At 72.2% G+C, this 56,975-nt stretch carries 55 protein-coding genes and 1 riboswitch (2 of these 56 cut by a window edge); of the genes, 37 read left to right on the forward strand and 18 right to left on the reverse strand.

Going from position 1 to position 56,975, the window contains the following annotated elements:
* The 28 genes from ACFYZL_RS23560 to ACFYZL_RS23695 form a co-directional block, all read left to right on the forward strand.
* Positions 1-563: the 3' portion of a thiamine pyrophosphate-binding protein gene (locus ACFYZL_RS23560; RefSeq protein WP_384746854.1), read on the forward strand. It extends 1,096 nt beyond the left edge of the window; 563 of the gene's 1,659 nt are visible here — the last part of the coding sequence; its start codon lies beyond the left edge, outside the window; its stop codon occupies positions 561-563.
* A gap of 28 nt (positions 564-591) precedes the next feature.
* On the forward strand, positions 592-1,026 hold the full coding sequence (locus ACFYZL_RS23565) for a nuclear transport factor 2 family protein (protein WP_384586027.1): 435 nt from the start codon (positions 592-594) through the stop codon (positions 1,024-1,026).
* A 25-nt stretch (positions 1,027-1,051) separates the two neighbouring features.
* A complete protein-coding gene (locus tag ACFYZL_RS23570; protein ID WP_384746858.1) occupies positions 1,052-1,507 on the forward strand; it encodes a nuclear transport factor 2 family protein in 456 nt (151 codons plus the stop codon).
* 16 nt (positions 1,508-1,523) lie between these two features.
* Entirely contained in the window at positions 1,524-1,901 is a 378-nt protein-coding gene (locus tag ACFYZL_RS23575; protein WP_384746860.1) for a nuclear transport factor 2 family protein, read from the forward strand.
* 9 nt (positions 1,902-1,910) lie between these two features.
* Positions 1,911-3,515 (forward strand): GMC family oxidoreductase, encoded by a 1,605-nt coding sequence (locus tag ACFYZL_RS23580; RefSeq protein WP_384746861.1) that lies wholly within the window; start codon positions 1,911-1,913, stop codon positions 3,513-3,515.
* Positions 3,508-4,119, forward strand: coding sequence for a DJ-1/PfpI family protein (locus ACFYZL_RS23585; protein ID WP_388681431.1), 612 nt, complete (start codon positions 3,508-3,510; stop codon positions 4,117-4,119). Before ACFYZL_RS23580 ends, ACFYZL_RS23585 begins: the two co-directional genes overlap by 8 nt.
* Positions 4,119-4,571, forward strand: a complete 453-nt coding sequence (locus ACFYZL_RS23590) for a VOC family protein (RefSeq protein WP_384746864.1) — start codon at positions 4,119-4,121, stop codon at positions 4,569-4,571. Before ACFYZL_RS23585 ends, ACFYZL_RS23590 begins: the two co-directional genes overlap by 1 nt.
* A gap of 1 nt (position 4,572) precedes the next feature.
* The gene (locus tag ACFYZL_RS23595; RefSeq protein ID WP_384746865.1) at positions 4,573-6,393 is read left to right on the forward strand and encodes an AGE family epimerase/isomerase; all 1,821 of its coding nucleotides are present in this window, start codon (positions 4,573-4,575) and stop codon (positions 6,391-6,393) included.
* A 61-nt stretch (positions 6,394-6,454) separates the two neighbouring features.
* Positions 6,455-6,811, forward strand: coding sequence for an STAS domain-containing protein (locus ACFYZL_RS23600; RefSeq protein ID WP_384586041.1), 357 nt, complete (start codon positions 6,455-6,457; stop codon positions 6,809-6,811).
* A complete protein-coding gene (glgX, locus tag ACFYZL_RS23605) occupies positions 6,808-8,943 on the forward strand; it encodes a glycogen debranching protein GlgX (RefSeq protein WP_388681436.1) in 2,136 nt (711 codons plus the stop codon). The genes ACFYZL_RS23600 and glgX overlap by 4 nt, the downstream gene beginning before the upstream one ends.
* 13 nt (positions 8,944-8,956) lie before the next feature.
* On the forward strand, positions 8,957-9,268 hold the full coding sequence (locus tag ACFYZL_RS23610; RefSeq protein ID WP_384586045.1) for an STAS domain-containing protein: 312 nt from the start codon (positions 8,957-8,959) through the stop codon (positions 9,266-9,268).
* Entirely contained in the window at positions 9,265-9,738 is a 474-nt protein-coding gene (locus tag ACFYZL_RS23615; protein ID WP_384746870.1) for an ATP-binding protein, read from the forward strand. Before ACFYZL_RS23610 ends, ACFYZL_RS23615 begins: the two co-directional genes overlap by 4 nt.
* Entirely contained in the window at positions 9,720-10,985 is a 1,266-nt protein-coding gene (locus tag ACFYZL_RS23620) for a PP2C family protein-serine/threonine phosphatase (protein ID WP_384746872.1), read from the forward strand. Before ACFYZL_RS23615 ends, ACFYZL_RS23620 begins: the two co-directional genes overlap by 19 nt.
* The gene (locus tag ACFYZL_RS23625) at positions 10,985-11,749 is read left to right on the forward strand and encodes a P-loop NTPase (RefSeq protein WP_384746873.1); all 765 of its coding nucleotides are present in this window, start codon (positions 10,985-10,987) and stop codon (positions 11,747-11,749) included. Before ACFYZL_RS23620 ends, ACFYZL_RS23625 begins: the two co-directional genes overlap by 1 nt.
* A 69-nt stretch (positions 11,750-11,818) precedes the next feature.
* The gene (locus tag ACFYZL_RS23630; protein WP_384746875.1) at positions 11,819-12,559 is read left to right on the forward strand and encodes a type 1 glutamine amidotransferase domain-containing protein; all 741 of its coding nucleotides are present in this window, start codon (positions 11,819-11,821) and stop codon (positions 12,557-12,559) included.
* A gap of 34 nt (positions 12,560-12,593) precedes the next feature.
* On the forward strand, positions 12,594-14,078 hold the full coding sequence (locus ACFYZL_RS23635; protein ID WP_384746877.1) for an aldehyde dehydrogenase family protein: 1,485 nt from the start codon (positions 12,594-12,596) through the stop codon (positions 14,076-14,078).
* Positions 14,079-14,198: 120 nt separating this feature from the next.
* Complete coding sequence (locus ACFYZL_RS23640; RefSeq protein WP_384746878.1) at positions 14,199-14,813, forward strand: NADPH-dependent F420 reductase; 615 nt, start codon at positions 14,199-14,201, stop codon at positions 14,811-14,813.
* The gene (locus ACFYZL_RS23645; protein ID WP_384746897.1) at positions 14,810-15,280 is read left to right on the forward strand and encodes a (2Fe-2S)-binding protein; all 471 of its coding nucleotides are present in this window, start codon (positions 14,810-14,812) and stop codon (positions 15,278-15,280) included. The genes ACFYZL_RS23640 and ACFYZL_RS23645 overlap by 4 nt, the downstream gene beginning before the upstream one ends.
* A 4-nt stretch (positions 15,281-15,284) precedes the next feature.
* A complete protein-coding gene (locus ACFYZL_RS23650) occupies positions 15,285-17,690 on the forward strand; it encodes a xanthine dehydrogenase family protein molybdopterin-binding subunit (RefSeq protein WP_384746880.1) in 2,406 nt (801 codons plus the stop codon).
* Positions 17,687-18,517: an FAD binding domain-containing protein gene (locus tag ACFYZL_RS23655; protein WP_384746882.1), complete on the forward strand. Its 831-nt coding sequence runs from the start codon at positions 17,687-17,689 to the stop codon at positions 18,515-18,517. The genes ACFYZL_RS23650 and ACFYZL_RS23655 overlap by 4 nt, the downstream gene beginning before the upstream one ends.
* A gap of 26 nt (positions 18,518-18,543) precedes the next feature.
* Complete coding sequence (locus tag ACFYZL_RS23660; RefSeq protein ID WP_384746884.1) at positions 18,544-19,800, forward strand: MFS transporter; 1,257 nt, start codon at positions 18,544-18,546, stop codon at positions 19,798-19,800.
* Complete coding sequence (locus ACFYZL_RS23665; protein ID WP_388681443.1) at positions 19,797-21,329, forward strand: ATP-binding protein; 1,533 nt, start codon at positions 19,797-19,799, stop codon at positions 21,327-21,329. The genes ACFYZL_RS23660 and ACFYZL_RS23665 overlap by 4 nt, the downstream gene beginning before the upstream one ends.
* A 15-nt stretch (positions 21,330-21,344) precedes the next feature.
* Positions 21,345-21,686, forward strand: a complete 342-nt coding sequence (locus ACFYZL_RS23670; RefSeq protein WP_030656331.1) for a nuclear transport factor 2 family protein — start codon at positions 21,345-21,347, stop codon at positions 21,684-21,686.
* Positions 21,687-21,790: 104 nt separating this feature from the next.
* Positions 21,791-22,441, forward strand: a complete 651-nt coding sequence (locus ACFYZL_RS23675) for a TMEM175 family protein (RefSeq protein WP_384746886.1) — start codon at positions 21,791-21,793, stop codon at positions 22,439-22,441.
* 72 nt (positions 22,442-22,513) lie between these two features.
* Positions 22,514-23,830 carry an IS701 family transposase gene (locus tag ACFYZL_RS23680; protein ID WP_384746888.1) on the forward strand — a complete coding sequence of 439 codons (1,317 nt, stop codon included), beginning with the start codon at positions 22,514-22,516 and terminating at the stop codon, positions 23,828-23,830.
* Positions 23,830-24,966, forward strand: coding sequence for an XdhC family protein (locus ACFYZL_RS23685; protein WP_384746890.1), 1,137 nt, complete (start codon positions 23,830-23,832; stop codon positions 24,964-24,966). Before ACFYZL_RS23680 ends, ACFYZL_RS23685 begins: the two co-directional genes overlap by 1 nt.
* A gap of 137 nt (positions 24,967-25,103) precedes the next feature.
* Positions 25,104-26,546: a GuaB1 family IMP dehydrogenase-related protein gene (locus ACFYZL_RS23690; protein WP_384746894.1), complete on the forward strand. Its 1,443-nt coding sequence runs from the start codon at positions 25,104-25,106 to the stop codon at positions 26,544-26,546.
* A 367-nt stretch (positions 26,547-26,913) separates the two neighbouring features.
* Positions 26,914-27,459, forward strand: coding sequence for a sigma-70 family RNA polymerase sigma factor (locus tag ACFYZL_RS23695; RefSeq protein WP_384746396.1), 546 nt, complete (start codon positions 26,914-26,916; stop codon positions 27,457-27,459).
* Here the strand turns inward: ACFYZL_RS23695 and ACFYZL_RS23700 are convergent.
* The 9 genes from ACFYZL_RS23700 to ACFYZL_RS23740 form a co-directional block, all read right to left on the reverse strand.
* Complete coding sequence (locus ACFYZL_RS23700) at positions 27,411-30,233, reverse strand: ATP-binding protein (protein WP_384746395.1); 2,823 nt, start codon at positions 30,231-30,233, stop codon at positions 27,411-27,413. The two genes, ACFYZL_RS23695 and ACFYZL_RS23700, sit on opposite strands and share 49 nt — an antisense overlap.
* 71 nt (positions 30,234-30,304) lie before the next feature.
* Positions 30,305-31,540 carry a sensor histidine kinase gene (locus ACFYZL_RS23705; protein ID WP_384746394.1) on the reverse strand — a complete coding sequence of 412 codons (1,236 nt, stop codon included), beginning with the start codon at positions 31,538-31,540 and terminating at the stop codon, positions 30,305-30,307.
* Positions 31,537-33,267: a cation acetate symporter gene (locus ACFYZL_RS23710; RefSeq protein WP_384746393.1), complete on the reverse strand. Its 1,731-nt coding sequence runs from the start codon at positions 33,265-33,267 to the stop codon at positions 31,537-31,539. Before ACFYZL_RS23710 ends, ACFYZL_RS23705 begins: the two co-directional genes overlap by 4 nt.
* Before the next feature lie 242 nt (positions 33,268-33,509).
* A complete protein-coding gene (locus ACFYZL_RS23715; RefSeq protein WP_384746392.1) occupies positions 33,510-33,785 on the reverse strand; it encodes a hypothetical protein in 276 nt (91 codons plus the stop codon).
* A 196-nt stretch (positions 33,786-33,981) separates the two neighbouring features.
* On the reverse strand, positions 33,982-34,827 hold the full coding sequence (locus tag ACFYZL_RS23720; protein WP_384746391.1) for a LytR/AlgR family response regulator transcription factor: 846 nt from the start codon (positions 34,825-34,827) through the stop codon (positions 33,982-33,984).
* Between the two features lie 106 nt (positions 34,828-34,933).
* Complete coding sequence (locus ACFYZL_RS23725) at positions 34,934-35,851, reverse strand: SCO0930 family lipoprotein (RefSeq protein WP_388681539.1); 918 nt, start codon at positions 35,849-35,851, stop codon at positions 34,934-34,936.
* A 127-nt stretch (positions 35,852-35,978) separates the two neighbouring features.
* Positions 35,979-36,944, reverse strand: a complete 966-nt coding sequence (locus tag ACFYZL_RS23730; RefSeq protein ID WP_384746401.1) for a GDSL-type esterase/lipase family protein — start codon at positions 36,942-36,944, stop codon at positions 35,979-35,981.
* Between the two features lie 80 nt (positions 36,945-37,024).
* Complete coding sequence (locus tag ACFYZL_RS23735; RefSeq protein WP_388681452.1) at positions 37,025-37,687, reverse strand: SDR family NAD(P)-dependent oxidoreductase; 663 nt, start codon at positions 37,685-37,687, stop codon at positions 37,025-37,027.
* Positions 37,615-37,920, reverse strand: coding sequence for a hypothetical protein (locus ACFYZL_RS23740; RefSeq protein ID WP_388681455.1), 306 nt, complete (start codon positions 37,918-37,920; stop codon positions 37,615-37,617). Before ACFYZL_RS23740 ends, ACFYZL_RS23735 begins: the two co-directional genes overlap by 73 nt.
* Positions 37,921-38,231: 311 nt before the next feature.
* Between ACFYZL_RS23740 and ACFYZL_RS23745 the strand changes: the two genes are divergently transcribed.
* The 3 genes from ACFYZL_RS23745 to ACFYZL_RS23755 all read left to right on the forward strand — a co-directional run bounded on the left by ACFYZL_RS23745 (position 38,232) and on the right by ACFYZL_RS23755 (position 40,734).
* The gene (locus ACFYZL_RS23745; protein ID WP_384746389.1) at positions 38,232-39,704 is read left to right on the forward strand and encodes an amino acid permease; all 1,473 of its coding nucleotides are present in this window, start codon (positions 38,232-38,234) and stop codon (positions 39,702-39,704) included.
* Positions 39,705-39,714: 10 nt separating this feature from the next.
* Complete coding sequence (locus ACFYZL_RS23750; protein WP_030027017.1) at positions 39,715-40,170, forward strand: Lrp/AsnC family transcriptional regulator; 456 nt, start codon at positions 39,715-39,717, stop codon at positions 40,168-40,170.
* A 132-nt stretch (positions 40,171-40,302) separates the two neighbouring features.
* Positions 40,303-40,734, forward strand: coding sequence for a hypothetical protein (locus ACFYZL_RS23755; RefSeq protein ID WP_384746388.1), 432 nt, complete (start codon positions 40,303-40,305; stop codon positions 40,732-40,734).
* A 109-nt stretch (positions 40,735-40,843) separates the two neighbouring features.
* On the opposite strand, the gene ACFYZL_RS23760 is transcribed toward ACFYZL_RS23755, so the two are convergent.
* Both ACFYZL_RS23760 and ACFYZL_RS23765 read right to left on the reverse strand, forming a co-directional pair.
* The gene (locus ACFYZL_RS23760) at positions 40,844-41,146 is read right to left on the reverse strand and encodes a WhiB family transcriptional regulator (protein ID WP_384746387.1); all 303 of its coding nucleotides are present in this window, start codon (positions 41,144-41,146) and stop codon (positions 40,844-40,846) included.
* Positions 41,147-41,227: 81 nt separating this feature from the next.
* A complete protein-coding gene (locus ACFYZL_RS23765) occupies positions 41,228-41,944 on the reverse strand; it encodes a GNAT family N-acetyltransferase (protein ID WP_388681460.1) in 717 nt (238 codons plus the stop codon).
* Between the two features lie 399 nt (positions 41,945-42,343).
* Here ACFYZL_RS23765 and ACFYZL_RS23770 point away from each other — a divergent pair, with 399 nt between their 5' ends.
* The 3 genes from ACFYZL_RS23770 (at position 42,344) to ACFYZL_RS23780 (ending at position 45,533) form a co-directional block, all read left to right on the forward strand.
* The gene (locus ACFYZL_RS23770) at positions 42,344-42,826 is read left to right on the forward strand and encodes a hypothetical protein (RefSeq protein ID WP_384746384.1); all 483 of its coding nucleotides are present in this window, start codon (positions 42,344-42,346) and stop codon (positions 42,824-42,826) included.
* A 154-nt stretch (positions 42,827-42,980) separates the two neighbouring features.
* On the forward strand, positions 42,981-43,781 hold the full coding sequence (locus ACFYZL_RS23775) for a carbon-nitrogen hydrolase family protein (protein WP_384589267.1): 801 nt from the start codon (positions 42,981-42,983) through the stop codon (positions 43,779-43,781).
* A gap of 54 nt (positions 43,782-43,835) precedes the next feature.
* Positions 43,836-45,533: a flavin monoamine oxidase family protein gene (locus tag ACFYZL_RS23780; protein WP_384746383.1), complete on the forward strand. Its 1,698-nt coding sequence runs from the start codon at positions 43,836-43,838 to the stop codon at positions 45,531-45,533.
* A gap of 106 nt (positions 45,534-45,639) precedes the next feature.
* On the opposite strand, the gene ACFYZL_RS23785 is transcribed toward ACFYZL_RS23780, so the two are convergent.
* The 4 genes from ACFYZL_RS23785 to ACFYZL_RS23800 all read right to left on the reverse strand — a co-directional run bounded on the left by ACFYZL_RS23785 (position 45,640) and on the right by ACFYZL_RS23800 (position 49,762).
* Positions 45,640-46,224 carry a hypothetical protein gene (locus tag ACFYZL_RS23785; protein WP_388681465.1) on the reverse strand — a complete coding sequence of 195 codons (585 nt, stop codon included), beginning with the start codon at positions 46,222-46,224 and terminating at the stop codon, positions 45,640-45,642.
* Positions 46,225-46,233: 9 nt separating this feature from the next.
* Positions 46,234-46,908 (reverse strand): DUF5995 family protein, encoded by a 675-nt coding sequence (locus ACFYZL_RS23790; protein ID WP_388681468.1) that lies wholly within the window; start codon positions 46,906-46,908, stop codon positions 46,234-46,236.
* Positions 46,909-46,984: 76 nt separating this feature from the next.
* Positions 46,985-48,421, reverse strand: a complete 1,437-nt coding sequence (locus ACFYZL_RS23795; RefSeq protein ID WP_384746380.1) for a uracil-xanthine permease family protein — start codon at positions 48,419-48,421, stop codon at positions 46,985-46,987.
* Between the two features lie 102 nt (positions 48,422-48,523).
* Positions 48,524-49,762, reverse strand: coding sequence for an MFS transporter (locus ACFYZL_RS23800; protein WP_388681471.1), 1,239 nt, complete (start codon positions 49,760-49,762; stop codon positions 48,524-48,526).
* Positions 49,763-49,859: 97 nt separating this feature from the next.
* Between ACFYZL_RS23800 and ACFYZL_RS23805 the strand changes: the two genes are divergently transcribed.
* Positions 49,860-50,975 (forward strand): ROK family transcriptional regulator, encoded by a 1,116-nt coding sequence (locus ACFYZL_RS23805; RefSeq protein WP_384746399.1) that lies wholly within the window; start codon positions 49,860-49,862, stop codon positions 50,973-50,975.
* A gap of 49 nt (positions 50,976-51,024) precedes the next feature.
* Here the strand turns inward: ACFYZL_RS23805 and ACFYZL_RS23810 are convergent, their stop codons facing one another.
* From ACFYZL_RS23810 to ACFYZL_RS23820, 3 genes are all read right to left on the reverse strand, one after another.
* The gene (locus ACFYZL_RS23810; RefSeq protein WP_384746378.1) at positions 51,025-51,780 is read right to left on the reverse strand and encodes an SDR family oxidoreductase; all 756 of its coding nucleotides are present in this window, start codon (positions 51,778-51,780) and stop codon (positions 51,025-51,027) included.
* A 53-nt stretch (positions 51,781-51,833) separates the two neighbouring features.
* A complete protein-coding gene (locus ACFYZL_RS23815) occupies positions 51,834-52,718 on the reverse strand; it encodes an RNA polymerase sigma-70 factor (RefSeq protein ID WP_384746377.1) in 885 nt (294 codons plus the stop codon).
* A gap of 90 nt (positions 52,719-52,808) precedes the next feature.
* Positions 52,809-55,184: a chitinase C-terminal domain-containing protein gene (locus ACFYZL_RS23820; protein ID WP_384746376.1), complete on the reverse strand. Its 2,376-nt coding sequence runs from the start codon at positions 55,182-55,184 to the stop codon at positions 52,809-52,811.
* Between the two features lie 338 nt (positions 55,185-55,522).
* Positions 55,523-55,653, forward strand: a riboswitch (FMN riboswitch).
* A gap of 216 nt (positions 55,654-55,869) precedes the next feature.
* Here ACFYZL_RS23820 and ribD point away from each other — a divergent pair.
* Together ribD and ACFYZL_RS23830 are read left to right on the forward strand one after the other, a co-directional pair.
* Positions 55,870-56,970 carry a bifunctional diaminohydroxyphosphoribosylaminopyrimidine deaminase/5-amino-6-(5-phosphoribosylamino)uracil reductase RibD gene (gene ribD, locus ACFYZL_RS23825; protein ID WP_384746398.1) on the forward strand — a complete coding sequence of 367 codons (1,101 nt, stop codon included), beginning with the start codon at positions 55,870-55,872 and terminating at the stop codon, positions 56,968-56,970.
* Between the two features lies 1 nt (position 56,971).
* Positions 56,972-56,975, forward strand: the beginning of a protein-coding gene (locus ACFYZL_RS23830) for a riboflavin synthase (protein WP_384746375.1). It continues 608 nt past the right edge of the window; 4 of the gene's 612 nt are visible here — the first part of the coding sequence; it begins with the start codon at positions 56,972-56,974; its stop codon lies off the right edge, out of view.

The raw sequence follows: 56,975 nt of genomic DNA on the forward strand, positions 1-56,975 counted from the left end.
AGGGGGAGGCGGACGACGGCACGCCGATGACCGTCTTCCTGAAGACCCTGGCCGAGCGCACCGGCGGGGACCTGATCGTCTTCGACGAGGCGCTGACCACATCCCCGCTGGTCACCCGGTACCTGCCCGCCGAACGCCCGGGCGACTACCACCTCACCCGGGGCGGCTCGCTGGGCGTGGGCTTCCCGGGCGCGGTCGGCGCGAAACTGGCCCGGCCCGAGCGGCTCGTCGTGGGCTTCGCCGGAGACGGCGGGTCGATGTACACGTACCAGGCGCTGTGGACGGCGGTCCGGCACGGCATCGACGCCAAGTTCGTGGTCTGCAACAACCGCAAGTACCGGCTGCTGGACGACAACATCGCCCAGTACTGGCGCGAGCGGGAGATCCCGGAGCACGGATTCCCCGGCTCTTTCGACCTCTCCCACCCCGAGATCGACTTCGCCGGGCTGGCCCGGTCCCTCGGCGCCGGCGGGATGCGGGTGGAGAAGCCGGACGAGGCCGTGGCCGCCGTGAACCGGATGCTGGCCCACCCCGGACCGTTCCTCGTCGACATCCAGATCTGACACACCCGACCGGACAGGAGGAGACCGCATGCCCGCCGAGCGGCAGTTGACCGAGGACGCGATCCGCAGGTTCGCCGAGGACTGGTACGTGGCGCTGGACCGGCACGTGCCGGCGGACCAGGTGCTCGCCCTGATCACAGAGGACCTGGAGTTCAAGGTCCCCGAGGACACCTTCCTCGGCCACCAGGGCTTCGGCCGCTGGTACGAGGCCGTGACCAACCGGTTCTTCGACGAGGTGCACACGGTCACCAAGGTGGAGCCGGTCATCGAGGGCGACCGGGCGATCGTCCGGGTCCTCGTCAACTGGCAGGCCAAGATCTGGGACCCGCCGGCCGCCCGCAGCGAATGGCTCGGCTTCGACGCCGACCAGACCTGGACGGTGGTGGCCGGTCCGAACGGGCCGCTGATCAAGCAGTACACCGTCAACGACCTGGCCCCGATGCCCGGTTCCGGCTCCCTCTGAGCGCCGGCGCGAAGGAGAAGCGACGATGACCGAAGTGACGCGGGAGCGGGTCCGCGAGGCCTACGCCGCCCTCGGTTCCGGCGACCGGGCGCGCATCCTGGAGTACTACTCCGAGGACCTGCGCTGGCTGGTGCCGGGCAACCACCCGCTGGCCGGGTGGTACGAGAGCCTCGACGCCTTCCTGGACCTGATGGGGCAGACCCACAAGCTCACGGGCGGCACCTTCCGGATGGACCTGGAGGCGATCCTCGTCGGCGAGGACTGCAGCGCGGACGTGTGCCGCAACGTCGCCCTGCGCGACGGCGCCGACCCCGAGAGCGAGTCGCCGTACGAGCGGATGGACTACCCGGTCTTCCACTTCATGAAGTGGCGGGACGGCCGGATCGTCGAGGGCCGCGACGGGCTCTTCGGCGACACGGCGGCCGCCTTCAGCCGGTTCTGGGCGCCCTTCGCGCCGGACGGCACCCGACGCGACCGATAGAGGGGTGAGCGAGGCCATGGAACCGCGAGAGATCCTCACGAAGTACTACCAGTACGCCAACGCCGGGGACTGGGACCGCTGGTGCGACCTGTTCGCCGACGACCAGGTCATGGACGAGCAGCTCGCCGGCCACATCGAGGGCCTGGAGGTGCTGCGCTCGATGATGAAGGGCATGGGCACCATGTACCGGGTCTTCCGGAACGAGCCCGTGCACTTCATCGTCGACGGCGACGGGGAGAAGGCCGCGGCCGTCTCGCACCTGACGGCGGTCAGCGCCTCCGGCGAGGCCATCGAGGCCGAGGTCATGAACTTCTTCCGGATCGTGGACGGAAGGATCGCCTACATGGCGAACTACCACGACACGGCCCCCTTCCAGGTCCTGAGCCAGGGCTGAGGGGGACCCGTGAGCGCCGAAGAGTACGACTACGTCGTGGTGGGATCCGGTACCGCAGGCAGCGTGCTGGCCAACCGGCTCTCCGAGGACCCGGACGTCTCCGTCCTCGTCCTGGAGGCGGGCGGCTCCCGGATCCCGCCCGAGGTGGACGACCCGTCGTCCTGGTACAAGCTGCTCGGCGGGCCCATCGACTGGGGCTACACCAGCACCCCGCAGCCCGGGCTCGACGGCCGCCGCACCTACGAACCGCGCGGCAAGGCCCCCGGCGGCAGCAGCAACCTCTACATCATGATGCACATCCGGGGCCACGCCTCGGACTTCGACAACTGGGCCTACCAGGGCGCGGCCGGCTGGGCGTACGAGGACGTGCTCCCGTACTTCGCCCTCCTGGAAGGCCAGGAGGACGCCACCGCCGCCACCACCGGCACCCGGGGCCCGCAGCGCATCACCAACGCCGGCCGGCACGCCCCCAACCCGGTCTCCCGCGCCTTCATCGACGCGGCCGTGGAGCTCGGCCACCAGGAGATCGCCGACTTCAACACCGACGGTCCCCGGCGCGGCCTCTTCGGCACCGGCTGGCACCACATCGACGTGGCCGACGGCCGCCGCCAGGGCACCCTCGCCGCGTACCTGGAACCCGCGCTCGACCGGTCCAACCTGACCCTGCGCACCAGCGCTCAGAGCACCAGGCTGCTCTTCGACGGGGACACCTGCACGGGCGTCGAGTACGTGCAGCTCCAGGCCCCCGCGGAGTTCGCCGGCCGGACGGTCCGGGACGCGCACGGCGGCACCGCGGCGCCCGGCACGCACACCGCACGGGCCCGCCGGGAGGTGATCGTGGCCGCCGGGGCGATCGAGTCCCCGAAGCTGCTGCTGCTCTCCGGCATCGGACACCCGCACCACCTCCGCGAACACGGCATCGAGGTCACCGCGGAGCTGCCCGGGGTCGGCGAGAACTTCCACAACCACGTGCTGACCGGACTGATGGCCGAGGTCACCCAGGAACTCCCGCCGCCGACGCAGAACCTTTCGGAGAGCGCTCTGTTCCTGTCCTCCCGGCCCGGACTGCCCGCGCCGGACCTGCAGATCGCCTTCGTCCACGTCCCGTTCGACGTGATCGTCGGCCAGGACCACCCGAACACCGTGTCCATCCTGCCGGGGGTCGTACGCCCGGTCTCGCGGGGCTGGATCAGGCTGGCGAGCGCCGACCCGCTCGCCCACCCGCTGATCAACCCGAACTACCTGGGCGACCGCTGGGACCTGGAGCGGATGGTGCAGGGCGTCAAGATCGCCCGGGAGCTCTTCGCGACCTCGGCCTTCTCGCCCTGGTACAAGCAGGAGCTCCAGCCCGGCCCGGCCTACCTGAGCGACTCCGAGCTGCGGAGCTTCGTGAAGCAGAAGTCGGAGAGCTACCACCACCAGGCCGGCTCCTGCCGCATGGGCATCGACGACCTCTCCGTGGTCGACCCCGAGCTGCGGGTGCACGGCGTACGGAACCTGCGGGTCGTCGACGCGAGCGTGATGCCCGCCGTCCCGTCGGGCAACTGCCACACCGCCATCGCGATGATCGCCGAGCGCGCGGCGGACTTCCTGAAGGGGGCCTCCCGTGCCTGACGCGGTCCTGCGCGAGGGCGCGCTGACCGGGACCCGGATCGCGGTCCTGGTCGAGAGCGACTTCTACGAGCCGGAGATCTTCTACTACCAGCACAGGTTCGCGGAGGAGGGCGCCGAGGTCGACTTCCTGACCCGGCTGTGGGGCAACGACTCCATCACCTTCTCCGGGCACGAGTACCGGGCTCCGTTCACCGCCGACAAGTCCCTGGAGGGGCTGAGCGACGAGGAACTGCGCCGCTACTCGGCGATCATCGTGCCCTCGGGCATGGTGGCCGACCGGCTGCGCTACACCGAGGACGTGGACGTGCTCGCGCCCGCCACGGAGCTGCTGCGCCGGGCCTTCGAGGAGCCCACGGTCCTCAAGGGGATCATCTGCCACGGCATGTGGCTGGCCTCCTCGATCCCCGGCAAGATCCGCGGCCGCAAGGTGGTCTGCCACAACAACCTCATCGGTGACGTCCGCAACATGGGCGGCGAGTACGTGGACGAGGACGTGGTCGTCGACGGCGACCTCGTCACCGGCCGCACCGGCGCCCACCACCACCTCTTCGCCCGCCGGATCATCGAGCTGATCGCGGCCGGGCGGGGCCGGGGCGCCGGCTGATGGCGCCGGCCGGACTGCGCTGGTCGCACGTGGGCCTGAACTGCGCGGACCAGAAGACCACCGAGGAGTTCTACACCCGGTACTTCGGATTCTCCCGGGCCCGGGTGGTGAACCTGGGCGACTCCGAGATCGTGTTCCTGCGCAAGGGGGACGCGTACCTGGAGCTCTTCGCGGCCGGCGGCACCGAACCGGCCCGCCCGGCGCACGACGACGGGCCGCAGGCTCCGGGCCGGATGCGCCACCTGGCCTTCCAGACCGACGACGTGGACGCGTTCCTCGCGGGGCTGGGGGACGCGGCCGAAGTGACCCTGGGGCCCCTGGACTTCGACGACTTCATCTGCGGCTGGCGGACCGTGTGGCTGCGCGACCCCGACGGGGTGATCGTCGAGGTCAGCCAGGGCTACGAGGACGACCGCTCTCACGACGGATCTCACGACAAGGACGGTGCATGACATGGCGGACGCCGTGAGCTTCTCCTTCTCCGACACCATCGCGGGCTACGTCGTCCGCTTCGACTCCGGATCGCGCCTCCTGCGGCTGAAGACCTCCGACGGGCGCGAGTTCGACGTCTCGCTGGCCGGCGGCCCGAGCGCCGAGCTCGTCCGCAACCTGGAGGAGCCGTACATCGACGCCTCCGGGCACATCGACGAGATGCTCTCGCCCGGCCGGTTCCTCTTCGCGTACGGCATCCACTACCCCGAGCACGGCGGGCGCTTCGACGCCAAGCGCCTGGTGTTCCTGGGCCGCGGCGCCGAGGACTACCGGTTCGAGGAACCCAGCTGGTGGATCAAGCAGATCGAGTCGCTCGCCGACTTCTACAAGCGGGCCCAGTTCGGCGACGGACCGGTGGACTTCACCGAGTACCGCACCGAGATCCGGCTCGGCGGCGACAAGACCGCCAGCCACGTCCAGGAGACCGACACGATCTCCCGCCTGGTCTACGGCATGGCCTCGGCCTACCTGCTGACCGGCAAGGACGAGTACCTGGAGGTCGCCGAACGCGGCACCGAGTACCTGCGCAAGCACATGCGCGTCGTGGACAGCGAGGAGGACGTGGTCTTCTGGTACCACGGCATCAGCGTCGACGGGGACAGCGAGCGCAAGCTGTTCACCTCGGAGTTCTCCGACGACTACGACGCGATCCCGATGTACGAGCAGATCTACGCGCTGGCCGGCCCCATCCAGACGTACCGGGTCACCGGCGACGTCCGCATCAAGAACGACGCGGACGCCACCATCCGGCTGTTCGACAAGTTCTTCTTCGACCCGGAGCAGGGCGGCTACTACTCGCACATCGACCCGATCCTCTTCAGCGCCGACCACGAGTCCCTCGGCGAGAACGCCGAGCGCAAGAACTGGAACTCGGTCGGCGACCACGCGCCCGCGTACCTGATCAACCTGTACCTGGCGACCGGCGACCAGAAGTACGCCGACTTCCTGGAGTACACCTTCGACACCATCGCGGACCGCTTCCCGGACTACAAGAACAGCCCGTTCGTGCAGGAGCGCTTCAACCGCGACTGGTCGCACGACAAGGCGCACAGCTGGCAGCAGGACCGGGCCGTCGTCGGCCACAACCTGAAGATCGCCTGGAACCTGATGCGCATGAACTCGCTGAAGCCCAAGCCGGCGTACGAGGAACTCGCCAGGAAGATCGGCGAGATCATGCCGGCGGTCGGCAGCGACGTGCAGCGCGGCGGCTGGTACGACGTCGTCGAGCGGACCAAGTCCGGCGACCAGGAGGCGTATCGATTCGCCTGGCACGACCGCAAGGCCTGGTGGCAGCAGGAGCAGGCGATCCTCGCCTACCTCATCCTGAACGGCACGGTCGGCGGGGACGCGAACCTGCGCGAGGCCCGGCAGGCGCAGTCCTTCTACAACACGTTCTTCCTCGACCACGACGAGGGAGCCGTCTACTTCAACGTGCTCGCCAGCGGCACGCCGTACCTGCTCGGCACCGAGCGGCTCAAGGGCAGCCACTCGATGTCCATGTACCACTCGGCGGAGCTCTGCTACCTCGCCGCCGTCTACAACAACCTCCTCGTCAACGGGCGGGAGATGGACTTCCACTTCCAGCCCGACCCGACCGGCCTCCCGAACCGCGTCCTGCGCGTCTCGCCCGACCTGCTCCCGGCGGGCTCCGTGCGGATCGCGTCCGTGGAGATCGACGAGAAGCCGTACGAGGAGTTCGACGCGGACGAACTGACCGTCCACCTCCCCGACGTGCAGGGGCGGGTCAAGGTCAAGGTCCGCCTCCGGCCCGTGGCCAAGTAGTTCCACGGGGGCTCACCGCGCGCTCAACGGGGGGCGCCCCAACCAGAGGGGAAAGCAAGCAATGAGTCTCAACGTCAAGGAACGCCGCAACAAGACGGGCACCGTGCTCGTCGCCACCGGTGAGATCAACAGCGAGACCTCCGGTTCGCTGCTCCAGTCGCTGCTGCCGCTGGTCCGCGAGGGCCGGCCGCTGCGGATCGACCTCACGGCGGTCACCTACGTCTCCAGCGCCGGCCTGCGCACCCTGCTCGTCGTCTACCGCGAGGCCCAGCACGCCGGCGTGGCCGTCACCCTGTACGGGGTGAGCGAGGAAGTCCGGTTCGTCATGTCGGCCACCGGCTTCCTCGACTTCTTCGAGACCGGCGAGGCGGCGGCCGCGGAAGCCAAGGCCAAGGCCAAGGCCAGGGCAGCGCGATGAGCGAGACCCGGTCCGAGCAGGTCCTGCGCGTCGACGCGTACCCGACCCACGAAGTGGGCGGGTACCGCGTCCGCGCCGGCAAACCGTTCCCCTTCGGGGCCAACGTGGTCCCCGGCGGGGTCAGCTTCTCCGTCTTCTCCGACCAGGCCACCTCCATGACCCTGGTCATCTACAAGCGCGGAGAGCCCGAGCCGATGGCCGAACTGGAGTTCCCCGAGGAATTCCGCACCGGCAGCGTCTTCGCCATGACGGTCTTCGGCCTCGACCACGAGAACATCGAGTACGGGTACCGGGCCGACGGGCCCTACGACCCGGTCACCGGCCACCGCTTCGACGCCCGGCAGGTCCTCTCCGACCCCTACGCCCGGCTGATCGCCGGCCGCGACGTGTGGGGCGTGGAGCCGGACCGCAGCCGCGGCTACCAGTACCGCTCCCGCGTCTGCCTCCAGGACTTCGACTGGGGCGACGACACCCCGCTGGGCATCCCCGCCGAGGACCTCGTCGTCTACGAGACCCACGTGCGCGGCTTCACCCGGCACCCCAACTCGCAGGTCACCGCACCCGGCACCTTCGCCGGGCTGCGCGAGAAGATCCCGTACCTCAAGGAACTCGGCGTGAACTGCATCGAGCTCCTGCCCGTGTTCGAGTTCGACGAGAGCGACAACCCGCGCAGCAACCCGGAGACGGGCGAACGGCTCTTCGACTACTGGGGCTACAACACCGTCTCGTTCTTCGCGCCGAAGGCCGGCTACGCGGCCACCGGACGCTACGGGATGCAGGGCGACGAGTTCCGCACCCTGATCAAGGACCTGCACGCGGCCGGCATCGAGGTCATCCTCGACGTCGTCTTCAACCACACCGCCGAGGGCAACGAGCAGGGCCCGACGATCTCCTTCAAGGGCCTCGACAACGCCACGTACTACATGCTCACGCCCGAGGGGTACTACTTCAACTTCAGCGGCACCGGCAACACCGTCAACTGCAACCACCCCGTCGTGCGCAACTACGTGCTCGACTGCCTGCGCCACTGGGTCGCCGACTACCACATCGACGGCTTCCGCTTCGACCTCGCGGCCATCCTCGGCCGGGACCTGGACGGCACCCCGCTGCCCAACCCGCCGCTGCTGGAGCTGCTCGCCTACGACCCGGTCCTGCGCCACACCAAGCTCATCGCCGAGGCCTGGGACGCCGGCGGCCTCTACGAGGTCGGCAACTTCCCGGCGTACGGCCGCTGGGCCGAGTGGAACGGGAAGTACCGCGACACCGTGCGCAGCTTCCTCAAGGGGGACCCGGGCGTCACCGGGGAGCTCGCCACCCGGATCGCCGGTTCGCCCGACCTCTACTCGAGCCGCGGAACCGCCGCCTCGGTCAACTTCCTGACCGCGCACGACGGTTTCACCCTCGCCGACCTGGTCTCCTACAACGACAAGCACAACGAGGCCAACGGCGAGAACAACAACGACGGCGCCAACGACAACAACAGCTGGAACTGCGGAGCCGAAGGGCCGACCGACGACCCGGAGATCAACGCGCTGCGCACCCGGCAGATGAAGAACGCCCTCGCCATCCTGTTCACCAGCCAGGGCATCCCGATGCTGCTGGCCGGGGACGAGGTCGCGCGGACCCAGGGCGGCAACAACAACACGTACTGCCAGGACAACGAACTGTCCTGGTTCGACTGGGACCAGGTCGACGACAACGCCGAACTGCTCCGGTTCACCCGCCAGATGATCGCCTTCCGCAAGCACCACCGGGAACTGCGGGCGACCTCCCATCCCACCGGCCGGATCCGGGAGAACCTGGGTCTGCCCGACATCAGCTGGCACGGGGAGCGGGCCTGGCAGCCCGACTGGTCGGCGGAGAGCCGGCTGCTGGCGGTGGCCCGCTGCGGCACCGGCGACGACGACGTGGTGTACGTGGCGATGAACTCGCACTGGGAGTCCCACGACCTGGAACTGCCCGCCCTGCCCGGCGGACGCAGCTGGCACCTCTTCGCCGACACCGGGGCCGAGGCGCCGCACGACATCCGCACCCCGGGCACCGAGCAGGAACTCGACAACGCCGGGAAGTACCTGATCGGCCCGCGCTCGGTCGTGATCCTGGTCGGCCGCACGAACGATCCCGACGAGTAGAAGGAGACCTGAGATGCCCCTTTCCGTGTCCCTGAGCATCGACGGCGATACCACCGTGATCGAACTGACGGGCGAGCTGGACGCCAAGACCGCGCCGGACTTCCACCAGACCATCGAGAAGGCCGCCGGGCACGGCACCAGCACCGTGGAGATCCGGATGGCCGGCGTCGGCTACATGGCCAGCGCCGGGCTGCGCTCGCTGGTCTTCGCCCAGCAGAAGGTCGCCGACCACGTCACCATCAAGGTCGTGGGCGCCATCGAGCCCGTCTCCCGGACCATCCGGACGGCCGGACTCGACCGGAGCATCGTCCTCGCCGACGAGTGACCACCGTGACCGACATGGCCGAACTGGCGAGGGGGCCCGCCGTACTGGAGGTGCCCGCGACGGTGGGGGCACTGGGCGAGATCGCCTCCTTCGTCCTGCGGCTGGCCGGACGGGCGGGCCTGGACAAGGGCGCCGCCTACCGGATCCGGCTGGCCGTGGACGAACTGGCCACGAACATCGTGATGCACGGGTACCGGGGCGGCGACGGACGGATCACCGTCCGCGGCCGCGCCGGCCCGGGCGAGGTGCGCATCGTCATCGAGGACGGCGCACCCGCCTTCGACCCCGTCGAAGGCCGCCTCCCGCCCGCCCCCGGGGTCCGCCCCGAGGAACGGCGGATCGGCGGCCTCGGCATCCACCTGGCGCTGACCAGCGTGGACGGGTTCGCGTACCGACGCACGGACGGCCGCAACATCAGCACGCTGACCGTGAGAGCCGAGGGGACGGACCCATGCCCTCCACGACCGTGATCATCCTCGACGTGAACCCGCCGCCGCCGCCCGAGCTGCGGGGGGCGCTGCGGACGATGGACGCGCACCTCGTCACCCGCTCCCTCGCGGAGCTCCGCGAAGGCCCGTTGGAACGGCTGCCCGTCGCGGACGTACTGCTCGCCCCGGCCGAGGCCGACGGGGAGGCCGTACGGATGGCCGTGCGCCGGCTGCGCCGCTGGGCCGGGGAACCCATCGTGGTCGTCTGGACCGTGTCGGAGTTCGCCGCACTGGAGGAACACGTACGGCTCGGGCACGACTACCTCGTCCCGCCCTTCCTGCCCGCCCTCGTCGGGGCCCGCCTGCACAGCTGCTCGGAGCGCGCCGGACTCGGCCGCACCCTGCGGGAGGCCGACGCCCGCGCCGAACTCATGGGCTACGAGAAGGAACTGGAGATCGGCCGGGAGATCCAGGCCGGCTTCCTGCCCGAACGGCTGCCCGTCCCGGACGGCTGGGAGATCGACGTACGGTTCCGGCCGGCCCGCCAGGTCGCCGGGGACTTCTACGACGTCTTCGAGATATCCCGCGGCCGCCGGCTCGCCTTCGTCGTCGCCGACGTCTGCGACAAGGGGGTCGGCGCCGCGCTCTTCATGGCACTCATCCGCTCCCTGCTGCGGCACACCGCCGAGAACAGCGGACTCCAGCACCTGGTCGCCGCCGGGCGCACCGGAGGCAGCCGCCGCATCCCGGTGGTCGGCGCCACCCCGCTGCTCAACGCGGTCACCGCCACCAACGGCTACCTCACCCGCAACCACCTGCGGCAGGGCTACTTCGCCACCCTCTTCTTCGGGGTGCTGGACCCGCTCACCGGCAGCCTCGTCTACATCAACGGCGGCCACAACCCGCCCCTGAAACTGCCCGCCGACGGCGGCCCGCCCGTCGCCCTGGAGATCACCGGACCGGCCGTCGGAGTCCTGCCCGACTGCGTCTACACCCTGGGCTACGCCCAGCTGAACCCGGGCGACACCCTCTTCGTCTTCACCGACGGGGTCCCCGAGGCCCGCTGCCCCCAGGGCCGCTTCCTCGGAGACGAGCGTGTGCTGGAACTGCTCGCCGGCCCCCCGGTCAGCGGCCGGGAGGTCGTCGACCGCATGGACTGGGCCGTCCGCGAGCACACCGGCACCGCCGAACAGCACGACGACGTCACCATGCTGGCCCTGCACCGGCCCGATCCACGTGCGGCGCGGGGGCCGCACGCGGACGGCACCGGCTTCCAGGTGGTGGCCTGATGACCCGGACCATCGTGGTGCACTCGCACCGAGGTGGCACGGGCAAGTCCTCGGTACTGGCCAACCTGGCGCTGCTCCTGGCGGCCGAGGGGCGCCGCGTCGGGGTGGTGGACACGGACATCCAGTCACCCACCCTCGACCTGCTCTTCCGGCTCGGTCCGGGCTTCTCCCTGGCCGACTACCTGCTGGGCCGCTGCGAGATAGAGGCCGCGGCCCAGCAGGTGGGCACCGACAGCGGACCGGGCGGGGCGGGCGGGCTGTACGTCGTACCGGCCCGGACCGGGACGGCCGCCCTGCGCGAGATCATGACCAGCGGGTACGACGTGGGGATGCTCCCGGAGGGCTTCGAGCGGCTGGCCCGCCACCTCGCCCTCGACGTGCTGCTCCTCGACACCCACGCCGGGCTCAACAACGAGTCGGTGACGGCCATGGCCAGCGCCGACGTACTGATGATCATGGCGCGGGCCGACCGGATCGACCTCTCCGGCGTCGAGGAGACCATCGCCCTCGCCGGGCGCCTGCCCTGCCGGCGGACCCTGGTGCTGAGCATGGCCCCCGCCGGCCTCGACCGGGAGGCGGCCCGCCGGCGGGCGCAGGAGGTCTACGGTGCGCCCTTGGCCGGAATCCTTCCGTACTCGCCGGAAATGGCGGCCCTGTACGGGGAGCGCATATTCGCAGAAGCCCATCCCGACCACCCCCTGGTCGGTGAATTCCGCACCATCATCTCGGCGTTGGACGCACGTGACGAAGTATCGCGGGCCTGACGTCGTCCCCTTACGCCCCTTGCGAGGGGCGTGTTGAATCGGCAGCGAATCCAGAACAAGGAGAGAATCATGAAGATTCTCGTCGTCATGACGGCCAAGGCCACCCTCCACCTGCTGGACGGCGAACAGCATCCCTCGGGATTCTGGGCCGAGGAATTCGTCGTCCCCTACCAGCTGTTCAAGGCCGCCGGTCACGCCGTGGACGTCGCGACCATCGGCGGTCAGGCGCCCACGGTCGACCAGACGAGCATCGACCCCCAGTTCCTGCAGTGGGTCCGCCCCCAGGGTTCGCCCGACGAGGACGCGGCCAACGCCGCCGAGTACGTCCGGGTCATCGAGAACACCCCCCAGCTGAAGGCCCCGATCGCCCTGGAGTCCCTCACCGAGAAGGACATCGCCGACTACGACGGCGTCTACGTCAGCGGCGGCCACGGCGCCATCGGCGACCTGCCCAAGTCCGACGAACTCGCGCAGATCCTGCGCTGGGTCATCGCGCAGGACAAGCCGCTCGCCACCGTCTGCCACGGCCACACCTCGCTGCTCGCCCTGCGCGACGGCGAAGGCCGCTGGCCCTTCGAGGGCTACCGGATGACGGCCTTCTCGCACAGCGAGGAACTGGTCACCAACATGGCCGGCCGGCTCCCGCTGATCCTGGAGGTCGAGCTCACCCGGCTCGGCGCCCGGTACGAGAAGGCCGAGGCGATCTGGGACTCGCACGTGGTCGTGGACCGGAAGCTGACGACAGGCCAGAACCCGTACTCCTCCAAGGCCCTCGCCGAGACGTTCCTGACACAGCTCGCGAAGGGCTGACCGCAGCCCCCGCACCCGAATCCGGAAGGCAGCCATGACACAGCGCGCGCTCAGCGACCAGCCCCTGGCCAACCCCGGGAAGTTGTTCATCGGCGGCAGATGGGTCCCGGCCCGGGACGGCCGCACCGAGCCGGACATCAGCCCCGTGGACGGCCAGGAGATCGTGCCGGTGGCCCAGGCCGCCGCCACCGACGCGGACGCGGCCGTGGCCGCTGCCCGCCGGGCGTACGAGGAAGGTCCGTGGAGCAGACTGTCGGCCCAGGAGCGCGCGCTGCGGCTGAACCGGGTCGGCGAACTCATCGAGCGCGACCTGGAGGAGATCGCCCTCCTGGAGACCGTGGACATGGGCAAGCCGTTCGCCTTCTCCAGCACGGTCGACGCCCCCATGGCGGCCCAGCTCATGCACTACTACGCCGGCGCGGTGACCCGCGTCGACGGCTCCTCGCGGGCCCCGGCCGGCGGGCAGCTCGCCTACACCCTGCGCGAACCGCTGGGCGTGGTCTGCGCGATCACCCCGTTCAACTTCCCGCTGCTGCTGTCGATGACGAAGATCGCGCCGGCCCTCGCGGCGGGCAACACGGTGGTCCACAAACCCTCCCCGGCCACCCCGCTCACCGCCCTGAAGATCGCGGAGCTCTTCCAGGAGGCGGAAATACCCGACGGCGTGTTGAACGTCATCACCGGTCCCGGCGTGGAACTGGGGGAGACCCTCACCGGCCATCCGGGCATCGACAAGATCGCGTTCACCGGCTCCACCGCCGTCGGCCAGTCCATCATCCGCAAGTCGGCCGGCACCCTGAAGAAGGTCACGATGGAACTCGGCGGGAAGTCCGCCAACATCGTCTTCGCCGACGCGGACCTCGACGCCGCCGAGGAACTCGCCTTCTTCGGCATCTACTACAACAAGGGCGAGATCTGCACCGCCGGCTCCCGCCTGCTGCTCCAGCGCCCCATCCACGACGAACTGGTCGAACGCCTCGTCCGCAGGGCCGCCGCGCTCAAGCCCGGAGACCCGCGGGACCCGGAAACCCTGTTCGGACCCCTGGCCCACCGCGGACAGTTCGACAAGGTCAGTTCCTACATCGAGGTGGGCGAGAAGGAAGGCGCGGTCCTGCGCACCGGCGGCTCCGGCTGGACCCCGGAGGGCGCCTCCAGCCAGGGCCTGTACTTCCTGCCGACGGTCTTCACCGGGGTCGACAACGGCATGCGGATCGCGCAGGAGGAGATCTTCGGGCCGGTCCTGTCGATCATCCCCTTCGACACCGAGGAGGACGCCGTGCGCATCGCCAACGACAGCGCGTACGGCCTCGCCGCCGGAGTCCACACCAAGGACCTGCGCCGGGCCCACCGGGTCGCCTCGCAGATCAAGGCCGGCACGGTCTGGGTGAATTGTTACAACCAGTACGACCCCTCCGTGCCCTACGGCGGCTACAAGGCCTCCGGCTACGGCCGCGAGTGCGGCCCGGAATCCCTGGAGAGCTACACCCAGACCAAGTCGGTCTGGATCGGCATGGACTGAGACCGGCGTCGGCCCGGCCACCCCGTTCACCCCGGCCACCCCGTTCACCCCGTTCACCCCGTTCACCCCGTTCACCCCGTTCACCCCGGCCACCCCGGTCACCCCTTCCCGAGGAGCGTCATGCGGACAGGAATCATCGGCACCGGCCGGATCGGCTCGACCCTCGCCAGGATCCTCGTGGCGGCGGGCCACGAGATCGTCGTCGCGGGCGCCCACGGCCCCCAGAGCCTCGGACCGCTCCTGGCCGAACTGGGACCGACGGCCTCGGCGGCGCACCCCGCCGAGGCCGCCGCCCGGGCCGACCTCGTGGTGCTGATGGTGCCCTTCGACGGCGTACGGGGACTGCTCCCGCCGCACGCCGTCCAGGACAAGGTGCTCGTGGACGCCACCAACGCCTTCGGCGGCCCCGGAACCCCGGCCGACCTCGGCGGCCGCGGCTCCAGCGACCTCGTCGCCGAGTGGTACCCCGGCGCCCAGGTCGTGAAATCCCTCAACACCATGCATTTCGAAACGCTCGCCGTCGCCGGCACCGCACCGGGAGAACGCCTGGCGCATTTCACCGCGGGCGACGACGTGAAAGCGAAGGAAATCGTCGCGGGAATCATCTCGGACCTGGGATTCGCACCCGTCGACACCGGCCCGCTGCACTCCGGAGGAATTCTCCAGCAGCCCGGCGGGCCCCTCTTCAACCGGCCGCTCACGGAAGCGCAGGCGCTGGCATGGATATCACACTGAATGTGAACGGCAGATCGGAGCAGTTCCCGGCGCAGCCGAACGAACTCCTCGTGGAACGGCTCCGCGAAGGCCTCGGCCTCACCGGGACCAAGGTCGGTTGCGACACCGGCCAGTGCGGCACCTGCGTGGTCCGGCTCGACGGGAAGTCCGTCAAGAGCTGCCTGATCCTCACCGCCTCGGCCGCCGGCTCCGAGGTCACCACCATCGAGGGCGTCACCACCCCCGGCGGGGAACTCACCGGCCTCCAGGAGGCGCTGCGCCAGGAGCACGGCACCCAGTGCGGGTTCTGCACCCCCGGCATGGTGATGGCACTCGGCGAGCTCGTCGACTCCACCGCCGGCGGCGAGGCCCCCACCGAGCCCGAGATCCGCGAATGGCTGACCGGCAACCTCTGCCGGTGCACCGGCTACCACAGCGTCGTCCGCGGCGTACAGCTCGCCTGCGAGACCGCAAGACAGGAGGTGTGAGGACATGACCGCCGTGACGGGGGAGACACCGACGACCGGGAGTGGCGTGCTCGGACAGCCGCTCGACATCCGGGAGGATCCGCAGCTGCTGCGCGGCGAAGCGAAGTACGTGGCCGACATCGACCTGCCGGGAACCGCCCACATGGCGATCCTGGGCAGCCCGGTCGCCCACGCGAGGATCCTGTCCATCACGACCAAGGCGGCCGAGCAGATGCCCGGCGTCCTCAAGGTGGCCACCGCCGCGGACTTCACCGACGTGATGCCGCTGCCCTGCATCTGGATACCCGGCGGCGTCGAGAGCCACTTCCCGCCCCACCCCTACGGACTTCCGGGCGCCCGCCCGGTCCTCACCGGCGACGCCGTGCGCCACGTCGGCGACCCCATCGCCGTGGTCGTCGCCGAGACCCCGCGCCAGGCCGCCGCCGCTCTCGCCGCCATCTCCGTCGAGTACGAGCCGCTGCCCGTGGTCACGCGCGCCGACGAGGCCCTCGCCGAGGGCGCGCCCCAGCTCCACGAGGCCGTCCCGGGCAACCTGAACGCGTACTGGACCTGCGGCGACAAGGACCGCACCGACGCGGCCATCGCCGAGGCCGAGGTCACGGTCGAGCTGGACCTGGTGAACCAGCGGACCATCAACAGCCCCATCGAGCCCCGCGGCGCGGTCGGCGACTACAACGCGGCCACCGGCGAGTACACCCTCTACGCCTCCACGCAGGGCCCGCACAACCACCGGTTCCTGCTGTCCGCCCTGGTCCTCGGCATCCCCTTCAACAAACTCAGGGTGATCGCCCCGACCGTCGGCGGCAGCTTCGGCACCAAGGGGTACCTGTACCCCGACATGGCACTGGTCCTGCTGCTCTCCAAGGCCCTGGGCCGGCCCGTGAAATGGGTCGACACCCGCACCGGCCTGATGAACTCGACCGTCCAGGGCCGCGACCACCGCCAGCACGTCACCCTCGCCGGCACCCGCGACGGCCGCATCACCGCCGTGCGCGCCACCAGCTACGCCAACCTCGGCGCGTACCCCTCCACCATCGGCCCCGGCGTCGCCACCGCCCTGATGGGACGCTCCATCAGCGGCATGTACGACATCCCCGCCGCCTTCTGCGAGGTCTACGCCGCCTTCACCAACACCGTCTCGCTCGGTGCCCAGCGCGGCAGCGGGCGCGCCGAGGCCGCCTTCCTCATGGAACGGCTCGTCGACCGGTACGCCTCCGAGATCGGCATGGACCCGGCGGAGGTCCGCCGCAGGAACCTGGTGCCGCAGGAGAAGTTCCCGTACGACAACGGCCTCGGCTGGACCTACGACTCCGGGAACTACCGGCCGAACTTCGACAAGGCGCTGGAGCTCGCCGGCTACGCGGACATGCCCGCCCGCAAGGCGGAGGCCCGCACCCGGGGCAAGCGCCTCGGTGTCGGCCTCGCCACCTACGTCGCCATCTGCGGGGTCGGCCCCTCCACCCGGATGTCCCAGGAGGGCATGCTCGGCGGCACCTGGGAGAGCGCGAACATCCGCGTCCACCCGACCGGCGAGGTCACCGTCACCGTCGGCTCGGCCTCCACCGGCCAGAGCCACGCCACCGTCTTCGCCCAGGTCGCCGCCGACGAGCTGGGCATCGACCCGTCGAGCGTCCAGGTCTTCGAGGGCGACACCATGAAGGCCCCGTACGGCCAGGGCACCTACGGCTCCCGCTCCTACAGCATGGCCGCGCCCGCTGTCGCCCTCACCGCCCGCAAGATCAAGGCCAAGCTGGTCCGGGCCGGGGCCGTCTTCCTGGGCATTCCCGAGGAGAAGGTCGTCTACGAGGCCGGCGGGGTCCACGAAGAGGGCAACGCGGAGAACGCCAAGACGTTCGCCGAACTCGCGATGGCCATGTGGTACGGCTGGGGGCTGCCCCCCGAGATCGAACCGGCCCTCGACGAGACCACCCACTTCGACCCGCCGGACTTCAACTACCCCTTCGGGACGCACGTCGCGGTCGTCGAGGTCGACGAACTCACCGGCGAGACCGAGGTGGTGGCCTACACCGCCGTCGACGACGCCGGCCACATCGGCAACCCGAGGATCGTGCACGGCCAGATCGAGGGAAGCATCGTGCACGGCCTCGGCCAGGCCCTCATGGAGGCAGCCGAGTACGGCGAGGACGGACGGCTCATCAGCTCCGACCTGAACCACTACGCCCTGCCGCGCGCCGCCGACGTGCCGTTCTTCTCCATCGACAAGACGGTCACGCCCACCCCGCACAACCCGCTCGGCGCCAAGGGCGCCGGCGAGATCGCCACCGTCCCGCCCGCAGCGGCCGTCGTCAACGCGGTCGTCGACGCCCTCGGCGACCTCGGCGTCCTGCACATCGACATGCCGCTCACCCCCGAGAAGGTCTGGCGCGCACTGAGAGGGGAAGCCCGGTGATCCTCACCGCGTTCGACTACGTCCGGCCCGTCGGCCTCGACGAGGCGCTCACCCTGCTCTCCGGGACCCGCGGCGCCCGGGTGCTCGCCGGCGGCCAGAGCCTCCTGCCCGACCTGCGCGCCGGCGCCGAACGGGCCCGGCTGCTGGTCGACGTACGGCACCTGGAGGAGCTGCGCGGCATCGCCGTCGAATCCGACGGCCGGCGGCTGCGGATCGGCGCGCTCACCACGCTCGCCGAACTCGCCGCGCACCCCCTCGTGCTCGCCGGGGCGCCCGAACTGGCCGCCGCGGCCCGCGCCAACGGCGACCCCCAGGTCCGCAACCTCGGCACCGTCGGCGGGAACCTCGCCGCCGGCGGGCGGGCCACCGACCTGCCGGTCGCCGCCATCGCCGCCGACGGGGCCGTGGAACTGGCCGGGCGCGGCGGGCGCAGGACGGTGACCGCCGAGGAGTTCGCCGCCACCGGAGCCCCCGCCGCCACCGTCGTCACCGCCCTGCTGGTGCCGGCCGCCGGTCCGGCCGGGGCCTTCGAGAAGACCGCCGACCGGGCCACCCGCTACCCGATCGCCGCCACCGCCGTACGGATCACCCCCGACGGGCCGCGCATCGCGGTCACCGGGGCCACCCCGCGCGCGCTGCGGCTGCGACGGGTGGAGGACCGGCTGCGCGGCGGCCCGTACACCACGGACGCGGTGCTCGCGGCCTTCCGAGCCGAGCCCCGGGAGCTCTTCGTCCCCGGACGCGGCACCTCGGCCGAGTACCTCGGCCATCTCGCGGGGGTCCTGACGGCCCGCGCCTTGCAGAGGGCGGAACAGGCCACCGCCTGACCGCCCGTCACGGGGGAGTTGAAGCAGTGGAACCGTACCGGACGACCACGGGGACGGCGGTGCAGCCGACCGCGCACGCGGCCGGAGCGCAGCCCGGGGGCTCGGGCTTCTGGGTGGTGGGGGCGGTCCTCGTCCTGCTCATGCTCTCCTCCTCCGTCCCCTCCGCCCTCTACGTGCTCTACCAGCAGAGATGGGGGCTGTCCTCGGGCACGATCACGGTGGTCTTCGCCCTGTACGCGGTCACCGTGCTCGCCGGACTCCTGCTGTTCGGGTCCCTGTCCGACACCCTCGGCCGGCGCCCCGTCCTCGGCGCCGGCCTGGTCCTGGCGATCGTCTCGATGGGACTGTTCGCCGGGGCCCAGGGGCTCGGGCTGCTGCTCGCCGCCCGCGCCGTGCAGGGGCTCGCCGTGGGCCTCGCCACCGGGGCCATGGGCGCGGCCCTGCTGGAACTCAGCCCGCGCACCCGGCCCGCGCTCGGCGCCCAGGTCAACAGCGCGGGTCCGACCGTCGGCATCGGGCTCGGCGGGATCGGGGCCGGACTGCTCGTGCAGTACGCGCCCGCGCCCACCGTCCTGAGCTACCTGCTGCTCGTGGTGGCCTTCGCCGTCACCCTGGTGGGCGTGGTCCGGATGCGTGAGAGCGCTCCCGGGGCGGGCGGCCGGCTGCGGGTGGTCCCGCACCGGATCCGGGTGCCGGCCGGCGCCCGCCGCCGGTTCGGCATCCTCGTCCTGACCATCGTCGCGGTGTGGTCCGTCGGCGGCTTCTACCTCTCCCTCGGCCCGCACCTGGCCCTCTCCCTGCTCCGCTCCACCAACTACCTCGTCGGCGGGGCCACCGTCGCCCTCCTCGCGGGCGCCGCCACCGTCGCCCAGCTGGTGCTCGGCCGCACCGAGGCGCTGCGCACCGCCGTCCTCGGACTGCTCGGGCTGCTCGCCGGGCTGGCGCTCGTACTGCTGGCCCTGGGGATCGGCTCGGCACCCGTGTTCCTGGTGGCCACCGCGGTGCTCGGCAGCGGGTGGGGGGCCGCCTTCCTCGGGTCCTTCCGGGCGCTGTCCGCGCTCGCCGACCCGGCCCACCGCGGCGAACTGACCGCCGCCGTATACGTCTTCGCGTACCTGGCCATGAGCGTGCCGGCGGTGCTCGCCGGGATGCTCACCAACATCCACGGGCTGCACCGCACCTCCGTCGGCTTCATGGCCGCCGTCGCCGCGGTGTGCGCACTGGCACTGCTGGCCACCTTGCGGCTGGCCGCCCGCACCCGGTCCGAGGGGAGCACCGCATGAACGGCGCGGACATCGCAGCGTCCGACCTGAGGTCGGCCCTGCACGGACTCGAGATCTTCGCCGGACTCACCGGGGAGCAGCTGGACTGGCTGGTCTCGGTCTCCGAGCCGCGGGTCCTCGCCGACGGGGAGGTGCTCTTCCGGGACGGCGAGGAGGCGGACCGCTTCCACGTGCTGCTCTCGGGCGGGCTCGTCGTCACCAAGGTGGTCGACGGCCGCGAGGAGGTGTTGACCCGGCACTCCACCGAGGAGGAGAGCGCCGCGGCCGAGGACCACGACGGCAAGCCGTCCGCCGCACACCGGTTCACCGGGGAACTGCCGCTGCTCACCGAGGGCTCCTACGTGGCCACCGCGGCCGCGAGCGGACCGTCGACCACCGTCGTGGCGTACGACCGGCCGGTCTTCTTCGAGATGCTCTCCCGCTGCCACGGGGTCGCCGCGGTCCTGCTGCCCGTGCTGGCCTGGCGGATCAAGTCCTCCGAGGTCCAGGCCCGCAAGCGGGCCACCGTGGAGGCGCTCGGGACCCTCGCCGCCGGGCTCGCGCACGAACTGAACAACCCGGCGGCCGCCGTGGCCCGCGCCGCCCAGGAACTGGCCCCGGCCCTGGACCGGCTCACCCGTACCGCCCACGCCTGGGGCGCCGCCGCCACGGGCGCGGAGCGCTCCGTACTCGACCGGCTCGCCGAGGAACTGGACAAGATGCCGCCGCCGGTGACCACCGACCCGCTCGCCCAGGCCGACGCCGAGGAGGAGATCGCCGACTGGGCCGAGGAGGCCGGCACCGAACGGCCCGGCCTGCTCGGCTCGGGGGTCTCGGACCTCGGGCTCGAACTGGACTGGCTGCGGGAACGGCTGGAGGGGATCGGCGAACCGGCCCTCGCCCCGGCCCTGGACCACCTGGCCGCGCTGCTGGAGATCCGCTCCCTCGCCGCGGAGCTGCGGGCCGCCGGCCCGCGGATCTCCCAACTCGTCTCCGCCACCCGGGATTACGCCAATCTCGACCGGGCCCCCGAGCAGCGGTTCAAGGTGACCGACGGACTGGAGAACACCCTGGTCGTGCTGCGTGCGAAGCTCGCGGGCATCACCATCGTGCGCGCGTACGAAGACGGTCTGCCCGAACTGACGGGCTATCCGAGCGAGTTGAACCAGGTGTGGACCAACCTCGTCGCCAACGCGGCCGAGGCCATGGAGGGCGCCGGGGTCCTCACCCTGCGCGTACGCGCCGAGGGCGTGTGCATGGTCGTGGAGATAGCGGACACCGGCAGCGGCATCCCCGAGGAATCCCTGCCGAGGATCTTCGAACCCTTCTACACCACCAAGGACGTGGGCAAGGGCACGGGCCTGGGGCTGCACCTCAGCTACCGCATCGTGACCCAGCGCCACCACGGCTCCATCACGGCCCGCTCGCGCCCCGGCGAGACCCGGATGGTCGTCCGGCTGCCCTTCGCCGGCAGCGCACAGGCCTGCGCCCCGGCCGCCGACGGCCCCGCAGACGCACCACCCGCCGCCACCCGTCCCACCACCCGTTGACGGAATGGAGTCGACATGGCCAAGTACGACATCTCCAAGCTCCACCCGGTGTTCGTCCGCCAGATGGAAGCCCTCGCCGCCCTCGACATCGAGGCGGTGATGAAGAACTACACCGACGACGCCGTGCTGCTCCGCTTCGAGGGGGTCTCGGTCGGCATCGAAGCGGTTCGCGAGACGTTCACCGGCTATCTCACGGTGAAGCCCACCCTCGTCGAACTCCAGGAGTACATCGAGACCGAAGACACCATCTTCTACCGGGCGATCATGAACCTCAACGGCGAACCGGAGCACGCGTTCGGGACACTTGTGGTCCGCGATGGCCGAATCTGGCGGCAGACAGCCGGATTCGGCGGCTGAACTCCGAAATCTGGGTAGCGTGTGCGGGGAGGGCGGGGATGTGCGCGCCCTCCCCGTATGCGTCGGCAGCGTAGATATATGCACGGAGCGGAAATGGGGAGGTCATGGAACGCGAAACCGGGCGGGTCGAGGCTTTCAGTGACGGAGTATTCGCCATCATCATCACCATCCTCGTCCTGGAGCTGGAGGCTCCGGAAGAAAAGGGTTGGTCGGGATTCTGGCACGGCGTGCGGGAACAGTGGCCGCATTACGCCGCCTATGTCGTGAGTTTCCTCATCATCGGTGTGATGTGGGTGAACCACCACACCATCTTCAGCCACCTCAAGCGGGTCGACCGGGCCCTGCTCTTCCTGAATCTCCTGGTGCTGATGGTGGTGTCGGTGATCCCGTACACCACCAACGTCCTCGCCGAGCACCTCATGGACGACGGCGGGTCCGCCAGTGCCGCGGCGGTGCTGTACAGCGCCATCACCGTGGCCTACGCCTTGGCGTTCCTGCTCTTCTGGTGGTACGTCACCCGCGTCGGCCACCTCTTCCACGACCACGTGGACAAGGACGGCGCGCGCGCCACCCGGGTGCGATTCGGCCTCGGCGCCATCGCCTACCCGCTCACCGTGGCCCTTGCCTTCTTCTCGGCGCCGCTCACACTCGTCGCCCACTTCCTGATCGCGCTCTACTATGCGGCGAACCAGATCCCCATCCCACTCGTGGTAGAGGAAGAGCGGCTCGAAACTGCCAGCGACCTCAGGAAGTAGCCGCCGGGGCCTACGGCCGTTCTTCACGGTCAAGTAGGGTATTGGATCTAGCTGGTCGCGGGGGAGGCCCAGATGGCTCGCGTAGTCCTGCCGGAGGAATCCACGAAGGAAATCTCCGAATTGATCGACGTACTGATCTCTCTGCTCTTCGAGTCCTTACCCCGGCGGGACCAGCGAAACTGGGCCCGCGTTTATCTGAACGGCCTCGTGCGGACCAGCGGGAAGAAAACAATCCGTAACATCGCCGGAACAGGGGCCAGTTCCGTCGAGCAGAGCCTCCAGCAGTTCATCAGCAAGTCCCCCTGGGACTGGACCCCGGTCCGCCGCTCCCTCGCCCAGCACCTAGAACGCACCGCACAGCGCCCCCTGGCCTGGGTGCTCCAGCCCATGGTCATAGAGAAGGCCGGAGACCGCTCGGTCGGCGTCGGCCGGCAGTTCGTGCCCCAGCTGGGCCGCACCGCCAACTGCCAGCAGGCCAGTGGGATCTGGCTCGCCTCCAGCGAGGCCAGCTTCCCGGTCGAATGGACCCTCACCCTCCCCGGGCCCTGGACGACCGAACTCCTGCGCCGCCGCGCCGGCATCCCCGACACCGCCCGCTCCCTCACCCCCGCCCAGGACGCCGTGCACGCCGTCCAGCGGATGGCCGCCGGCTGGCAGCTCCAGCGCCGGCCCGTGGTGATGGAGGTCGCCAACTCCGACCTGCCCCAGAGCGTCGAGTCCTTCGTCCTCCAGGACATCCCCTTCGTCTTCAAGGTCGACGGCTCCCTGCCGGTCTCCTTCGGCGGCGCCGGGCGGCACAAACCCGGACCGCACACCGCGCCCGCCCGCGAACTCATCGACTCCCTGCGCTCCCAGCGCCGCGTCGTCGAATGGACCAGGCACGGCGGCGCCGAGGGAGCGGTCACCCTGCTCACCTCCGCCTCCATCCTCGCCACCCCCGCCGAGGACCGCCTCCTGCCCGCCCCGACGACCCCGCTGCTGCTCGTCGGAGCCTGGAGCGAATCCGCCCTGCTGCCCACCGAGTTCTGGATCACCAACATCGGCGACCGGCCGCTCGCCCAGCTCTTCCTCCTCGCCAAGCTCACCGACCGCGTCTCCCTCGACTTCGCGGAGACCTGCGAAGCCGTGGGCATCCGTGACTTCGAGGGCCGCTCCTTCCGGGGCTGGCACCACCACGCCACCCTCGCCAGCGTCGCCCACGCCGCGAAGCTCCTGGGCACGCGCGGCCCGGAACCCGACTCCCGCCCCGTGCCCGCCCGGCCCGCCGCGGGCCGGGCCCCCGCACCCCTCGCGGCCCGGCCCCCCGCCATCCGCCCGGGGCCCCCGCCCGCACTGCCCGCACGCGCGTACACCCCCGGCCAGACCGCCCGCCGCGAATACATCCGCTGATGCTCGACATCGCCGAAGAGCTACGCGCGTGGTATGCCGCGCAGCGGGAATTCGCCCTCGCCACCGTCGTCTCCGTCACCGGGAGCGCCCCGCGCGGCCCCGGCGCCTCGCTCGCCGTCGACGACCGCGGCACCGCCCTCGGCTCCCTCTCCGGAGGCTGCGTCGAATCCGCCGTCCACGAGCTCTGCCTCGACGCCATCGCCTCCGGCGAAGGCGGCCTGCACCGCTTCGGCTACAGCGACGACGACGCCTTCGCCGTCGGCCTGACCTGCGGAGGCGTCCTCGACGTACTGATCACCCCGGTCCGCGGGGCCGACCCCGTGCGGCCCGTCATCCACCGCGTGCTCGACGCCACCGCCGGCGGCGCCAGAGCGGCCCTAGCCAGGGTCGTCTCCGGCCCCCCGGCCCAGCTCGGCGGGGCACTGGCCGTCCACGCCGACGGCTCCTACGAGGGCGGACTCGGCGCGGGCCCCGCACTGGACCGGGCCGCCGCCCTGCGCGTACGGGGACTGCTGGCCGCCGGGCGCACCGGGACCGCCGAGCTCGGCACGGCCGGCGGACTGTGCGGGGAGCCGCTGACCCTGCTCGTCGAGTCGGCCGCCGAGCCGCCCCGGCTCCTCGTCTACGGGGCCATCGACTTCGCCGCCGCCCTGGCCCGGATCGGCGCCTTCCTCGGCCACCGGGTCACCGTGTGCGACGCCCGGCCCGTCTTCGCGACCCCCGCCCGCTTCCCCGACGCCGACGAGGTCGTCGTCGACTGGCCGCACCGCCACCTGGCCGCGGAATGGGACGCCGGACGGCTGGACGCCCGTACCGCCGTCTGCGTCCTGACCCACGACGCCAAATTCGACGTACCGCTGCTGGAGCTGGCGCTGCGGCTGCCCCTCTCCTACGTGGGCGCCATGGGGTCACGGCGCACCCACGTCGAGCGGACCCGGCGGCTGCGGGAGGAAGGCGTCCCGGACCGGGCCCTGGCCCGGCTGCGCTCACCCATCGGCCTCGACCTGGGCGGCGCCACGCCCGAGGAGACGGCCCTGTCCATCGCCGCCGAACTCACCGCCGTCCGGCACGGCGGATCCGTCCGCCCACTGGCCCGACGCACCGGTCCGGTGCACCGGAGGACCAAAGTCCCGTAGGAAAGAACCACCCGGCCCGGAATGTCCTGGACGATCTACCCGGGCGGCATAAACGCCAGGCCATGGGAGAATGAAGTACGTGCGTTTCCTCGGCTGACAGGGTCGGGGCACCTCCGATCGACTGGGATGTTCAGCACGTGCGTTTCCTCAATGACTCGAAGCCGCCGTACGACCTGACGTACGACGATGTGTTCATGGTGCCGAGCCGCTCCGCGGTGGGTTCCCGCCAGGGCGTGGACCTCTCCTCGCCCGACGGCACCGGCACCACCATTCCGCTGGTCGTGGCGAACATGACCGCCATCGCCGGCCGCCGGATGGCCGAGACGGTCGCGCGCCGCGGCGGCATCGTCGTCATCCCCCAGGACATCCCGATCGAGGTCGTCACCGACGTCATCTCCTGGGTGAAGACCCGCCACCACGTGCTCGACACCCCGATCACGCTGGCGCCCACCCAGACCGTCGCCGACGCGCTGTCCCTGCTGCCCAAGCGCGCCCACGGCGCCGGCGTCGTCGTCGACGGCGAGGGCCGCCCGATCGGCGTCGTCACCGAGCACGACCTGACCGGCGTGGACCGCTTCACCCAGCTCTCCGAGGTCATGTCGAAGGAGCTGCTGCTCATCGACGCCGACATCGACCCGCGCGAGGCCTTCAACAAGCTCGACGCAGGCCACCGCAAGCTGGCCCCGGCCGTCGACAAGGACGGCAAGCTCGTCGGCATCCTCACCCGCAAGGGCGCCCTGCGCGCGACCCTCTACACCCCGGCGACCGACGCCAACGGCAAGCTGCGGATCGCGGCCGCCGTCGGCATCAACGGCGACTTCGTGCAGAAGGCCAAGCAGCTGCTCGACGCGGGCGTGGACACGCTCGTCATCGACACGGCCCACGGCCACCAGGAGTCGATGATCAACGCGATCAAGGCCGTCCGCGCGCTGGACCCGCAGGTCCCGATCGTCGCGGGCAACATCGTCGCCGCCGAGGGCGTGCGCGACCTGATCGAGGCCGGCGCGGACATCATCAAGGTCGGTGTGGGCCCCGGCGCCATGTGCACCACCCGCATGATGACCGGCGTGGGCCGCCCGCAGTTCTCCGCGGTGCTGGAGTGCGCGGCCGAGGCCAAGAAGTTCGGCAAGCACGTGTGGGCCGACGGCGGCGTCCGTCACCCGCGCGACGTGGCGATGGCGCTGGCCGCCGGCGCCTCGAACGTGATGATCGGCTCCTGGTTCGCCGGTACGTACGAGTCCCCGGGCGACCTCCAGCAGTCGGCCGAGGGCCGCCTGTACAAGGAGTCCTTCGGCATGGCGTCCGCGCGTGCGGTGCAGAACCGCACGTCGGAGGAGTCCGCGTACGACCGGGCCCGGAAGGGCCTGTTCGAGGAGGGCATCTCCACCTCGCGCATGTTCCTGGACCCGGCCCGCCCGGGCGTCGAGGACCTGATCGACTCGATCATCGCGGGCGTGCGGTCCTCCTGCACGTACGCCGGTGCCGGCTCCCTCGCGGAGTTCGAGGAGAAGGCCGTGGTCGGCATCCAGTCCGCCGCCGGTTACGCCGAGGGCAAGCCGCTGCACGCCAGCTGGAGCTAGTCCCGCTTCTTTCGTGGCCCCGGCCCGCCCCTTCCCGGGCGGCGGCCGGGGCCACGGCCGTACCCGGGCGCGGCGCCGTTGCGGGGGCGCTGCCCCCGGACCCCCGGTCCTCAAACGCCGGACGGGCTGGATTTGCCTCCGCCGGCGTTTGAGGCGCGGGGTCTGGGGCGGAGCCCCGGGGAACGGTGGAAGGGCGGGTAGGGGACCTGCTCCGCGCAGCGGCAGCGGCGGTGGGTGCCGGCCCGGGGACCGTTCGGCGTGCGGGGGGACCGTTCGGCGCAGGCGGCCGGCGGATACGCCATGCGGCGGATAACTCGCGGAGCGGGCCGCGGGACGCTCGGGGGACCCGACCCCGAAGGGACACCCCGTGGAACGGACCGACGCGCACGCCCTCGCCCGGCTGCACAGCGAACACGGCAAGGCCCTCTACACCTTCCTCCTCGGCCTCACCTTCGGGGACCGGCACCGAGCCGAGGACCTGCTCCAGGAGACCCTCTTCCGGGCCTGGACCCACCCCGAGGCCCTGGAGAGCACGCACGCGTCCATGCGGCCCTGGCTCTACACCGTGGCCCGGCGCATCGCCATCGACGCCCGGCGGGCCCGCATGGTGCGGCCCGCCGAGGTCGGGCCGGACGCCCTGGAGCACTCCCCGGCCGCCGACGACCGCACCGAGCAGGCCGTCGCCGTACTCGACGTCCGCCACGCCCTGCGATTACTGAGCCCGGACCACCGTGCCGTGCTCCACCAGATCTACTTCCGGGGAGCCTCCGTCGGCGAGGCCGCCGAGGCGCTCGGGGTGCCCGCCGGGACCGTGAAGTCCCGTACGCACTACGCGCTGAGGGCGCTGCGGGCCGCCATGCCCGGCTACGGACCAGGCGGCTCCGCGGGACCCGGCCCCCGCATCGCGGCCTGAGCGGCCACCGCCGCCCGGGAGCGGACCTGGAGCTTGGCCAGGATGTGCGAGACGTGCGTCTGCACCGTCCGGCGGGAGAGGAACAGCACGCTCGCGATCTCCGGGTTGGAGCGGCCCTGCGCCACCAGCAGGGCCACCTTCAGCTCCGCCGGCGTCAGCGCCTCCCAGCCGTTCGACACCCGCCGCCGCGCGGACCGGCTGCCCCGGCGCACGCCCAGGCTGCGCAGCCGGGCGTCGGCCCGGGCGACGTCCCACCGGGCGCCCAGGTCCTCGTACGCCTCCACCGCGCGGGTCAGCGCGGACCGCGAGCCGGCCAGGTCGCCCCGCCAAGCCCGGGCCACCGCCAGGTCCTCCAGGGTGTGGCCCAGCGGCAGCGGCCACCCGGCGCGCCCACCGCGGGCCACGGCCTCCTCCAGGGGCTCCGGATCCTGCGCGAACAGGCCCCGGCAGCGCAGCAGCGCCAGCGCCGGGCCCGGGTACTCCGCGAGCGCCGCGGCCGCGCGTTCGCACGCCGCGACCGCGGCCCGCGCCGTACCGGCCTCCCCGCTCTCCAGCGCGAGGCGGACGATCTCCGACAGCACCCAGGGCCGCTCGTACGCCACCGCCTCCTCCGCACCGTCCTCCAGCACGGGCAGCAGCGCCCGCAGCGCGTCCCCGGGGCGGCCGTCCCGCTCCGCGAGCAGCGCCCGGGCCAGCAACACGTGCGCGGCGTAGCGGCGCGCGGCGGGCCTCTCGAAGACATCGCTCGGGAGCGACGCCAGCTCCGCGCCCGCCGCCGCGGGCTCGTCGCGGTGCCCCAGTACCAGCGCCCGCAGCCCGTGCACCACCACCGGCAGCCAGCCGTCCGACACGGGCATCGCGCACGCCCGGGCCACTTCGGCGAGGGTCCGGTCCCAGTCGCCCAGCCGGTAGTGGAACTCGGCGAGCCGGGCCCTCGTCACCACCAGCCGCCCCGTCGAACCGGTCCGGACCGCCAACTCCCGTGCCTCGCTCAACGCGGCCTCCACGATCCCCGGCTCGTCGAACCGAAGGTGGCCCTCCGCCTGGTTCGCGAGCAGCAGCAGCCGCATGTCGTTCGCCTCCGGTCCGCGCCGCGCGCAGGCGATCCCCCGCGCGACGTGGCGCAGCGAATCCCGCCCCCGGCCCAGGTGGAACAGGGCGTAGGACATGGCGTGATGGGCCTCCGACCCGCACAGCGGGTCCCCCGACGCCCGCGCGGCCCGCACCACCGGCCCGGCCAGCGCGTACGCCTCGGCGGCCCGGCCCAGGTCGGCGAGGGCCAGCACCCGGCAGGCCTCCAGCCGCAGCCGCAGCACCGCCGAGGGGAACTCCTCCGCCAGCGCCCGCTCGGTCACCTCCAGGGAACGCACCATGTCACCCTGGATCATCAGCGCGGACACCAGCCTGAAGTCCACCGACGCCCGTCGGTCCGGGTCCGTGGTCCGGGCGCGCAGCGCGGCCAGCAACTCCACCGACTCGGGGCGGCGCAGCATCAGCGCCGCGTCCGCCAGGAGCTCCTCCAACGCGTCCCGGGTGTCCGGCTCCCACGCCTCGCCCTGCGCGATGGCCCGCTCCAGCAGCTCCGCCGCCGTCGCCGGAGCCCCGGAGATCAGCGCCGGCGCCGCCTGCGCGAGCCAGCGCACCGCCCACGCGGTGAGGCGACCGCCGCCGAGCAGCCGGCCGGCGGTCCGCACCGGGTCCAGCCCGGCCTCCGCGAAGGCCCGGGCGGCGTCCTGGTGCAGGGCCGCGCGCACGGCCCCCGGGGTCTCGTCGTACAGGGCCCGGCGCAGCGCCGGATGGCGGAAGCGCAGGTCTTCACCGGTGTCCTCCAGCAGCCCGGCCAGCACCGGCTCCTCCAGCTCCGCGAGCAACTCCCGCACGGGCCGCGACCGTACGAGGGCCAGCTCGCGCGCCGTGAACACCGGGTCCAGCAGCGCCGCGTGCCGCGTGACGGCCCGGGCCGGCCCGGAGAGCGGGGCCAGGGCCTGCGCGGCCGTGCCGGGCGGGGCGGACAACTCCGCCTCCGGCAGCGCGAGTTCGACCGACGCGAGGGTGGACTCCAGGGCCCCCGTGCGGGACCAGTGGTCGATCAGCCGCCGCAGGAGGGCGGGATTGCCGCCCGCCAGCGCGGTCGCCTCCCGCAGCCGGGGTCCCGGCACGGCCCCCAGCATCCCGCGCACCAGCTCGGCCGCCTCCGCCGTCGACAACGGGCCCGGCCGGACCGTCCGCCCGCCCGCCGTCACGTACAACGGATCCAGTTCGGGCCGCCGCGGCAGCGGCCTTCGGGTCACGGCCAGCCGCAGCGGCAGCCGCCCGGCGACCGCCCGCCCGGCCAGACGCTGCCACAGCAGCAGGGTGGCCGGGTCGGCCCAGTGTGCGTCGTCCAGTACGAGCAGCAGCGGCCGGTCGGCGCACCAGCGCTCGACCCCGGCCGTCAGCAGGTCCATCGCGGCGAGCAGCGCTCCGCCCGGCCGCGCCGCCTCCTCGACCTCCCGCAGCAGGTCGACGACGGCCGCCCGGCCGGGGCCGCGGGGATGCAGGCACTCCAGGGCCGAGTGCAGCGGAAGCCGTACCGCGAGCGCGTCGGCCGCCGCGTACCGCACGCCGAAGCCCAGGGCCACCGCATCGGCCAGTGCCCCGCGCACCAGGGTGGTCCGGCCGGAACCGGGCTCGCCCTCCACCATCAGCAGGGCGCCGTCGGCGTCGCCGCCCTCCGCTCCCGCGCGCACCCATTCCCGTAACTCGCAACGAAGCTGCTCTCGCCCGACCGTCACGTCGGCGATCCCTCCGGTCATTCGCGCCGGTCACAGGATGGCACGGAAGGGGCCGGTCGGAGAATGCCGCCTCAGAGCCGGGGCGGCTGCGGATCCGTCGGTGAACTGTGCACGCCCGCACGGAACTTGGGGATGCGAAGAGTGACCTTCATGCCGGCGCCCAACCCCGTCTCCATCACCGGACCGTAAGCGTCCCCGTACACCTGGCGGATCCGCTCGTCGACGTTGGGCAGCCCGATGCCCGAGGAGGAGCCGACCCGCTCCCCGGCCAGGATCCGGCGCAGCCGGGCCGGATCCATCCCGATGCCGTTGTCCTCCACGGTGATCACCGCGTCCGGCCCCGCGTCCCGCGCCGTGATCGTGATCCGGCACTCCTGCGTGGAGTCCTCCACACCGTGCTTGACGGCGTTCTCCACCAGCGGCTGCAGGCACAGGAACGGCAGCGCCACCGGCAGCACCTCCGGAGCCACCTGCAGGGTCACCTTCAGCCGGTCCCCGAACCTGGCTCCGGCAAGCGCCAAGTACTGCTCGACGGAGCGCAGTTCGTCGGCCAGGGTGGTGAAGTCGCCGTGCCGCCGGAAGGAGTACCGGGTGAAGTCCGCGAACTCCAGCAGCAGGTCCCGGGCCCGCTCCGGATCGGTCCGCACGAACGAGGCGATCGCCGCCAGGGAGTTGAAGATGAAGTGCGGGGATATCTGCGCGCGCAGCGCCTTGATCTCCGCCTCCATCAACCGGGTCCGCGACCGGTCCAGCTCGGACAGCTCCAGCTGTACCGACACCCACCGCGCGACCTCCGTCGCCGCCCGGACCAGCACCGCCGACTCCCGCGAACCGTAGGCCACCAGCGCGCCCAGCATCCCGTCCTCGCCGGTCAGCGGCGCCACCACCGCCCACTTCAGCGGACAGTCGGGCCGCTGGCACTCCGTCCGCACGCTCTGGCTGCGTCCGGACTCCAGCAGCACCGCCACCCGGGCCATAGCCCGCCGCTGGTGGTGGTCGGCGCCCGGGCCGTCCCAGGCCAGCACCGACTCCCGGTCGGTCAGGCACAGCGCCTCCGTGCCCAGCAGGGAACGCAGCCGCCTGGCCGCCTTGCGGGCGGCGTCCTCCGTCAGCCCGGCCCGCAGCGGGGGAGCGGCCAGCGAAGCCGTGTGCAGGGTGTGGAACGTCGCCCGCTCCACCGGAGTGCCGAGGTCCAGCCCCGCAGCACGCTCCCCGCGCAGGGCGTGCCGGCGGCCCGCCGCCCAGCCCGCGGCCGACAGCAGCGCCGCGCAGGCCACCGCGAGGACGGCGAGGGCCGTCGGGCTCACCGGGCACCCCCCGCCCGCTCCACGGCCAGGTTCTCGGGCAGGTGCAGCCGGGCCAGCGTGGCCGCCGTCCCGGCCGGGATCCGCGAGCGGGTGGCCAGCGACACCGCCACCATCGTCAGGAACCCGAGCGGCACCGACCACACCGCCGGCCAGGCCAGCAGCGCGTGCGTCCAGCCGGCCGGGGCCAGCCCGGCCCGCGTCGCCAGCACCGCGCTCAGCGCCGCCCCGCCCCCGGTGACCAGCCCCGCCACCGCACCCGGCGGGGTCAGACCGCGCCACCAGATGCCGAGCACCAGCAGCGGGCAGAACGACGAGGCCGACACCGCGAAGGCCAGCCCCACCGCGTCCGCGACCGGCACGTCCCGGGCCGCCACGCTGCCCGCCAGCGGCACCAGGATCGCCACGAGCACCGCGACGCGGAAACTGCGCACCCCGCGCGACGGCAGCAGGTCCTGGTGCAGCACCCCCGCCACCGCCATCGTCAGCCCCGAAGCCGTCGACAGGAACGCCGCGAACGCGCCCCCGGCCAGCAGCGCGCCCAGCAGGTCTCCGAGGAGCCCGCCCAGCATCCGCTCCGGGAGCACCAGCACGACCGCGTCCGCGTCACCGGTCAGGGCGAGCTCGGGAGCGTAGATCCGGCCCAGCGCCCCGTACACCGGCGGCAGCAGGTAGAAGGCCCCGACCAGCCCGAGCACCACCAGCGTGGTGCGGCGCGCGGCCCGCCCGTTGGGGCTCGTGTAGAAGCGCACCGCCACGTGCGGCAGGCCCATCGTGCCGAGGAAGGTCGCCAGGATCAGCCCGTACGTCGCGTACAGCCGGTACCCCTCGTGGTCCCCGGACAGTGGCTGGGACCAGCTGGACACGCCCATCCCCGCCTCCGCCCGGGTTTCGGGCACCGGGGTGTCCGGGGTGAACTCCAGGCGCGCGTGGGCCCGTACGGAATGCCGACCGGCGGCCAGGGTCACCGGCTCCCCGTCGTAGGCGCGCCCGTCCACCTGACCGCTCACCGACACGGTGAGCGGCGCCTCCAGCGACAGCCGGACGTCCTCGGCCAGGGTGACGGCGGTGTGCTCGCGGAACACGGCCGGGGCGTCGAAGGAGACGCGCGGCGCGCCGTCCCCGACCCAGGCGGCGACCAGGAAGAAGGCCGGGACGAGCAGCGCCGTGAGCTTCAGCCAGTACTGGAAGGCCTGCACGAAGGTGATGCTGCGCATCCCGCCGGCCGCCACGGCCGCGGTCACGACGACGGCGACGACGACCCCGCCGACCCAGTGCGGGGCGCCGGTCAGGATCTCCAGCGTCAGCCCGGCGCCCTGCAACTGCGGCAGCAGGTACAGCCAGCCGACCCCGACCACGAGGAGCACCGCGGTCCGGCGCACCGCCTGCGACTCCAGCCGGTCCTCGGCGAAGTCGGGCAGCGTGTACGCCCCCGAGCGGCGCAGCGGGGCCGCGACGAGCGCGAGCAGGACGACGTACCCGGCCGTGTAGCCGACCGGGTACCAGAGCATCTCGGGCCCCTGCAACAGCACCAGCCCGGCCACCCCGAGGAAGGACGCCGCGGACAGGTACTCCCCGCTGATGGCCGCGGCGTTCAGGCGGGGGCCGACGGTGCGGGAGGCCACGTAGAAGTCGGAGGTGGTCCGCGATATCCGCAGTCCGAGCGCGCCGAGCGTGACCGTGACCAGGACGACTGCGGTGACCGCGGTCAGCGCGTACGTCTGGTTCACGGGCGGTTCCTTCGGCCGGGGGCGGGGTGAACCGGAGTCTATTTGCGGCCGTCGGTCGGGCAACAGGCGTGATCCGGCCCGTGCGGGCGGGTGGGCGTGGATGCCGCTGCGCGGCAATCCAGCCCGCGCCTGGCGGACCGCATCAGCCAAATCCAGCCCCGCCGGCGATTGAGGCGCGGGGTCCGGGGCGGATCCCCGTGCCGCGGACCCGCACATGGACACACGGCGGGGCCGACCGCAGGTCAGACGGCCGGGTCGTGGTGGTCGGCGCAGTCCCGCAGGGCGATCTCCAGTTCCACGTACGACTCCTCCGCCCGACGGAAGGCCAGCGTCAGAGCGGCCTCCGCCCGCGGCGGCACCTGCTCGCGCACGCCCTCGCGGGCCTCGTAGAGGAGATCGGCCCAGCGGGCGGCCGCACTGCGCAGCCCGGCCAGCAGGGTCTCGGCCTCGGCGGGTCCGGCGGGCCTGGTGGGGGACAGTCCGGTCAGCGCGTCCAGCAGCGCCTGAATTTCGGACATCTCGCTCCTCCCGCGTCCCGCGCCGGAATATGCACGATACGCAGCACCCGTGCCACCGGCGGGCCGTTCACCCCGCCGGATCGCCGTACGCCACTCGCCGTGCGACGAACGGCACGGGAACGCCGCCGGGCGGTCGGGCGGTCGGGCGGTCGGGCGGTCGGGCGGTCGGTCGGGCGGACCGCGGAACAACCGGCGGTCAGCCCGTCGCCTGACGCATCAACAGGTCCCGGAGCTGCCGCGCGTGCCTGCGGCTGACCTGGAGCTCCGCCGAGCCGACCCGGACGCTGGTGGCGCCCGCGTCCAGCCGCAGCTCGTCGATGCGGGCCAGCGCCACCAGGTGGCGGCGGTGGATGCGGACGAACCCGCGCGCCGCCCAGCGTTCCTCCAGCGTGGACAGGGGGATCCGGACCAGGTGGCTGCCCTCGTCGGTGTGCAGGCGGGCGTAGTCGCCCTGCGCCTCGACGTGGGCGATGTCGGCGATGGCCACGAAACGGGTGACCCCGCCGAGCTCGACGGCGATCTGGTCCGCGCCGCGCTCGGAGGAAGCCGGTACGGCGGGCTCGGGCACCGCCGGCCGCTGCGGCGGGGCCACGGGCACCGCCGGCGGTTGCGCCGCGGCGGCCACCGGAGCCGACGCCGGCTGCCGGTCCCGGCCCAACTGCGCGCAGGCCCGCCGGACGGCCTCGGCGAGCCGCTCCGGGCGCACGGGCTTCAGTACGTAGTCCACGGCCTTGAGGTCGAAGGCCTGTACGGCGAACCCCTCGTGCGCCGTGACGAACACGATCAGCGGCGGCCGCGCGAACCCGGCCAGCAGCCGTGCGATGTCCAGCCCGGTCAGCCCGGCCATGTGGATGTCGAGGAACACCACGTCGATGCCGTCGGCCCCGTCGGGCCCGGCCTCCAGCGCCCGGGTGATCCGGCGCAGGGCCTCGGTGGCGTCCGAGGCGCCCTCCGCGCTGTGCACCCGGGGATCGGAGCGCAGCAGGTAGAGGAGCTCCTCCAGGAGCGGTTTCTCGTCGTCGACGGCCAGTACGCGCAGCATGCGGCCGAGTGTAGAGAGCGGCCCGCCGGGGCGGAACGGTACGCGGCCCCCGCCCCTGGGGAGGGGTGGGGGCGGGGACCGCGCGGATCGGGGGAGCGGAGGGCGGCTACTGGACGGTGATGAGCTTGCCCTCGGGGGAGACGGCGTACCAGGTGCCGCCGACGCCCTGCCCGTTGATGTCGCCGGGCTTCTTGTCGCCCGTGAAGGTGTAGACGGGCCAGCAGTCGACGGCCTGCTGCTTCTTGCCGTCGGGGCGGTCCAGGACGGAGTAGCCCTTCTCCACGATGCCCTTGGCGTTGGCCTTGTCCACCGGCGGCACCACCGGCCACTTGGCGACGCAGTCACCGGTGCACTTGGACTCCATCGGCCACGCGGTGTCCGGCTTGAACCGGTAGACCGTCATGCCCTTGCCGTCGACGATGTGGTCGCCCAGCTTCGGGTCCTTCGCCACCGACAGCCCCGCGCTCGCGTCGGCCTGGGCCGGAGTACCCGCACCCGGCGCCGCCTTCGCGGCCTTCTTGCCGTCCGGTGCGAAGGCGAACCACACCCCGCCGACGCCCTGGCCGTTCACATCGCCGGCCTTGGCGTCCTTGTTGAACCGGTACGCGGGCCAGCCGGCCACCGTCAGCTGCTTCGTGCCGTCGCCGCGCACGACCTCGCCCAGCAGCGACGGGTCCATGCCCGCGGCCGCGGTGACGTCGCCCGCGGCGACCACCGGCCACGTCTTCGCGCAGTCCCCTTCGCAGTTCGACTTCGGCGGCTTCGCCGTGTCCTTGTCGAAGCGGTAGAGGGTCAGACCGGCGGCGTCGGTCAGCACCGGACCGAGCTGCGCGTTGTCGCCGATGGCCAGCTGCCCGGCCGACTTGGCGGCCGGCGCGCCTTCCGCCGCGGGGGCCGCGTAGGAATCGGCGCCGGCCGGCTTGACGTAGTCCGCGGCCTTGTCGTCGTTCGGGCCGCAGGCCGTCGCCGCGAGGGCGACGGCGATCACGGCCGCGGCCAGGGTGGTTCCGCGCTTGATGCCCATTTTGATCTCTCCCACATCGTGTCCGTCGTGTCCGCCGCCCGCGTTCTTTCCGAAGCGGCGGCAACTTGCCCAGGACACGCCCCGGAGGCGGCGAACCGTTCACCGGGACCGGTGTGGGCTGTTTCACCTACCCGGAGGCGAACCCGGCCCGCCGCAGAGCCGTGACCACAGCGAGGCCGAGGACCCGGTGTCCGGCGTCGTTGGGGTGCAGACCGTCCTCCAGGTGCTCCGGACCGAGCACGTCCCGCCCCGGAAGTACGGCCAGCCGCTCGTCCCCGGCGGCGATCCGGTCCCGCGCGGCCCGCTCCATCGCGTCGCGCAGTGCGCCGAGGGTGGCGCCCAGCCGGTTCGGAGTGCGTTCGGCGTCGGGCCGCAGGACGGGGGAGACCAGCAGCAGCGGGGTCCTGGGGTGGCCCTGGCGGACCAGTTCGAGGAACGCGCGCGTGGTCTCGTACAGCAGCGGCGCCGAAAACGGCACCCGGGACCAGCAGTTGGTGCCGAAGGCGAGGGTCAGGACGTCGGCGGGCAGGCCCGCGAGCTGCTCGGCGGTGGCGAGTTCACCGCGCGCGGCGCCCGCGTAGCCGAGGTTGACGGTGTCCCAGCCCAGCGCCCGGCCGGTGACCGCCGGCCAGCCGTGCGCGGGGCGGGTCGACCACCAGCCCTCGGTGATGGAGTCGCCGTGCACCACCCAGCGGGGGGCGGGCGGTGCCGGGGTCAGGTCGCCGCCGATCCCGCGCAGGCCGAGTATCAGGGGCGACTGGGCCTCGGGCGGGTGGATGGTGAACGGGCCGTGGCCGCCTCCCAGTTCGATCCGTACGACGGACTCCGCGGCCGGTTCGGTGAACACCTCGGTCACCACCCCGTGCCGGTCCCACAATGAGAAGAGGTGCGAGAGGTCGCGCAGCGAGTCGGTGGGTCCGGGCACCGTCGCCCGGTAGCGGATCTCGACCGCCGTCGCGCTCGCGGTGGTGAACTCCAGCCGGACCCCGATGGGCAGGGTGGCGCGCTCCCCGGTGTCCCAGGGCAGCCGCATGGTGTCCGCCGGGTCGGCGCGCACCGGGCGTCCCTTGTCCAGCCAGGCCACCCCGCGCAGGAACGGCTGGGGGTCCTGCCACTGCCCGTGGGTGCTCGCGGTCCTGTCGGTGCTGCCGGCGCTGTGGGCGCTGTGGGCGTTCACTGTTCGCCTCCGATCGTCGGGTACGGGAACTTCACACCGACCCCGCCGTCCCCCACGAGCGTCCGGCCCGTCACGTACGAGGACAGCGGCGAGGCCAGGAAGTACAGGGCGGCCGCGATGTCCGAGGTCTCGGCCACCCGGCCCAGCGGGGCGTTCTCCGCGTTGCGCCGCCGCCCCTCGGTGCCCAGCAGGGCGGCGACCCCCGGGGTCCACACCACGCCCGGCGCCACCGCGTTCACCCGTACCCCGCGCGGGCCCGGTTCCACCGCCGCCGAGCGCACCAATGCCATCAGGCCGGCCTTGGCGGCCCCGTACGCGGCGTGCGGCGGGGCGGCCGTGAGCCCGGAGACGGAGGCGACGAAGACCAGCGGGCCGCCACCGGCCGCCGCGACGGCCTCGCCGCCGTACCGCACGGCCGGCCAGGCGTGCCGCAGGACCAGGTCGAAGTGCCAGTCCCAGCCGGCGTCGTCCAGCTCGGGCAGCGCCGCGTACCGGGCCATGCCGACGATGTCGACCACCCCGCCGACCGGGCCGCCGAGCAGCTCCGGTGCCCGCTCGAACAGGGTTCGTACGGCCTCCCGGCGGGTCACGTCGCAGGCGTACGGGACGCCCCCGGTCTCGCGGGCGACGGCCGCGGCCCGTCCCTCGTCCACGTCCACGCACAGCACCCGGGCGCCGGCGGCGGCCAGGCGATCGCTTCGCGCCAGTCGTCGCGCGACCGCTCCCGGTGGTGCTCGACGGCCCACACGGTCCGGAACCCCATCCGGTCGGCGAGCCTGATCTGCTCGGCGGCCTCCCGGTAGGCGCGCTGCTCGGCCGCCCGCCGGCCGTGCGGATGGGTCCCCGACCAGGGCTTGGGTACGTCGATCTCGTAGAGCACGTCCAGATCCATGGCGGCACACTGCGGCAGATCTGACGAAGTGTCAAGAAAGGGGGTTCGGGTGGATTGCGCAGTGATCGATCGTCCACGCGCAACAAAGGGCCATTCCGGACGGATCCGCGCAACGATCGTTCGCCAATGTGCAAGGAAGGTGCATTACGGGCGGTATCGCTCAGCTCGTAGGCTCACCCCCTGTACGTGGAGTGGCGCGACCGCCTGCTCGGCGGTCCGCATGCCCAGGCAGAGTTCTGCCTGATCCTTGCTCCGGAACCGCTGCGGTCGACGCCAGACAGTCCCCATCCGCAGTGAGAAGGAGTTCCCGAGTGCTCGACACCGGCCAGGCGCCCCCCGCCACGACCGAGCCCCGTAGGACCGTGAACCCGCTGATGCGGCGCAAGCCGGTCGAGCGGCTCGTCTCCGAGGGCGGGCAGGGCGAGGGCGGCACGCTGCGCCGCTCGCTCACCATGTGGCAGCTGACGATGATCAGCATCGGTGCCACCCTGGGCACCGGCATCTTCGTCGTCCTCGGCACCGCCGCCCCCAAGGCCGGCCCCGCCGTGACGATCTCCTTCATCCTCGCGGGCCTGACCGCCCTGTTCTCGGCCCTCTCCTACGCCGAGCTGGCCGGCTCCGTCCCCGTCTCCGGCTCCTCGTACTCCTACGCGTACGCCACCATGGGCGAGCTCATCGCCTGGATCTGCGGCTGGTGCCTGGTCCTGGAGTACGCCGTCTCCGTCGCGGCCGTCGCCGTCGGCTGGGGTCAGTACCTCAACGAGTTCCTCGACGGGACCATAGGCGTCACCATCCCCGAATCGGTCTCCGCGCCGCTCGGTGAGGGCGGGTTCATCAACCTGCCGGCGCTCGTCGTCGTCCTGCTCTCCATGGTCTTCCTGATGCGCGGCGCCAAGGAGAGCGCCACCGTCAACTCGATCATGGTCGGCGTCAAGATCGTCACCCTGCTGCTCTTCATCGGCATCGGCGTCATGGGCATCAAGGCCGGCAACTACACCCCGCTGGCCCCGCTCGGCGTCACCGGCATCAGCGCCGCCGCCTCCACCCTCTTCTTCTCCTACATCGGCTTCGACGCCGCCTCCACCGCCGGTGAAGAGGCCAAGAACCCGAAGAAGGACCTGCCGCGCGCGATCATGCTGTCGCTCGCCATCGTCACCGTCCTCTACGTCCTCGTCGCCTTCGTGGCCGTCGGCGCCATGCCCTGGCAGGACTTCGAGGGCACCGAGGCCGCGCTCGCCCAGATCATGACCGACGTCACCGGTACCAGCGTCTGGGGCGTCGTCCTCGCCGCCGGCGCCATCGTCGCGATCTTCTCCGTCGTCTTCGCCGTCCTCTACGGCCAGACCCGCATCCTCTTCGCGATGTCCCGTGACGGCCTCGTCCCCAAGGTCTTCGCCAAGGTCGACGAGAAGACCGGCGCCCCCCGCGCCAACGTGGTGATCGTCTCCCTGTTCTGCGGCGCCCTCGCGGCCTTCATCCCGCTGGGCAAGCTCGCCGACGCCACCAGCATCGGCACCCTCTTCGCCTTCGGCCTGGTCAACGTCGCCGTCATCATCCTGCGCCGTACCCGCCCGGACATGCCGCGCACCTTCAAGGTGGCGCTCTTCCCCGTCACCCCGATCCTGGGCGCCGTCGCCTGCGCCTACATGATGTTCGAGCTCGACAGCGCCACCTGGATGGTCTTCGGTGGCTGGATGGCCGTCGGCCTCGTGGTCTACTTCCTGTACGGCATCCGCCGGTCCCGCCTCGCCACCGAAGCAGAAGTGGCCACAGCAGAGAAGTGATCCACCCGCAGTGCGACTGAACGATCTCGACGAACGCATCGTGCACGCCCTCGCCGAGGACGCCCGCCGCTCCTACGCGGACATCGGCTCCGAGGTCGGGCTCTCCGCTCCCGCCGTGAAGCGGCGCGTGGACCGGTTGCGTGCGGAGGGGGCCATCACCGGCTTCACCGTCCGCGTCGACCCCGCCGCCATGGGCTGGGAGACCGAGGGCTTCATCGAGATCTACTGTCGCCACAACACCTCGCCGGACGACATCCGGCGAGGGTTGGAGCGGTACCCCGAGGTGGTGTCCGCGTCGACCGTCACCGGCGACGCGGACGCCCTCGTCCAGATCTTCGCCTCCGACATGCGCCACTTCGAGCGCGTACTGGAGCGCATCGCGGGAGAGCCCTTCGTGGAACGCACGAAGTCGGTCCTGGTCCTCTCCCCGCTCCTGCGCCGCTTCACCTCGGGCGCCCCGGCGTAACGCCGCTCCCGGGGGGTCACCCGGGCGGCCGGAATGCCGACGCGATCCGCCCGTGCCACGCTGGGACGGGGGATCATGCGCCGGTCCGGCAAGGTCGACCGGCCGGACGGGCCGTCGCCCGAGGAGGCCTCCATGGCCAGTGACACCACCCGCTCCAAAGCGCCCGGGCCCGATCCCTGGCGCGCTCCGGTCTCCGGGTCCACCGCCTTCGCCGCGGCACTGATGATCTTCGGTGGCGCGATGGCGGCCTTCGAGGGCATCGCGGCCATCGCGAAGGACGACATCTTCCTGCGGACCCGCCACTACGTCTTCGAGTTCGACCTCACCGGCTGGGGATGGATCCACCTCATCGTGGGCATCGTCATCGTCCTCGCCGGCTGCGCCGTGCTCAGCGGAGCCCTGTGGGCGCGGTACTTCGGCGTGGTCGCCGCCGGTCTGGGCGCCCTCGCCAACTTCCTGTCGATCCCGTACTACCCCTTCTGGGCGATGACGCTGGTCGCCGTGAACATCTTCATCATTTGGGCGCTGTGCCACGGCATGCACCGCGAGGCCGACACGGCCTGACCCATCGGAACCGACCCAGGGCGCACCCGGCGCACGCCGCCGGGTGCGCCCGGGCACGTCCCGCACGAGAGGCCGCTGCCGCCTCCGGGCGGCCACGGGTTCCCAGGCCCTAGCGGCCCGCCGATGCGCCGGCCGTGGCCCGCGGGCGGGCGAGGGCGCGGCGCTCCTCCTCCGTCAGACCGCCCCAGACCCCGTACGGCTCACGGGTCCGCAGCGCATGATCCAGACAGGCCGCCCGGACGGGGCATCCCCCGCAGACCCGCTTGGCCGCGGCGTCCCGTTCCTCCCGGTCCTCACCCCGCTCCCCGGCGGGGTGGTAGAAGCGGCCGGGCCCCAGATTCCGGCAGGCTGCGCGCAGCTGCCACTGCCAGTGGTGGTGGGCGGAGCCGGGCAGGCGCGAGACGTCGGTCATGGCTGTTCCTTTCCGTGGGTGTGCCACGCGTCTGACCGCGCAGCGCCCCGCGAAACCCCGCAGTGGCCGACGGATCCCGGATCAGGCCTCCTCGGCCGGCGTGCGCAGCCCCACGAAGTCCGGCCGGCGCCGCAGCGTGAACCCCATCGACTCGTACAGCCGCACCGCCCCGGTGTTCTCCGCCGCCGCGTGCAGGAACGGGACGTCCCCGCGCTCGCGCGCCGCCGCGGCGACCGCCCGGATCAGCCCGGCCGCAAGGCCCCGGCCACGGAACTCCGGGTGCGTGCACACCGCGCTGATCTCCGACCAGCCCGTCGGCCGCATCCGCTCCCCGGCCATCGCCACGAGCCGGCCCTCCTGCCGGATCCCCAGGTACGTGCCGAGCTCCACGGTGCGGTCCATGAACGGGCCCGGCCGGGTCAGCTCCACCAGCTCCAGCATCTCCGGCACGTCACCGCGGCCCAGGCGGACCGCCCCGGGCGCGGCCTCGGCGCGTACCGCCCGCCCGTCCATCTGTACGCCGGGAATGGTCATCACGGTCTCCCAGCCCGGCGGCGGGGTCAGCAGCCCGGTCACCCAGACCCCCTCGTCGGGGCCGGCCAATGCCGCCAGGTCCGCCCACGCGCGGGGGTCGGCCGGGTCGGCGAGGGCCGCGAACGGGCTCGCGTCCTGTGCGTACCGGGCGGCCAGACCCGCGGGCCCGTACTCGGCGAAGGCACGGTGCGGTCCGGTCAGCGCCGCCCAGACCGGATTGTCGAGCACCTCGGCGGCGGGCACGGAGCCGGATTCGGGGGACATCGGGTACCGGATTCCTTCCGTAGGTGGCCGGGAACCGGCCGTGACCGCCTTCTTGACGGTCCCGGTCGCCGCCACGAGACTGCGGGAGGCGGGCGCATGGAGCGTGCCCGCCGCGGGAAGCCTAACCACCGCGAGCAGGGCCGCCGAAGCGGCGACGAGCCAGGACGGGGGCGGGACCGGTGGACACGGCCGGAACGGCGTACGCGGAGGCCCGGACCCTCCGCCGCTGGTGGCTGACCCGGCGCCTCCACATCGACCTCCTGCGGGTCTGCAGCGCCTTCGGCCGCTGACCCCGCGGGGGCGGCCGCGAGCGGCACCCCCTGAAGACGACCGAAGACGACCGGGCGCGCACCGCGCGACCCGGCAACCCGCCGTGCCCTCTTCCGCCTCAGGAGCGCCATGTCCTCCATCGCCGTGCCCACGGCCCTGCCCGCCGAGCCCGCCGTCCGCGCCGAGCCTCCCGTGGCCGCCGTGGCCGCCGTGCCCGACCCGTCGACCGGTTCGCCCCGCACCGAGCTGCGCGGCCGCATCGGGACCGGCTTCTCGCCCGTCCCGCACCGCTACCACCTCTACCTCGGCCCCGACTGTCCTCGCTCCCTTCGGGTGGCCGCCGCACTGGCCGCGCTCGGCCTGGAAGCCGCGGTCGCCGCCACCGTCCTCCCCGCGGACCCCGGTCACCGCGCGGGCGACGCGCACGGCGCGGGGGCCCACACCGCCCTGCGCCTGGCCTACGAGGCCACCGGCCACCACTTCGACGGCACGCTGACCGTTCCCGCCCTCGTCGACACCTGGAGCGGGCGCGTCGTCTCCAACCACACCCCCGGAATCCTCGACGACCTGCGCTTCCTCGGGGCCCACCCGGCCTTCCGGACGGCCCCGTAGGGCAGTCGCACGGGGGGCGCGCAACGAATCACCGCCCACCCGGCGGAACGCGCAACGAATCGATGCTCCGAGCGCAACGGTCACGGCTTGTCCGGGTCGAACGTCCGAACGTACCGTTTTACGACCCCCACCCCTCCTGCCACAGAGGATATCCATGGCCCCGCTGCGCACCGCCCTCCTCCAGAGCTCCGGACGGCTCGGCGACACCGCCGAGAACCTGAAGGCGCTCGACGAGGCCGCGGCGCGCGCCGCACAGAGCGGGGCCGGGCTCCTCGTGACCTCGGAGATGTTCCTCACCGGCTACGCCCTGGACCCCCAGGACATCGCCGACCGCGCCGAACCGGCCGACGGCGAGTCCGCCCACGCCATCGGCGGCATCGCCCGCCGCCACGGGATCGCCGTCCTGTACGGCTACCCCGAGCGCTCGGGCGACGCCGTGTACAACTCGGCGCAGCTCATCGGCCCCGACGGCGCCCCGCTCGCGAACTACCGCAAGACGCACCTCTTCGGCTGCTTCGAGCAGGAGGCCTTCACCCCCGGCGACACCCCCGTCGTCCAGGCCGACCTCGGCGGCCTCCGCATCGGCATCATGATCTGCTACGACGTGGAGTTCCCCGAGAACGTCAGGGCCCACGCGCTCGCCGGCACCGACCTCCTCCTGGTGCCGACCGCGCAGATGCACCCCTTCCAGTTCGTCGCCGAACAGCTCGTCCCCGTACGGGCCTTCGAGAACCAGATGTACATCGCGTACGTCAACCGCACCGGTCCGGAAGGCGAGTTCGAGTTCGTCGGACTCAGCTGCCTGGCGAGCCCCGACGGGGTCACCCGCACCCGGGCCGGTCGCGGCGAGGAGCTGGTGTTCGGCGAGGCCGACCCCGAGCTGCTCAGCGCGTCGCGCACGACCAATCCCTACCTGCGCGACCGCCGCCCCGGGCTCTACGCCTCCCTCGTCTGAGTCCCGCCCGCACCGCCCTCCCCCCTGCCCCACCCCCGCAAGGAGTCGTACCCCATGACGTCCACGGTGCCCACCACCGCCGTCCCGCACGGCGACGGACAGCCGCCGATCACCATGTTCGGCCCGGACTTCCCCTACGCGTACGACGACTTCCTGGCCCACCCGGCGGGGCTCGGCCAGATACCGGCGACCGAGTTCGGCACCGAGGTCGCCGTCATCGGTGGCGGACTGTCCGGCATCATCTCGGCCTACGAGCTGATGAAGATGGGCCTCAAGCCCGTCGTCTACGAGGCCGACCAGATCGGCGGCCGGCTGCGCACCGTCGGCTTCGAGGGCGCCGAGACCGAGGGCCTCACGGCGGAGATGGGCGCCATGCGCTTCCCGCCCTCCTCCACCGCCCTCCAGCACTACATCGACCTCGTCGGGCTGGTCACCGAGCCCTTCCCGAACCCGCTCGCCGAGGCCACCCCCTCGACGGTCGTGGACCTCAAGGGCGAGACGCACTACGCCGAGACCATCGCCGACCTCCCGCAGATCTACCGCGACGTCGCCGACGCGTGGAACGCCTGCCTCGACGAGGGCGCCGACTTCTCCGACATGAACACCGCGATGCGCGAGCGGGACGTCCCGCGCATCCGCGAGATCTGGGCCAAGCTCGTCGAGAAGCTCGACGACGAGACCTTCTACGGCTTCCTCTGCAAGTCGGAGGCGTTCAAGTCCTTCCGCAAGCGCGAGATCTTCGGCCAGGTCGGCTTCGGCACGGGCGGCTGGGACACCGACTTCCCGAACTCCATCCTGGAGATCCTGCGCGTCGTCTACACCGAGGCCGACGACCACCACCGCGGCATCGTCGGCGGCTCGCAGCAGCTGCCGATGCGCCTGTGGGAGCGCGAGCCCGAGAAGATCGTCCACTGGGCCCAGGGCACCTCCCTGTCCTCCCTGCACGACGGGACCCCGCGCCCGGCCGTCACCCGCCTGCACCGCACGGCCGGCAACCGCATCACGGTCACCGACTCCTCGGGCGACATCCGCACCTACCGCGCCGCGATCTTCACCGCGCAGTCCTGGATGCTCCTGTCCAAGATCGCGTGCGACGACACGCTGTTCCCGATCGACCACTGGACGGCGATCGAGCGCACCCACTACATGGAGAGCTCGAAGCTCTTCGTCCCCGTCGACCGCCCCTTCTGGCTGGACAAGGACGAGGAGACCGGCCGCGACGTCATGTCGATGACGCTCACGGACCGCATGACCCGCGGCACCTACCTGCTGGACAACGGCCCGGACAAGCCCGCCGTCATCTGCCTCTCGTACACGTGGTGCGACGACAGCCTGAAGTGGCTGCCGCTGTCCGCGAACGAGCGGATGGAGGTCATGCTGAAGTCCCTCGGCGAGATCTACCCGAAGGTCGACATCCGCCGTCACATCATCGGCAACCCGGTGACCGTGTCCTGGGAGGACGAGCCCTACTTCATGGGCGCGTTCAAGGCCAACCTGCCGGGCCACTACCGCTACCAGCGGCGCCTGTTCACCCACTTCATGCAGGACCGCCTCCCCGAGGACAAGCGCGGCATCTTCCTCGCGGGCGACGACATCTCCTGGACGGCCGGCTGGGCCGAGGGCGCCGTCCAGACCGCCCTCAACGCGGTCTGGGGCGTCATGCACCACCTCGGTGGCTCCACGGACTCCACCAACCCGGGCCCGGGCGACGTCTACGACGAGATCGCCCCGGTCGAACTCCCGGAGGACTGACCTTCCGGAGGACTGACATCCCGGAGGACTGAGATCCAGGCCCCCCATGATCACGGGCCGCCCCCGCGCACGAGCGCGGCGGCGGCCCGTTCTCATGCCGTCCCGTTCACACCGTCCGGCTCCACACGAGCCTCCAACGGGCCTTCCGCGCGTCCTGCACGGCCCGGGCACGGCCTTGCTCGCGCCGCCCCAGGCTCACCCCGCAGCCCGCGCACAGCCGATGGAGCCAGTACCCGTCGCGCAGTGGCGTCGTGCCCCGGTCCGTCTCGCACAGCGGGCAGACCGCGAGGTCACCGGCCCGCGGGGCGGACATCAGGCGGGGCATCACGGCGGGCAGCGGTGCGGCCGGGTGGAACTCCGGATCGGGGCACCACAGCCGGACCGTGGGCGGGGGCGGATCGGGAACACGGACACCGGCACCCTTCTGGGCACGGCGGCGCGACTCCCACCCGGCCTGCTCGGTCAGCCACAGCGCCCGGGCGGCGTGCAGTTCTTCCACCGCCCACACCAACGCTCCCGGATCCCGCTCCAGGTTCCGGGGGATCCCCGCGCTGCGGCACAGGTGGTGATAGGTCGCCCGGAACCCGTACGGCGCGAACTCGGTCAGGCAGGTGCGCAGCGCCGACAGCCGCCGGTACGGCGGGAGCCCGGTGTCGTGCACCCGTCGGCGGTGCGTGGCGAAGCTGGTCACGGCGTCAGGCTAGGGGGCGAAGGCCCAGGCCGCACGGGGTTTCGGCCCCGTCGGCGTCAGCAGGCACCGGCCCACGAGGCCGACGCCCGAGTCGAGGGACTCGGTGAACTCCTCCGCCAGGTCGGGAGAGCGGCGCAGCGACCACAGCAGGCGGGCCGCCGCCCAGGCGCCCGAACGGGCGCGCTCCAGGCTCCAGGACCCGATCAGGTGGGTCAGCGGGTCGGCGATCTCCAGCAGGTCCGGCCCCGGCATCAGGTCCTCGCGGATGCGCTCCTCCAGGGCGACCAAGGTGTCGCCGACCCGGTCGAAGTCCGCCTCCAAGGCCCGTGGTTCGCAGTCCAGTGACCGGCAGGTGGCCACCACCGCCAGCGCCAGGTCGTGGCCGATGTGCGCGTTGATGCCGGCCAGCGCGTGCTGGAGCGGGCGCACGCCCGGGTGGCGGCGGTACTGGAGCAGCGGCCGCCAGCAGGCCGGCGGCCGGTCCGCCTCCACCGCCGTCAGGTAGCGCTCCGCGAAGCGCGCGCTCAGCGCGGCCGCCCTGCGCGGTGCGGGGAAACCCCCGTGGGAGATCCGCTCGTACAGGGTCTCCGTCACGGTCAGGTACACCCGGTTGAAGACGGCGACACCGTCCTGCGCGGGGAGCCGCTCGTCCAGGGCGCGCATCCGCGCCAGCACCGCTTCCATGTCAGGCAGCGTCGCAGCCGCCGCCCCGGATCCGGGGAACTTGGCCGTGCGCTTCCCCGGTTCGGGCGAAGAGGCGTCAACTCCGCTTGTCCCCGGTGCCGCCGGCGGCCGGGCCTCCGCCGGTCGGGCCCCCGCCGGTCGGGTCCTCGTCGTACGTCGAAGTCCCCTCGTCCAGCAGGGGCTCCTCGACCTTCATGTGCGCCGGGGCGAAGTACCGCAGCGTGTGGTAGCCCGTGATCACCACGATGGTGCCCAGCGCGATGCCGCCGAGCTCGAAGCTGTCGGTGATCTGCAGCTTGACCCCGCCGATGCCGATGATGATGCCCGCCGCGGCCGGCACCAGGTTCAGCGGATTGCGCAGGTCCACCCGGCCGTTGATCCAGATCTGCGCGCCGAGCAGGCCGATCATGCCGTACAGGATGACGGTGATGCCGCCGAGGACACCGCCCGGGATCGCGGCCACGACCGCCCCGAACTTGGGGCACAGCCCGAAGAGCAGCGCGAAGAACGCCGCCGCCCAGTACGCCGCCGTGGAGTAGACCCGGGTGGCCGCCATCACGCCGATGTTCTCGGAGTACGTGGTGTTCGGCGGGCCGCCGACCCCCGTGGACAGCATCGAGGCGGCGCCGTCGGCCGCGATGGCGGTGCCGAGCTTGTCGTCGAGCCGGTCGCCGGTCATCTCGGCGACCGCCTTGATGTGCCCGGCGTTCTCGGCGATCAGCGCGATCACCACGGGCAGCGCGATCAGGATCGCCGACCACTCGAAGGCCGGGGCGTGGAAGGACGGCAGTCCGATCCAGTCGGCCTTGGAGACCCCGGAGAGGTCCAGGCGCCAGTGGTCCACGGCCTCGGCCCCGCCCGTCGTGGAGTGGATCTGCCCGAAGATCCGGTCCAGCACCCAGGAGAGCCCGTAGCCGAAGAGCAGCCCGAGGAAGATCGCGATGCGCGACCAGAAGCCGCGCAGGCACACCACCGCCAGGCCGGTGAACAGCATCGTCAGCAGCGCGGTCCACTGGTCCTGCGGCCAGTACGTCGAGGCCGTCACGGGCGCCAGGTTGAAGCCGATCAGCATCACCACCGCGCCCGTCACCACCGGCGGCATCGTGGCGTGGATGATGCGGGCGCCGAACCGGTGCACGGCCAGACCCGCGAGGAACAGCGCCGCGCCGACGACGAAGACGGCACCGGTGACCACCGCGCTGTCCCCGCCGCCCGCCCGGATCGCCGCCGCCACGCCCACGAAGGAGAGCGAGCAGCCCAGGTAGGACGGGACCCGGCCGCGGGTCGCGAGGAGGAAGATCATCGTCGCGATGCCGGACATCATGATGGCCAGGTTCGGATCCAGTCCCATCAGGACCGGGGCGACGAAACTCGCGCCGAACATCGCCACGACGTGCTGGGCGCCGAGCCCGGCGGTCCGCGGCCACGACAGCCGCTCGTCCGGCCGTACCACCGCGCCGGGGGCGGGCGTCCGCCCGTCGCCGTGCAGGGTCCAGCGCACGCCGAGGCCCATGTTCCACTCCACTTCTCCGGCCGGCCGGAGGTCGCGCCCGGCACCGGTCACACATCGAGGCCGCAGCGCGAGGGATGCCGCTGCGGCCGGTTGATCGATATGTTACGGCTGTATACGGGCTGGTTCGTCCCGATTGGGCCGAGGGGCCTTCTCGGTGGGTGTGGCCCCAGGGTGCCCCACGGGAGACCTCCGGCGCAGTACCGAGGCCCCGGCGGTCAGCGCGAAGGCCAGTACGGTGACCAGCCCGAAGGACCACACCAGCGAGGTCGCGTCGGCCACCGCGCCGATCGCCGACGGCGCGATCAGGCCCGAGGTGTACGTGATCGTCGCGACGCCCGCGATGGCCTGCGCCGGGGCGGGCCCGCTGCGCCCCGCGGCCGCGAAGGCGAGCGGGACCACCACCGCGATGCCGAGCCCGATCATCCCGAAACCGGCCAGGGCCGCCGCGGGGTGCCGGGCGAGGACCACCAGCAGCCCGCCCGCGGTGGCCACGACACCACCCGCGCGGACCGTGCGCACCGGCCCGAACCGGTCGACCACCCGGTCCCCGACGAGCCGGGCGACGGCCATGGTGAGCGCGAAGGCCGTGGTGGAGGCCGCCGCGAGCCCGGCGTCCGTGTTCAGGGTGTCCTGCAGGTACACGGCCGACCAGTCCAGACTCGCCCCCTCCGCGAACACCGCGCAGAAGCCGATGGCGCCGATGAGCAGCGCGGACTTCGGAGGCAGCGCGAAATGCGGCGGCGCGTCCCCGTCCGGTTCGGCCCTCAGGTCCAGGACGCCCCGTACGGCGACCAGCCCGACCGCGGTCAGCGCGAGCGCCGCGACCAGGTGGTGCAGCCGCGCGTCGGCGCCGGCGTGCGCGGCGAGCGTGCCGGCGGCCGAGCCGATCAGCGCGCCCACGCTCCACATCCCGTGCAGCGAGGACATGATCGAGCGGCCCAGCCGGTTCTCGGTCTCCACGCCCAGCGCGTTCATCGCCACGTCCGACATCCCGGCCGCGACCCCGTAGAAGAAGAGCGCGAGGCAGAGCGCCAACAGGTTCGGGGCGAGGCTCGGCAGGATGAGCGCGAGGGTCCACATCGCCAGCAGCCCGCGCAGCGCGGTACGCGCGCCGAACCGGTGGTTGACCCGCCCGGCCAGGGGCATCGCCAGCGCCGCGCCCACGGCGGGGCAGGCCAGCGCCAGCCCCAGGGTGCCGGCGCTCAGCTGGGCGTGCTCCTGGATCCAGGGGATGCGGGTGGCGAAGGAGCCGGTCACGGCGCCGTGCGTGCAGAAGACGGCGGCGATGGCGAAACGGGCATGGCGCAGGCGCGCCGGGCTGAGGTCTGGTTCCCCGGTCATGGGCGTTAAACTATCAGGAACCCTGCCTGATAGATATCTCCCTCGATTGCCTAGGATGGGGGCCGTGACTTCTGCCATCGCCGCGACCCGGTCGCCCGTGCCCGCCTCGCCCAGCACGGCGCGGGCCATCAACGACCGCCTCGCGCTGCAACTCCTGCAGGATTCCGGGCCGCTGACGGCCACCCAGCTCAAGACCATGACCGGGCTCTCCCGCCCCTCGGTCGCCGACCTCGTCGACCGCCTCACCGGGGCCGGCCTCATCGAGGTCGTGGGGGAGTCCGGCGCACAGCGGCGCGGCCCCAACGCGAAGCTGTACGGGATCGTCGCCCACCGCGCCCACCTGGCCGCCCTGGACGTACGGACCGACAGCGTCACCGCGGTCGTCACCGACCTGCTCGGCACCCCGATCGCCCGGGCCGCCCTGCCCGTGGGCGCCCCCGAGGACGCGGTCGCGACCCTTCTGAGCACCGCCCGCGCGGCGGGGGCCGAGGAACTGCACACCGTCGTCATCGGCGCCCCCGGCCTGGTCGCCCCCGCGACGGGCGAACTCCGCGACACCTCGGGCCTGCCGGCCTGGCACCGGGAGCTGGTCGCGGCCCTCCAGCGGAGCCTGCCGGCCGTGGTGCTGGTCGAGAACGAGACCAACCTGGCCGCCCTCGCCGAGCAGAGCCAGGGCGCGGCCCGCGACCTGGACTCCTTCGTCCTGCTGTGGCTCGGCGCGGGGGTCGGCGCGGCGGTCGTCCTGGACGGCCGGCTGCGCCGGGGCGCCTCGGGCGGGGCCGGGGAGATCGGCTTCCTCCCGGTGCCGGGCACCGGCGGCCTGCCGTCGGCCACGGGCTGCGCGGGCGGCTTCCACGCGCTGGTCGGCCGGGACGCCATCGAGGCGCTGGCGCGCGAGCACGGCTTCGAGGGCCCGGTCGAGCAGGCAGTGGCCGGCGCCGCGGGCGAATCCTTCCTCGACGCCTTCGCGGAACGCCTCGCCCTGGGCGCGGCGGCCGCCGCGGCGCTGCTGGACCCGGGCTGCGTGGTCCTGGCCGGCGAACTGGGCCGCGCGGGCGGCCCGGTCCTGGCCGCCCGGGTCTCGCACCGCCTGGCCTCCCTGACCCCGGTCCCGACGGAGGTCCGAGCCACGACCCTGGGCGACCCGGCGGTCCTGGCGGGCGCCCAACTGGCGGCCAGGGAGGCGGCGCAGGAGGTGTTGTTCGGGGGGTGAACGGGCCTGCCTCCCGGGGTTGCCCCAGGGGGCGGCCCCGCCCTCCCCTCTAGGCCCCCCGCCCCGCCGCGAACTCGGCGAACGTGGTGCGGCCCACCGCGTGGGACGGGGTCAGGTTGCCGCCGCGCTTGAAGGCCGCGTACGTCTTGCCCGCCAGCGGCACGGGGAGGACGCGGCGTCGGCGGTGCGTCGCCGCGAGGTAGGTGCGGGCCAGGTCGGGCAGGGTGTGGATCTCCGGGCCGCCCATGTCCGGCACCCGACCGGCGGGGCTCGGGACCGCGAGGTCCGCCAGGCGGGCCGCGACCTCCTCGACCGCGATCGGCTGGACCCGTACCCCGCTCGGCACCGGCACCGGGACGACCGGCAGCTTGGACGCGGTGTCCACGACCTGCGCCACCAGGTCGTGGAACTGGGTCGTGCGCAGGATGGTCACGCCCAGCCCGGAGGCCTCCAGCATCCGCTCCACCTTCAGCTTCGCCTTGTAGTAGCCGAGGGGGACCACGTCCACGCCGACGATGGAGATGTAGACGAGGTTGCGGACGGTCCCCGCCCGGCGCGCGGCCTCGACCAGCCGGCCGGCGGCCACCTCGTCCCCTCCGCCCGGCGAACTCGCGCAGTGCACGACGACCTCCACGCCCGCCATCGCCGCGTCGAGGCCGTCGCCGGTGCGCAGGTCGACGGGGAAGTCGGCCGAGCCCCGGCTCAGGACGCGGACCTCGTGGCCCGCCTCCCGGAGCCGGGCGACGAGCGGCCTGCCGAGGGTTCCGGTGCCTCCGGTGACGAGAACGGTGTGCGTGCTGCTCATGAGGGGCTGCCCTTCACTGGAACTTCCGTTGCCCAGCTTGGACCGGACAGGGCTCAGGAATGTGACAGCTGCCGGTGGAGGAATACGAGCTTCTCCGGGTTCGTCACCGTTCGCAGGCCGCTGACCAGGCCGTCTTCGATCTCGACCTGGAAGATTCCGAGGTCGCCGAAGAGCAGCGTGGGCGATCCGTTGACCTCCGCGAAACGGATCGTGAGGTCGTCCCCGTACTTCGCCATGATGCCCACCGCGAAGCGGGCCACCTTGTCGCGGCCCAGGATCGGCCGCAGGGCCGCGCTGACCACTCCGCCGCCGTCCCCGACGTACTTCGCGTCCGCGGTCAGCATGGTCTCCAGCCGGGCCACGTCCCCGCCGCGGGCGGCCTCCAGGAAGGTCTCCACCAGGCTCTGCCACCGCTCGGGGTCCGGCTCGAAGCGCGGCTTCGGCGCGGCGACCCGGGCCGCCGCCCGATGGTGGAGCTGCCGGCAGTTGGCCTCGGAGAGGTCCAGCAGCCCGGCGATCTCCCGGTGGGAGTACGCGAAGGCCTCGCGCAGGACGTACACGGCCCGCTCCACCGGCGTGAGCCGCTCCAGCAGCACCAGCAGGGCCATCGACACGCTGTCCCGCTGCTCCGCCGACTCCAGGGGGCCGAGCGCCCCGCCCCCGGTGAGCACCGGCTCCGGCAGCCAGGGGCCGACGTACTCCTCGCGCCGGGCGCGCGCCGAGGTGAGGGCGTTGAGGCACAGGTTCGTGACGGCCTTGGCGAGCCAGGCCCCCGGGTGCTCGACGTCCCCGCGGTCGGCCGAGGTCCAGCGCAGATAGGCGTCCTGCACGATGTCCTCGGCCTCGGTGGCGGAGCCGAGCATGCGGTAGGCGATGCCGAACATCCGGGGGCGGTGTTCCTCGAAGTCCGCGACCGACGCGGTGGCATGGGTGGGCATCCGGCCAGCCTAACGAGCGAGGACCCGGTGGCCGCCGGGCCACCGGGTCCTCACGATCCATACGGGGTGTCAGCGAAAGGTGTCAGGGAGTCAGCAGGCTCCCTGGTCCTTCCAGACGCCCCATTCACCCGTGGTGCCCGGCTCCTCGTTCTGGGTCCACCACTGGGCCTTCCAGTTGCGGCCCTTGTGGGAGACGACGTTGCCGCTGTTGTAGACGGTGCCCGCGACGTACGCCGGGTTGGTGCACGTACCGCCCGTCGGGGGAGTCGTCGGCGGGGTGGTGGGAGGAGTGGTCGGCGGGGTCGTCGGAGGAGTGGTCGGAGGCGTGGTCGGGGGCGTGGAGCCGCCGCCCGGCTGGACCACCGTCGTGCCGCGTGCCAGGTCGCCGGCGAGGGCGTAGGTGGTGCCGGAGATGTTCACCGTCCAGTTGGAGGGCGTGGACACCGGCAGGTAGTAGTTGAAGGCCAGGTCGACCGAGGCGCCCGGGGCCAGCGTCTGCCAGGCCGGGAGCTTCAGGGAGACCCGCTGGAAGTCGCCCTTGAGGCCGCCGACGTTGTTGCCGGTGTGGCCGCTGCTGATCACCGTCGTGCCGAAGCCGGACTGGTCCGAGGCGTTGTTCGGGGCCGAGGTGCCGTAGTCGAACCGGAACTCGGTGCCGCCGGGCAGCGTGGCGTTCGTGTTGTTGGTGATCTTGAGCTTCGGGGTGATCGGGTAGTTGGAGTCGCCCAGCTTGAACTCGGTGAACTCCGTCTTGATGTCCACGGCCTGGGTGGGCAGCGCGGCGCCCGCCTTGTTCGCCCCGTACGGGGAGGCGGCCTTGAACTTGTCGTACATCAGGGAGGTGAGCGTGTCGCCCATCTCGTACTGGCCCTTGGCCGAGTTGTACGCGTAGTCGCCCGCGAGCTCCCAGACCATCGTGCCGCCGATGCCCTTGTTCACCACGTAGTCGGCCTTGGCGGCCACCGACTGCTCGTCCTCGGTGGAGAGGAACACCTTCTTCTGGCTGTTCCACAGCCACGGCGCCACCAGGGTGGAGTCGTACTTGCGGGCGTAGGTGCCGGTCAGCGTCGTGTTCGCGGGGAAGCCGTACTTGGTGACGTAGTCGCCGACGACGCCCTTCTCCAGGTTCTTCGCGTGCCACATCGGGTTGGATCCCGCCGGGGACTCGGCCCCGTTGGTGTCCTTGTCGTGCCACAGGTTGTCGATGCCGACCGCGCCGTCACCGCACTTGGTCAGGCCCGCGCCGGCCGGGCAGGTGGTCGCGGGGGCCTTGCCCCACAGACCGTCCGTGCCGCCCTGCACGTTCTTGAAGCCGCGGGTGTAGTACGGCAGGCCGATGTTGATGCGGCCCCCCGGCATCGAGCCGCGGAAGTAGTGGTACGCCCAGTCGGTGTTGAGGTAGCCGACGCCGCCGTACTGGGAGGTGGAGTAGACGCTCGCGGCGGCGAGTTCGCCGTCCTTGCCGTCGTCGAAGAGCGAGGCGTTCGGGCCGACGTACTCGTTCCAGGCGCCGTGCAGGTCGTAGGACATGATGTTGACGTAGTCCAGGTACTTCTGCATCTGGAACGTCTCCATGCCCCGCAGCAGGTAGCCGGAGGAGGGGGCGGCGACGGAGAGCAGGTAGTGCTTGCCGTCGGCGGCGCCCGCGCGGTCGAGCTTCTCGCGCAGCGACTTCATCAGGGCCGCGTAGCCCTGGACCAGGCCGGCGCGGCGGGCGTTGGAGAGCTGCCAGTCCAGTGGGTTGCCGGAGTCCTTCATCGTGGTCGGGTACTCGTAGTCGATGTCGACGCCGTTGAACCCGTACTTGCGGATGAACTCGACGGAGGAGTCCGCGAAGGTGTCGATGCCGGCCTGGTTGACCGAGCCGTCGGCGTTGGTGGCCATCGAGTAGAAGCCGCCGGAGGCGACCCGGTTGCCGTCGTCGCCGAAGTAGCCGCCGGTCTCCGCCCAGCCGCCGACCGAGATCAGCGTCTTGACGTTCGGGTACTGCTTCTTGAATTTCGTCAGCTGGTTGAAGTGGCCCTTGTAGGGGAGGGCCGGGTCCATCTCGGCGCCCGCGACGCCCGGCCAGGTCATCCCGGTGGCGGCGTTGTTCGCGTTGTCCGTGCCGACCGAGATCTTGTTGTCGGCGCCGACGTGGGCGAAGGCGTAGTTCAGGTGGGTGACCTTGGACCACGGGATGTTGTTGGCCAGGTAGGCGGGGGTGCCGTCCTTGCCGGTGCGCCAGCCGGTGAAATATCCGATGACGCGGCGCTGGTGGTCGGCGCCCATCTTCTCGCGGCCTTCGGAGTCGTAGACCGAGCAGTACGGGACGTCGACCCCGGCCGTCTTGTACAGCCCGTCGGGGCGACAGCTCTCGTTGTCGGCGGCGTGCGAGACGCCCGTCGAGAGCCCCGCGACCAGCAGTCCGGCGATTGCGGCGCCGGATGCCAGGAGCATCGCTCTCGTACGTGTGGGGGACAGCATGGTGCCTCCTGGGGAGGGGAGGATGGCAGGACACAACAGGCATGCGGGTACTGCGTGTTGGCCCGTGACGTGCGCACATCTGACGGGCTGTTCCCGGGTGAAGTTGAGGGGAACGTTAAGAGGACTAGACCAAACCGTCAATAGGTCTGGACCAACCTCGGATCCGGTCCGCCCGTCGCGCCGGAGTCGGCGTGGACTCGCGCCGGAGGGTGGCTCAGGGGGGTGTGGAGGTGCGGTCGGAGTGAGATCCAGATCACTCTCCGTGTGACCCAGGCCACACCGCATCACCCGCATGGCCGCCGATCACCCGTGGCAGACTGGGCTGCAGTACCAGTAAGCAGCGCACTCCGGGGTCGGTGTAATTCCGAACCGGCGGTTATAGTCCGCGACCCGTCCGCAGCCAGCGGCCGGTTGACCAGGTGAGATTCCTGGACCGACGGTTAAAGTCCGGATGGGAGGCAGTGCGCGGCGGGCCAGTTTCCGGTACGCCGCCGTCGGCGGTTCGTCGGCGCATCCTCGTGGATGTGCCCGAGCGGACCGTTTTTCCGGCCTCGGCGTCCCCGTGCGAGCTGTTCCGCTCCATCTGTCGTATCCCGACAGGCCCCGGAGTCCGTGCCCGATGTGGCAGGAGGACCCGGTGGCGACACACGCCGCGCACGAAGCACCCGACACGGGCACCCGTGCCATGCGCCGAGCCGTCGAGCTCGCGTCCCGCGGCCTCGGCTCCACCAGCCCCAACCCCGTCGTCGGCTGCGTCATCACCGACGCCGCGGGCACGATCGTGGGCGAAGGCTGGCACGAGCGGGCCGGCGGACCGCACGCCGAGGTCCACGCCCTGCGCGAGGCGGGCGGGGCCGCCCGCGGCGGCACCGCCTACGTCACCCTCGAACCGTGTAACCACACCGGCCGTACGGGCCCCTGCGCCCAGGCCCTCGTCGACGCCGGGATCACCCGTGTGGTCTACGCCGTCTCCGACCCGAACCCGCAGGCCAGCGGTGGTGGCGCCACCCTGCGCGCCGCCGGCGTCGCCACGGAGTCCGGGCTGCTCGCCGAAGAGGCCGAGGAGGGCAACGCCGCCTGGCTGACCTCCGTGCGCCTGGGCCGCCCCTACGTCCTGTGGAAGTACGCCGCCACGCTCGACGGCCGCATCGCCGCCGCCGACGGCACCAGCCAGTGGATCAGCTCGGCCGAGTCCCGCGCCGACGTCCACCGGCTGCGCGCCGAGGCCGACGCCGTGGTCGTCGGCTCCGGCACCCTGCGCGCCGACGACCCGCACCTCGCCGTCCGGGGAGTCGAGGGCGCCGTCCAGCCCCTGCGCGTCGTCCTGGACACCCACGCCACGATCCGGCCCACCGCCCGCGTCCTGGACGGGGCCGGCCCCACCCTCGTCGCCGTCGCCGAGGACGCCGAGGCCGGCCGGCTCGCCGGGGTGGAGCTGGCCCGGCTCCCGTACGACGAGCACGGGATCTCCGTGGACGCCCTGCTCGGCGAGCTGTACGGGCGCGGCGTCCGCTCCGTCCTCCTCGAAGGCGGCCCGACCCTGGCCGGCGCCTTCGTCGCCGCCGGGGCCGTCGACAAGGTCGTCGGCTACCTCGCCCCGGTCCTCCTCGGCGCGGGTCCCGCCGCACTCGGCGACGCCGGGATCGGCACCCTCGCCGACGCGCTGCGGCTCCGGATCACCGAGACCGTCCGCATCGGCACGGACATCCGCGTCACCGCCGTCCCCACGGCAACCCCCTCAGTCCTCTCAGTCCCCGCCGCCCCCACTGCCCCCAAGGAGCACTGAAGTGT

Origin of the sequence: Streptomyces sp. NPDC001717 (genome assembly GCF_042892775.1) — a bacterium.
Classification (GTDB): Bacteria; Actinomycetota; Actinomycetes; order Streptomycetales; family Streptomycetaceae; genus Streptomyces.

Coding starts and splice junctions, on each gene's coding strand:
- ACFYZL_RS23565 (WP_384586027.1), top strand. CDS start 592: ATGCCCGCCGAGCGGCAGTTGACCGAGGACGCGATCCGCAGGTTCGCC.
- ACFYZL_RS23570 (WP_384746858.1), top strand. CDS start 1,052: ATGACCGAAGTGACGCGGGAGCGGGTCCGCGAGGCCTACGCCGCCCTC.
- ACFYZL_RS23575 (WP_384746860.1), top strand. CDS start 1,524: ATGGAACCGCGAGAGATCCTCACGAAGTACTACCAGTACGCCAACGCC.
- ACFYZL_RS23590 (WP_384746864.1), top strand. CDS start 4,119: ATGGCGCCGGCCGGACTGCGCTGGTCGCACGTGGGCCTGAACTGCGCG.
- ACFYZL_RS23595 (WP_384746865.1), top strand. CDS start 4,573: ATGGCGGACGCCGTGAGCTTCTCCTTCTCCGACACCATCGCGGGCTAC.
- ACFYZL_RS23600 (WP_384586041.1), top strand. CDS start 6,455: ATGAGTCTCAACGTCAAGGAACGCCGCAACAAGACGGGCACCGTGCTC.
- glgX (WP_388681436.1), top strand. CDS start 6,808: ATGAGCGAGACCCGGTCCGAGCAGGTCCTGCGCGTCGACGCGTACCCG.
- ACFYZL_RS23610 (WP_384586045.1), top strand. CDS start 8,957: ATGCCCCTTTCCGTGTCCCTGAGCATCGACGGCGATACCACCGTGATC.
- ACFYZL_RS23620 (WP_384746872.1), top strand. CDS start 9,720: ATGCCCTCCACGACCGTGATCATCCTCGACGTGAACCCGCCGCCGCCG.
- ACFYZL_RS23625 (WP_384746873.1), top strand. CDS start 10,985: ATGACCCGGACCATCGTGGTGCACTCGCACCGAGGTGGCACGGGCAAG.
- ACFYZL_RS23630 (WP_384746875.1), top strand. CDS start 11,819: ATGAAGATTCTCGTCGTCATGACGGCCAAGGCCACCCTCCACCTGCTG.
- ACFYZL_RS23635 (WP_384746877.1), top strand. CDS start 12,594: ATGACACAGCGCGCGCTCAGCGACCAGCCCCTGGCCAACCCCGGGAAG.
- ACFYZL_RS23640 (WP_384746878.1), top strand. CDS start 14,199: ATGCGGACAGGAATCATCGGCACCGGCCGGATCGGCTCGACCCTCGCC.
- ACFYZL_RS23650 (WP_384746880.1), top strand. CDS start 15,285: ATGACCGCCGTGACGGGGGAGACACCGACGACCGGGAGTGGCGTGCTC.
- ACFYZL_RS23665 (WP_388681443.1), top strand. CDS start 19,797: ATGAACGGCGCGGACATCGCAGCGTCCGACCTGAGGTCGGCCCTGCAC.
- ACFYZL_RS23670 (WP_030656331.1), top strand. CDS start 21,345: ATGGCCAAGTACGACATCTCCAAGCTCCACCCGGTGTTCGTCCGCCAG.
- ACFYZL_RS23675 (WP_384746886.1), top strand. CDS start 21,791: ATGGAACGCGAAACCGGGCGGGTCGAGGCTTTCAGTGACGGAGTATTC.
- ACFYZL_RS23680 (WP_384746888.1), top strand. CDS start 22,514: ATGGCTCGCGTAGTCCTGCCGGAGGAATCCACGAAGGAAATCTCCGAA.
- ACFYZL_RS23685 (WP_384746890.1), top strand. CDS start 23,830: ATGCTCGACATCGCCGAAGAGCTACGCGCGTGGTATGCCGCGCAGCGG.
- ACFYZL_RS23715 (WP_384746392.1), bottom strand. CDS start 33,785: ATGTCCGAAATTCAGGCGCTGCTGGACGCGCTGACCGGACTGTCCCCC.
- ACFYZL_RS23720 (WP_384746391.1), bottom strand. CDS start 34,827: ATGCTGCGCGTACTGGCCGTCGACGACGAGAAACCGCTCCTGGAGGAG.
- ACFYZL_RS23725 (WP_388681539.1), bottom strand. CDS start 35,851: ATGGGCATCAAGCGCGGAACCACCCTGGCCGCGGCCGTGATCGCCGTC.
- ACFYZL_RS23740 (WP_388681455.1), bottom strand. CDS start 37,920: ATGGATCTGGACGTGCTCTACGAGATCGACGTACCCAAGCCCTGGTCG.
- ACFYZL_RS23755 (WP_384746388.1), top strand. CDS start 40,303: ATGGCCAGTGACACCACCCGCTCCAAAGCGCCCGGGCCCGATCCCTGG.
- ACFYZL_RS23760 (WP_384746387.1), bottom strand. CDS start 41,146: ATGACCGACGTCTCGCGCCTGCCCGGCTCCGCCCACCACCACTGGCAG.
- ACFYZL_RS23765 (WP_388681460.1), bottom strand. CDS start 41,944: ATGTCCCCCGAATCCGGCTCCGTGCCCGCCGCCGAGGTGCTCGACAAT.
- ACFYZL_RS23770 (WP_384746384.1), top strand. CDS start 42,344: ATGTCCTCCATCGCCGTGCCCACGGCCCTGCCCGCCGAGCCCGCCGTC.
- ACFYZL_RS23775 (WP_384589267.1), top strand. CDS start 42,981: ATGGCCCCGCTGCGCACCGCCCTCCTCCAGAGCTCCGGACGGCTCGGC.
- ACFYZL_RS23780 (WP_384746383.1), top strand. CDS start 43,836: ATGACGTCCACGGTGCCCACCACCGCCGTCCCGCACGGCGACGGACAG.
- ACFYZL_RS23790 (WP_388681468.1), bottom strand. CDS start 46,908: ATGGAAGCGGTGCTGGCGCGGATGCGCGCCCTGGACGAGCGGCTCCCC.
- ACFYZL_RS23795 (WP_384746380.1), bottom strand. CDS start 48,421: ATGGGCCTCGGCGTGCGCTGGACCCTGCACGGCGACGGGCGGACGCCC.
- ACFYZL_RS23800 (WP_388681471.1), bottom strand. CDS start 49,762: ATGACCGGGGAACCAGACCTCAGCCCGGCGCGCCTGCGCCATGCCCGT.
- ACFYZL_RS23810 (WP_384746378.1), bottom strand. CDS start 51,780: ATGAGCAGCACGCACACCGTTCTCGTCACCGGAGGCACCGGAACCCTC.
- ACFYZL_RS23815 (WP_384746377.1), bottom strand. CDS start 52,718: ATGCCCACCCATGCCACCGCGTCGGTCGCGGACTTCGAGGAACACCGC.
- ACFYZL_RS23820 (WP_384746376.1), bottom strand. CDS start 55,184: ATGCTGTCCCCCACACGTACGAGAGCGATGCTCCTGGCATCCGGCGCC.
- ribD (WP_384746398.1), top strand. CDS start 55,870: ATGCGCCGAGCCGTCGAGCTCGCGTCCCGCGGCCTCGGCTCCACCAGC.